The following is a 56,847-nucleotide window of genomic DNA, read 5'->3' on the forward strand; positions in this document are numbered from 1 at the left end:
GCCGCGGCGCACAACGGGGACTGGGAGCGCCTGGAACGGCTGGTCCGCCGACGGCGCCGACTCGACGGCGCCGAGGTCGACGAACTCGTCGACCTCTACCAGCGGGTGTCCACCCACCTGTCGGTGGTGCGCTCCTCCGGCCAGGACCCCGCCCTGGTGGGCCGCCTGTCCGCGCTGATCGCGCGCGCCCGCTCCGCGGTGACCGGCGCCCACGACCCCGCCTGGCGCGACCTCGTGGGGTTCTTCACCCGGGTCTTCCCCGCGATCCTGTACCGGCTGCGCTGGTGGTGGCTGGGCATGACGGCGGGCACCGTCGGCATCGCGGCGGCCGTGGCCTGGTGGATCGTCGCCGACCCCGCGGTGATGCACGCGATGGGCACGCCCGAGTACGTCGCCCAGGTGGTCGAGTACGAGTTCGCGAACTACTACGTCGAGAACCCGCGGGGCTCCTTCGCCGCCCAGGTGTGGACCAACAACGCGTGGGTGGCGGCGCAGGCGATCCTGTACGGCGTCGCGTTCGGGGTGCCGACGCTGTACGTGATGCTGTTGAACGCGCTGAACCTGGGCGCCATGGCCGGGCTGATGATCGGCCACGGGCGGGCCGACGTGTTCTTCGGGCTGATCCTGCCGCACGGCCTCCTGGAGCTGACCGCCGTGTTCGTGGCGGGCGGCATCGGCCTGCGGCTGGGCTGGTCGCTCATCGCCCCCGGCGACCGCACCCGGCTGCGCGCCTTCGCCGAGGAGGGCCGCTCGGCGGTGGCGGCGGCGCTGGGGCTCGCGGTGGTGCTGTTCATCTCCGGCCTGATCGAGGGCCTGGTCACGGGGAACACGGTCGCCGGGCACATCCCGATCCCGGTGGCGCTGGGGATCGGCGTGCTGGCGGAGGTGCTGTTCCTGCTGTACGTGTTCGTGGTCGGCCGCCGGGCCCACCTGGAGGGCGAGACCGGGGACATCAGGAACGCGCCCGCGGCGGTGCCGGTGGCCTGAGTGCCCTGGCCCGCCGGGCCCGGGTGTGGCAGTGTCGGGCCCATGAGCGAAGCCCCCCACTGGTTCAAGAGCTCCTACAGCAGCTTCGAGGACGCCTGTGTCGAGGTGGCCTTCGGGGTCCCGGCCGGTGTCATGGTGCGCGACACGCAGAACCGGTCCGCCGTCGTCCTGGCGGTCGGCTCACGTGAGTGGTCCGCCCTCGTCACCTCGGCCGCGCGCGTCTGAACCCTTCACGGCCCGTCTGGCCCGCTCCGCGCGTTCACGGGCCTGGACGACCAGTGTGTTCTCCTCGCCCATGGCCGCGGCCCGTGTCCGGGCGACCTCGTCGAACATCGCGGCGGCGCGGGCGTGGTCCCCGCGCTCGGCCGCGTTGCGGGCCAGGAAGTAATCGGCCTGGCCGGTGTTCGGGTGATCCTCGCCCAGAGCACGGCTCCAGGCTTCGCGGACCCTGAGGAAGCCCGCCTCCGCTCCGTCATTGTCACCGCGGAGCATGCGGATGTAGGCGAGGTTCTGCAGCGCGTGGAGCGCGGTCGGCTCCTCCTCCCGCCCCTCGTAGGCCGCCAGTACCGTCTGAAAGCCCTGTTCCGCGGCTTTCAGGTCACCACGCAGCCCGGCGATGAGGGCGACCTGGTGCAGGCTGCTCAGAGTATCGGGGTGGTCGGGTCCGAGCCTGGACGCCCGGTCGCTGTGGACCGAGCGGTAGATCTCCTGGGCCTCGCCCCACCGGTCCAGGGCGCGCAGTGAATCGGCCCAGGCGTGCCGGGCGCGCAGCGTCTCCGGGTGCGTGCCGCCCAGGGCGGCTTCGGCCGTCTCGACGAGCCGGCCCAGGGACCTCTCCGCCTCCAGCCGGTCCCCGAGCAGCATCGCGACCCTGAAACGCCCCACGGAGGCCTGGACGACGGTTGGATGCCGGGCGTGGTGTACACGGGCCAGGACCCCGGCCAGCGCTGCATAGGCGGAGGCCTCCAGGGTGAAATCGCTGTCGGACTGCCACTGGAGCAGACCGCTGACGATGTCCGTCACCGCACTGTCGCCGATTCCCGCGCGGACGGTCTCCGCCACCAGGGGGTGCATCCGCAGCGCCGCCTCCCCGCCGTGCTCGCCCAGGGCGACCAGTCCGTGCACGATCAGGGCGTTGACGGCGCGTGCCAGCCCCACGTCGTCGAGGCCCTCCAGCGGACCGGACGCCAGTTCCGCCGGGGGCAGCCGCCGCAGCGGCACCGGCACCGCGTTCGACCCCAGGACCGCCAGGACCTGGAGCAGGGGGCGGGCGTACGGCTCCCGCTCCGCCACCGACCGCAGCGACAGGTCCCACACGCCCGACAGCAGCCGCCGGTCCACGTCGGGTCCGGTCACGAACGGCGCCGCCAGCTCGTCCAGCCGGTCCACGCCCTCCTCCAGGCGCGCCAGCAGCGCGCGGGCGTCGGGGAACAGCACCCGGTGCGTCGCCAGGATGCGCCCGGCCAGCGACAGCGCCAGCGGCACCCGGCCCAGCCGCTCCGCCAGCTCCTCCGTCCCGGCCGTCCCCGCCAGCGCCGAGTGGTCGGCCAGCGCCGCCGCCGCGGCCCCCGCCTCCAGCGCCTCCACCCGGTGGATCCGTGCGGGCGCCCACTGGGCGGGGTCGTCCACCCGCGTCGTCACCAGCACGAACCCGCCCGGACTGGCCCGCATCCACCCCAGCTGGTCGCCGGGCCGGTTCTCCGGATCCAGCTCCTCGGGCCGGTCGGCGTTGTCGATGACCAGCAGCCACGGCCGCGGCGCGTCGTCCAGGTGCCGCCACACCCACCGCATCGCCAGATGCCGGGCGGTCCGCACCTCCTCGGCCTCCCGCCGCGACCCGCCCAGCTCCACGGCGACCTCGATCATGCTCGCCGCGACGCTGCCGGGCCGCACCCAGAACACCGTCCGCCCCTCGGCCCGCGCCCGCCCGGCCAGCTCCGCCGCCACCGTGGTCTTGCCGAACCCGCCGGGCCCGGTCAGCACGTGCGGCACGGCCGCCCCGGCGCGCATCTGCGCCAGCAGCTCCCCGACCAGCCCCTCCCGGCCGCGCACCGCCGTCGCGGGGCGCGGCGGGTCCAGCACCACGTCCGCCCCCGGCGGGGGAGCGGGTCGCTCCCCGGCGTTGATGGTGAGGCTGTGGATGTCGCGCGCCTGGACCAGCCGCCCGTACACGCCGCCGTCCACCGAGTTCACGTGCGGTCCGGGGGAAGAGTCCATGCCCACATACTGCCGGAGTGCCCCACCGCCCGCGGGCGGACCGCACACGTGCGGGCTCGGTGAGCACGGGAAAGGGCGGGGTGGCCGGAACCGGCCACCCCGCCCCCGGGGACCCGCGCCGCTACAGGCGGCCCTGGGCCTTGAGGTTGATGTAGGCGTCGGCCAGCGCCGGGGCGATGTGCTCGGGCTCGGCGTCCACGACCTCCACCCCGACCCGGCGCAGCTCCGCCGTCACCCGGCGCCGCTCGGCCAGCGTGCGCTCGGCGGCGGCCGCCCGGTACACGGCCGCGGAGTCGTCGCGACCGGCCGCCATCGCCGTCACGGCGGGGTCCTGCACGGCCGCGACCAGCAGCAGGTGCCGCGCGGTCAGCGCCGGCACCCGGGGCAGCAGCCCCTCCTCCAGCGCCGCCGCGTTGAGGTCGGTGAGCAGCACCACCAGCGAGCGGGTCCGGCCCTGGGCGGTCAGGATCGCGCTCGCCGTGCCCGCCGGGTCGGACTCCAGCAGCTCCGCCTCCAGCGGGGCCATCGCCTCCACGATCCGGTGCACCTGGCTGCCCTTGCCGGCCGCCTTGACCTGCGCCCGCACCCGGCGGTCGTAGGCCAGGAAGTCCACCCGGTCGCCCGCCTTGCCCGCCAGCGCGGCCAGCAGCAGGGCAGCGTCCATGGCGTGGTCCAGGCGGGGCGTGTCGCCCACCCGGCCCGCGGAGGTGCGGCCGGTGTCGAGCACGATGAGGATGCGCCGGTCCCGTTCGGGGCGCCAGGTGCGCACCACCACCCCGTCGTTGCGCGCGCTGGCCCGCCAGTCGATGGACCGCACGTCGTCGCCGGGCACGTAGTCGCGCAGGGAGTCGAACTCGCTGCCCTGGCCGCGCACCATCGCCGTGTGCTGGCCCTCCAGCTCCCGCAGCCGAGACAGCTTCCCGGGCAGGTGGCGGCGGCTGTGGAACGGCGGCAGCACCCGCACCGTCCACGGCGCGGGCAGCGTGCGCTGCCGCCCGGCCAGCCGCAGCGGGCCCAGGCTGCGCACGGTCACCCCGGCGGCGCGGGCGTCGCCCCGCCGGGTCGGGACGAGCGTCGTGCGCACCCGGCGCCGCTCTCCCGCGTCCACCCGCAGCGGCTGCACCCGGGGCCCGGCGTGCGCGCTCGGCGGCCAGGCGTCGCGGACGGTCCCGCGCAGGCGGCGCCGCGTCGGGTTGGCCACGGTGACCTCGACGGAGGCGGCGTCCCCCAGTCGCAGCGACGTATCGCCCGCCCGGGACAGCCGCAGCGCCCGGGGGCTCGCCGCCAGCAGCACGTCGACGGCGACCGTCACCACCAGGGCGGCGACGGCGGCCGCGGCCGCCCACGGGCCCAGGGAGCCGGAGAACGCCACGGCGACGGTCAGCACCCCCGCGAGCAGGACCGCCCGGCCGGTGACCACCATCAGCGCGGCACCGGGACGGAGGACAGCACGCCCTCCAGGATCCCGTCCGTGGTCGCGCCCTCCAGCTCCGCCTCCGGGCGCAGCGAGATCCGGTGCCGCAGGGTGCCCTTGGCCAGCGCCTTCACGTCGTCGGGGGTCACGTAGTCGCGGCCCGACAGCCACGCCCACGCCCGGGAGGTGCGCATCAGGGCCGTCGCACCGCGCGGGGAGGCGCCCAGCTGCAGCGACGGCGACTGCCGGGTGGCCCGGCACAGGTCCACGGTGTACCCGAGCACCTCGGGGGCCACCCGCACGGTCTCCACGGCCCGGCGGGCCGCGTGCAGGTCGGCGGCCCCCGCCACCGCGGTCACCCCGGCGGCGCCCAGGTCGCCGGGGTCGAACCCGGCGGCGTGGCGGCCCAGGATCTCCACCTCGGCCTCCCGCGGCGGCAGCGGGACCGTCACCTTGAGCAGGAACCGGTCCAGCTGCGCCTCGGGCAGCGGGTAGGTGCCCTCGTACTCCACCGGGTTCTGGGTGGCGGCCACCAGGAACGGGTCGGGCAGCGCCATCGGGCGCCCCTCCACCGTCACCTGCCGCTCCTCCATGGCCTCCAGCAGCGACGCCTGGGTCTTGGGCGGGGTCCGGTTGATCTCGTCGGCCAGCAGCAGGTTGGTGAACACCGGGCCCTGGAGGAACTCGAATTTGGCGGTGTTCTGGTCGTACACCAGAGACCCCGTCACGTCGCCGGGCATCAGGTCGGGGGTGAACTGCACCCGCTTGTGGTCCAGCGACAGGGCCGCCGACACGGTGCGCACCAGCAGCGTCTTGGCGACACCGGGCACACCCTCCAGCAGTACGTGGCCGCGGCACAGCAGCGCCACGACCAGCGCGGTCACCGTCTCGTCCTGGCCCACGACCGCCTTGGCCACCTCGCGGCGCAGGGCGACCAGGGCCTGCCGCGCCTCATCGGCCGAGGGGGGTGCCTCGTGTGTGAAGGCGCTCACGTGCCGTCCACCTCTCTCGCTCTGTCGGAATTCTCCGTCGGTCCGGTCACCGCAGCCTCCGGGACCGTTCGTCCAGTTCGGCGGCCAGCCGCAGCAGGCCGCCGTCGTCGGCCGCGTACGGGTCGGCCCCCTGCGGGTACAGCAGCCCGCGCACGGTTCCGGGGTCGTCCCCGGTGCGCTCGGCGACCGCCGCGATCACCGCGTCGGGCGGGGCGTCCGGCCCCAGCCCCAGCCGGGCGCCGTGCCGGTCCAGGAAGCCCGTGCGCAGCGCGCCGACCACCCGGTCGCGCGCCGCGCGCGACCGGTACAGCCCGGCCCGCCCCTCGGTGGTCTCCGAGGCGCGCACCACCACCGGCAGCGACTCGGGCACCAGCGCGCCCATGCGGCGGCCCTGCCACAGCACGAGCAGCACCAGGCCCGCCGCCAGCGGCAGCAGGGACCAGCGCACCCCGGCGGGCAGCAGCTCGGGCAGCGAGGCCGTCCCCTCCTGCCGGGGCGGGTCGGGGCGCAGCCACACCACGGTCCCGGCGTCCAGCAGGTTGAGGGCCAGGGCGGCGTCGCCGCCCCGGTCCAGCAGCCGGTTGGTCCACGGGTTCCCGTTGCCCAGCACGGTGGTGGTCGTGCCGTTCTCGGTCACCTGGACCAGGGCGTCGCCCGCCCCGGCCGGGTAGCAGCCCACGGCGTCGGTCCCCGGAGCGGCGGTGTACAGCTCGCCGTGCACGTACGCGGAGCCCGCGGCCTCGGCGGCGGGCAGGTCGCAGTGCGGCTCCAGCGGCCGCTCCAGGATGTCGCGGGGCAGCTCGCGGCCGGTCATCTCCACCCCGGGGGCGAACGCCGACAGCGACCGCACCGAGGGGCGCACCAGGACGGTGTCCACGTCCAGGGCGGCCAGCCGGTCCAGCTCCTCGGGCAGCAGCCGGTGGTCCAGGAACACGACCAGGACCGCGTCCTCGGCGGCGCCGACCGCGTCGGCGGCGTCGCCGGAGGAGCGGACCACCTCGACCTCGCGGTCCTCGCCCAGCACGTTCACCAGGGCGCGGGTGCCGTCCGGGGCGACGCTGCCGGGCTCCAGGTGGCCGGTGGGGAACTGCTCCCCGCCCAGCGACATCAGCACGGACACCACGACGAGCGAGGCCGCCAGGATCGCGGGGAAGCGGGCGGCCCGCCAGAGGCGGCGGACGGCCGACTCCGGGGGAGCGCCGGCGGGGGGCACCGGGTCGACGGGGGCGGCCGGGCCGGCGGGGGCCTCGGGGGAGTGGACGGTCATCCGCGCGCCTCCTCGGGATCCAGGGCCGGACGGGCCGCGCGCAGGCGCTCGTCGAGCTCGCGCAGCACCCGGGCGGTGTCGGCGGTCGCCGGGCGGTCGCCGTAGACGACGTCGTTGAACAGGCGGGCGCCCTCGCGCAGCCCCCCGGCCTCGCCGGGCAGCGCCTTCGCGGCCTCGGCGGCCAGCTCCGTGGCCGTGCGCCCGGCGCGCGGCGCGATGATCGTGCGGTCCTCCAGGTCGACGCTGATCGCGCGCATCCGCTCGGTGACGGCGGCCGTGTACTCCCCGGCCTCCTCGTGGGCCAGGGCGGCCGCGCGGTGGTCGGCCGCCGACCGGGGCGCGGTCCGGTGGACGGCGCCCTCGCCGCGGCGGGTCCGCGAGGGGCGCAGCCACAGGACGAGCCAGAGCACCAGCAGCGCGACCACGACGAGCAGGACCGCGGTGGCCCACCCGCCGCCGACGCCCGGGACGGGGACCTCCAGGCCGGAGAGCCATTCCAGGAAACGGTCCAGCAGGGAGGGCTCCTGCTGCCCGTACACCGGGTCGCTCAGCTCCTCGACGGCGCGGCGGCGCCCCTCGTCCCCGGTCACCTCCAGGACGGCCGCGAACGGCGCCGTCACGCCCGCTGCTCCGGCAGGTAGATCTCCGGGCCGACCTCGCGGCCGGACAGGGCCGCGGTGTGCAGCTTCAGGTCCAGGCCCTCGCGCCGCATCCGCAGGTCGACGTAGAGCAGGGTGGTCACACCTACGGTGAAGGGGGTGGACACGGAGTAGATCAGGACGTTGCCCAGGTAGATGAGGGCCCCGGACGCGACCGTGGCCCACAGGGCCTCGGGCGCGATGAACACGGGCACGATCCCGGCGATGCTGAACGGCATGCCCAGCAGGTTGGTCACGAAGCCGATGAGGATCATCGACAGCAGGACGATGCCGAAGATCCGCCACCAGCTCCCCTGGGTCAGCCTCCAGGAGCGGGCCAGGGCCTCCCCGGCGCCGACGCGCTCCAGGATCACGATGGGCATGGCGAAGTAGAGCCGGATCAGGATCCAGGCGGACAGCGCGATGCCGCCGATCAGCCCGACCACCAGGGAGAGGATGATGACGGTGATGCCCGCCCCCTCGCTCCCGGCGTAGGCCAGGGCCACGCCCGCGACCACGCCCCCGATGAGGAGGAGCGCGACGACCATCGTCAGGGCGAACCCGATGAGCAGCTGGAGGACGGCCACGCCCACCGCCGGGCCGAGCCGCGCCCGGAAGGCCGCCCAGGTCTGGCCGGGCGTCAGGGTGCGGCCCAGCACGGCCATGCCGACCGCCGTGGTGAGCAGGCCGGTGAGGAAGACGATCCCGGCGTAGTTCACCAGGGCGCCGCCGTACATCGTGAGGACCGACCAGAGGCTGAAGGGCATCGGGTCGTTCGGGTCGACGGACATCGGGTCGTTGATGACCTGGTCCATGAACGTCCCGTAGTCGGCCATGTAGCCGCTGAAGCCGATGGAGGTGACGATGCTGGAGACCGCCATGATGATCAGCGACAGGCCGACCATGGTCTTGGGGTTGCGGCGGATGAGGGTGAACGCGCCGTTGAGGATGTCCCCGAGGGTCATCGGGCGCAGCGCCACCACGCCGGGCTTGGGAGCCTGCGGCCGGAACGGGCCGTGACCGGGCGGGTACTGCCCCGGGGCCGCCTGCCACTGGCCGGTCTGCGGACCGGTGTGGGGGCCGGCCCAGGGGCCCTGTCCGGGCTGCGGACCGTACCCGGGGGCGGCGAACCCCTGCGCGGGCGCCTGTCCGTACGCCGGCTGTCCGTACGCGGGCTGCTGGTAGGCCTGCTGTCCGTACCCGGGCGCCCCGTGCCCCTGCGCCGCGGGCTCGCCCGAGCCCGGTGCGGCGAACCCGGAGGGCGCGCTCTCCGCGGGGGCGCCGCCCGCGGGCGGCGCGAAGGACGGGTACTGGGAGGGGTACCGCGGCTCCGCGGACCCCGGCGCGCCCTGCGCCCCGGCGGGGTCGCCCCCCTGTCCCGGAGCGGCCCAGGACTCCGCGCCCCCGGCGCCGTCCCGGGCGTCGGGCACGGGCGATCCACCGTCGGCGGGCACCTCCGGGGCCTCCCCCGACGGGTTCCGGTGGTCGTCCTCCTGGGTCATCTGCCCCCGCCCTCCGTGAGGTTCGGTTACGCTGCGCAAGCGGACCGGGTTCCGCATTCACGTCTCGGAGAACAACCTACCGGCCGGTTCCCCCGAAGTCGGGCACGGTCCGGGCCCCTTCGCGGGCAACCGACGCACTTCATTCTTTTTGTATGCTTTCTGTTACCAACCGGTCGGGCGTTATCAAGGGCGCCATCACCCTCCCGGCCAGGGAGGACGCCCGAAGTGGCCGAAATCGGCCCCGGAAGGTCCCAAAGACATCGACCGCGCCTCCCACCGCTCCAGGAGATGGCAGGGTGGGGGACAATGACGGTTCCCCGCGTCGGACCGTGACGGCGCACCCGTAGACCGCACCGACGACGTTCGTGTTCTTCCGAGGAGAGAGGAGTAGGCGCCGCGAACTCCGCCCCACAGGGTGGGACCGACGCCCGGCGCCGGACACACCGATGAAGGGACGTGTACTGGTTGTCGACGACGACCTCGCCCTCGCAGAGATGCTCGGCATCGTGCTGCGCGGCGAGGGCTTCGAGCCCTCGTTCGTCCATGACGGCGACAAGGCGCTCGAGGCCTTCCGCGAGACCAAGCCCGACCTGGTCCTCCTCGACCTGATGCTGCCCGGCGCCGACGGCATCGACGTGTGCCGCCAGATCCGCGCCGAGTCCGGCGTGCCGATCGTCATGCTCACCGCCAAGAGCGACACCATCGACGTCGTCCTGGGCCTGGAGTCGGGCGCCGACGACTACATCGTCAAGCCGTTCAAGCCCAAGGAGCTCGTCGCCCGCATCCGCGTGCGCCTGCGCCGCACCGAGGAGCCCGCGCCCGAGGTGCTCCAGATCGGCGACATCACCATCGACGTCGCCGGGCACGCCGTGCGCCGCGACGGCGAGCAGATCAGCCTCACCCCGCTGGAGTTCGACCTGCTGGTCGCCCTGGCCCGCAAGCCGCGCCAGGTGTTCACCCGCGAGGTCCTGCTCGAGCAGGTCTGGGGTTACCGCCACGCAGCCGACACCCGCCTGGTCAACGTGCACGTGCAGCGCCTGCGCGCCAAGATCGAGAAGGACCCCGAGCACCCGGAGGTCGTCGTGACCGTCCGCGGTGTCGGCTACAAGGCCGGTACGGCCTGATCCGCACGAAGCGCCCATGACCGCAGCCGCACCCGAGGAGCAGCGGGGGGCCGACCCCGAGGGGGAGCGGCCGCCCCGGCCCTCCGGACGAACCGAGTCCGGAGGGGGCCGACGTGATGCCCGGGACGCCGACTCCGGGCTCACCCGCGCGTACCTGTTCGCCCAGCGGGCGGCCCGCGCGCTGGTCCGCGGCGTCCACACCAACTGGCGCCGCTCCCTGCACCTGCGGGTCATCTCCACGACCCTGGTGCTGTCCCTGGTGGTCATGGCCGGCCTGGGCTACGTGCTCATCTCCCAGGTGCGCAGCGGGCTGCTGGACGCCAAGATCGCCACCGCGGTCAACGACCACCGCGCCGGGCTCAACTACGCGCTCGCCGAGATCCAGGAGAACGAGACCGGCGACCGCGACCGGCTGATGTACAACATCGTCAGCGAGCTCGCCGGGCGCAGCGGCGACACCGGCCTGTACGGGGTCGTCATCCTCCCGTCGGTGGACGACGAGCTCGGCTGGGTGGGCGAGGAGTCCCCGGACAAGCAGCTCGACCTGAGCGTCCCGGAACGGCTCATCGACCAGGTCGGCGACTCGATGGGCGACCAGCAGTACCACACCTACGCGCGCATCATGAACGAGGCGGAGGGCACCGAGGAGCCCGCCCTGGTCGTGGGCGCCGAGCTCACCCACGCCTACGAGCTGTACTACGTCTTCCCGCTCCAGCACGAGCAGGAGATCCTCGACCTGGTCCAGCGCACCGTCGTCCTGGTCGGCGCGCTGCTGGTCGTCCTCCTGGGCCTCATCGCCTACGTCGTCACCCGCCAGGTCGTCTCGCCGGTCCGCTCCGCCGCCCAGTCCGCCGAGCGGCTGGCCGCCGGCGACCTGTCCGAGCGCATGACCGTCCAGGGCGAGGACGACCTGGCGCGCCTGGCCGTGTCCTTCAACGACATGGCCGGGACCCTCCAGGAGAAGATCCAGGAGCTGGAGGAGCTGTCCAAGCTCCAGCGCCAGTTCGTCTCCGACGTCTCCCACGAGCTGCGGACCCCGCTCACCACCATCAAGATGGCCGGCGACCTGCTCTTCGACGACCGCGACGAGCTCGAACCCGCCATGCGCCGCTCGGTCGAGCTGCTGCAGAGCCAGGTGGAGCGGTTCGAGGAACTGCTCGCCGACCTGCTCGAGATCAGCCGCCACGACGCGGGCGCGGCCACCCTGGGGACCGAGCCCTCCGACATCCGCGACGCCGTGATGAAGGCGGTCGGCGACGCCGAGCAGATCGCCGAGAAGCGCGGCATCAAGGTCGTCATGCGGCTGCCCGCCGACCCGTGCGTCGCCGAGTACGACCCCCGGCGGATCAACCGCATCCTGCGCAACCTGGTGGTCAACGCCATCGAGCACAGCGAGGGGCGCGACGTGGTGGTCACCGCCGCGGGCGACCGCGACGCCGTCGCCGTCGCCGTGCGCGACTACGGCGTCGGCCTCAAGGAGGGCGAGGAGCACTTGTGCTTCGACCGCTTCTGGCGGGCCGACCCGGCGCGGGTGCGCACCACGGGGGGCACCGGACTGGGCCTGTCCATCGCCAAGGAGGACGCCGCCCTGCACGGCGGCTGGCTCCAGGCGTGGGGCATGCCCGGCCAGGGGTCCCAGTTCCGCCTGTCCCTGCCCCGGCTCGCGGGCGCCGAGCTGCGCGGCTCCCCGCTGCCGCTGGTGCCCCCGGAGTTCTCGCTGGGCCGCGCCTACCCCCGTGAGGGGGGAGAGGACCACCCGTGAGCAGAAACCTCCTGGTGTTCGGCGCCTCCGCGCTGTCCTGCCTGTTCCTCACCTCGTGCGCCAGCGTGCCGATGACCGGCCCGGTGGTCCCGGGCGAGGGCGGCGACGGCAGCGCCGACCCCTACGGCGGCTACGTGCGGCTGCTGCCCGCCGGCCCGCAGGCGGGCATGAACCCGGACGGGCTGGTCGGCAGCTTCCTCAAGGACATGGGCAGCTTCGAGGAGGACCACGGGGCGGCCCGCATCTACATGCTGCCCGACACCGGCCGGGAGTGGTCCCCGGACGGGTCCGTCAAGGTCTTCACCGACCTGGACACCGTGGACCTGGAGACCGAGGTGTCCGAGGACGGGCTCACCGCGACCGTGCGGATGCGCACCCCGCTGGTCGCCACCATCGACGAGGACGGCAAGTACCGCCCCGGCACCCCGGGGACGCTGATGGACGAGACGTTCACGCTCGCCCGTGAGGACGGCGACCCCGAGGGCGAATGGCGGATCCAGAGCCTGCCCGACGACCTGATCCTCAGCCAGCTCGACGTGGAGCGCACCCACCGGCCGTTCAACCTGTACTACTTCAACCCGGAGGGCACCTCCCTGGTGCCCGACCCGATCTACCTCCCGGTGAGCACCGACCGGCTGGCCGAGCGGCTGCTGGCGCGCCTGGGGGAGGGGCCGACCTCCTGGCTGGGGCCCGCGGTGCGCTCGGAGTTCCCCGAGGACTCCCGGGTCGGCGTGACCGTGGACGCGGAGAGCGTCGTGGTGGAGCTGGACCGCGTCGGCGACATCGACGAGTTCCGGCTGGGCGCCCAGATCGCCTGGACGCTGCGCCAGATCCCGGACGTGCAGGAATTCACGCTGGTCGTGAACGGCGAGGAGGTGGCGTTCGCGGCCGCCGACGGCGACAGCGCCGACCGGCCCCGGCCCGCCAGCACGTTCTGGAACGGGGTCGGCCCGGGGGCGCTGCGCTCGGGGGTGCGCGCCTACTACTCCCACGAGGGGCAGCTCTGGTCCGCCTCGGAGTGGGACACCGATGTCTTCGGCGACGCCGAGCGCGTCCCGGGGCCGCTGGGCGCGGGCGACGTCCTCCTGGAGCGGTTCGCCGTCTCCATCGACGAGAGCACCGTCGCGGGCATCACCATGGGCGGCGAGACGGTCGTGACCTCCGCCTCCGCGCCCGGCGCCGCGGTCGAGGAGGTCCTCGACGAGGGCGCCTTCACCGAGCTGTCCTGGGACATCGACGGGAACCTGTGGGTGGTCGAGGAGATCGGCGGCCCGGAGGACGACCCCGGGGAGGGAGAGGGGGACGGGTCAGAGGAGGAGCCCTCCGATCCCCCCGCCGACCCCGAGACGCTCGCGGACCCGGCCCCGCCGGAGCCGGGGGCCTCCGCGGTCTGGGTGCTGCGCGACGCCCAGGAGGTGGTCCGGGTGGACGTCGGCGACCTGCGCGACGAGTCCCTGGTGCACTTCCGGGTGTCCCGCGACGGCGCGCGCGCCGCCGTGGTCACCGAGGTGGACGGCCGGCGCTCGCTCAAGGTGGGCCGGGTGGTCACCGACGAGGACGGCCGGGTGTCGGTGGAGGACTTCGTGCCCCTGGCCGGGGAGCTGGAGGAGGTCACCGAGATCTCCTGGAGGTCGGCCGACCAGCTGGCCGTGCTGGGCCGCCGCGAGGCCGGCACCGACCAGGTGTTCCTCGTCGCCCTGGACGGCGGCACCCCGCCCTCCAGCGCCGGCAACTCGGTCACCGGGCTGGTCACCATCTCCGGCGCGCCGGGCCAGCCCCTGGTGGCGGGCACCGACGACGGCAACATCTGGATCTCCAACGACCGCCTGAACTGGCAGACCGCGGTGGAGGGCAGCTCCCCCACCTTCCCGGGCTGATCCGGGGCCGACCCCCGGGGCCGACCCCCGGGGCCGACCCCCGGGGCCGACCCCCGAGGGCCGGTCGACGCCCGGGGGGGCGACCTCGATCACCGCGGTGGAGGGCGGCTTCCCCGGCTTCCCGGGCTGATCCGGTGGCCGATCTCCGGGGCCGACCTCCGGGGGTGTCCTCCGGGACCGGACGACGCCCGGGGGTTGACCTCAACCATGGTTGAGGCCCGATGCTCGGGTCATGGACACGACACAGCCGGACGATATGACCCGCGAGACCGAGACCGAGCGCCTGCGCGCGGTGGTCGCGACGCTCGAACACTCCCAGCGCGAGAGACTGCCCGAGGAGTTCATCGGCCTGTTCCGCGAGGACGCGATCTGGACCACGGCGCACGGCAAACGGCTGTTCGGCCGGAACGAGATCGCCGCGTTCACGCGCAAGGTCCTGCCGGGCTCCGTGCAGGAGGGAACGGTCTTCTACGAGGTCGAGCACGTGCTGTTCCTGCGCCCCGACGTCGCCGCCGTCAAGGCCCGCGCGACCTACCGCGACCCCGACGGCGCGCAGATCGGCAACCAGGGCAGCCCCATGTACGTGATGACCAAGGAGGGCGACCGCTGGTTGCTCACCGCCAACCAGAACACCGAGATCCTCGACGGCTGACACCCGCCGCCCGGGTTTTCCACAGGTTCGGGGAAGGGGTGGCGGGGCCGCCCCCGGTCGCAGATCCTCGAAGTATGGATGTCGGGAAGGCCCTTGTCAGGGCACTCGTGCGGATCCGGGACGCGCTCCTGGATCTGCTGCTCCCACGGGCCTGCCCCGGGTGCGCGGGACCGGCCGGGGGCGGCGCGCCGCTGTGCCCCATGTGCCGCGACGCGCTGGTGCGGCGGCCGCACCGGTGCGCGCCGCGCCCGGGGTGTCCGCCGGTCTGGGCGGCCGGCCCCTACGCCGGGCTGCACCGCCGGGTGCTGCTCGCCTACAAGGAGGGCGACGACGCGCTGGCCCGCGTGTGGGGCGGGCGCCTGGCGGCGGTCTGCGAGGCGAGCGGGCTCGTCGGCGCCGACACCCTGCTGGTGCCGATCCCCGGGCGCGGGCCGCCGCACGATCCGCGCGCCCCGGTGGCCCGGCTCGCGGCTGCGGCCTGCGGGGAGCACCGCGGCGGGACGCTCCTGCCGCTGCTGCGCCACCGGGGCCGGGTGCGGCGCCAGGCGGGCCTGGGCCGCCGGGAGCGGCTGGCCAACCGGGCGGGCGCGTTCCGAGCGGACCCGGTCCCGGCGTGGGCGGCCGGCCGCCGTGCCGTGGTGGTCGACGACGTCGTCACCACGGGCGCGACACTGGCCGAGGCGACGCGCGCGCTGCGCGCCGCCGGGCTGCGCGTGGCCGGCGCGGTGGTGCTCGCCGAGCGCCTTCCGACTGTGGACGGAGGTGAGACCCCGTTCCACGGGGAGAAGGTTTTACGAACGCCCCCGAAACCATGAAAAGTCCTTGTGTACAGGGGTTCGCGGTGTTTTTCCGGGGCTCGGGGCCGGGGTCGCCACCTGACATCCTCGCCAGGACAGGTTACGGTCACCGTATGGCACCCGTCCGGGTCCGTGGTTGCGTCGGAGTTCCGGTGTTCCTGGGAAGACCAGGGCACTCCTCCGGCAAGCCGATGCCAGGCGCAGGCGAAACGGCCCACGTAAGGCGACTTTTCGTCGACCGATCACGGTGCGCCTTAGAGGTAAGCCCTGCCCCGCGGAGGGTCCCGATGTCCCTCACGACAGGGAGAAGAGCAGTAGTCGCGGATAAGAGCGGCGACACTCTCAGCAGGCGGATGTGGGGACGAAGACCAGGTCGGCCGGACGGGTGGCATCCCATCGGGGGCCTCGCCATCGGGCGAGCCCCCGGGGAGCCCCTCGCGTGCCGCTTTTCCCCCGGCCGCGACGAAAGTCCCTTTCCCCAGTTCAGGGCTACCCGCGATCATGTGCGTGGGACGCGTGATGACCGTGTCCCCGGTGGGTATACGCACTTTCAACCGAGACGTGATCCGCGCAGAACCGGATCACCCGCAGAAGGGGGCTGACAGCGCGAGACCCTTCCGTCCCCCGAACGACGGAAGGTGCAGAAGCCAGGCTGGCCGTCACCTTCCCGACGGCCACGCGATGAAGGGGGTCCTATGGACATCATCGTCAAGGGTCGACGCACCGGTGTGAGCGACAAGTTCCGACAGCACGTCGAGAACAAGCTCGACAGGCTCTCCAAGTGGGAGAAGAAGGGCATGACCGTCGATGTGGAGGTGTCCACGGAACGCAATCCCAAGCTCGCCGACGTGAAGGAACGCGTCGAGCTCACCATCCGCTCGAACGGCAACGGCCCCGTCGTTCGCAGCGAGGCGGCCGCCGTGGACCGGCACGGCGCCCTGGACCTGGCCCTCGACAAGATCGAGGCGCGCCTGCGCAAGGCCGCCGACCGCCGCAAGGTGCACCGGGGCACCCGGGCCCCCGTCTCAGTCTCCTCGGCCACCGCGCACCTGCCCGGAGACCTGCCCCCCGAGGACACGATCGTGCAGGCGCCCCCGGCCCGCCGCAGCACGGAGGAGGACACGGACTCCGGCGCCGGACGGGCGGGCTTCTCGGACGAGTTCGTCGAGCTCGACACCCAGGGGGAGGCCCCCCTCATCGTCCGGGAGAAGTCCCACCAGGCCAAGCCCATGAGCATCGACCAGGCGCTGATGGAGATGGAGCTCGTCGGACACGACTTCTTCCTCTTCCACGACGAGGTCAAGGACGCGCCCAGCGTCGTCTACCGGCGTAAGGGCTTCAACTACGGGGTCATCCGCCTCGTCGACTGATCCGGCCCCTCCCCGAGGGCCGAGGCGGTCACGGGGGCGGCGGGCCGAGCGGCCCGCCGCCCCCGTGGGCCCTGGCGGGCTACACGGCGGTGGCGCCCCGCGCCCTCCGGCCGCGCCGCCGCTGCCTCAGCTCGTTCCGGCGCTCGCGCCGCTGCTCCTTGCGGATCCGGTGCAGTGAGACGCCGTGCGGCTCCTCCGGCTCCACCGACGGGGCGTCCAGCACGACGTCCTCGAAGATGCGGGTGACCGCGGCCAGCACCAGCGCCGCAGCGAACAGTACGCCGGCGACCACCAGCAGCCACACGGACATCCCCTGCACGATGGCGATCGCGGTCACGACGGCCCCGGCCACGGCCAGTGCCACCACCACCCAGGACCCGGCCCGGCCCCGGTGCCGTCCGGTCGGCGCCAGGCTGCCGCCCTGGCGCTGGAAGCCCCGGATGCGGCCGAAACGCTGCTCGTCGTCGGGATGGTGCCGTTCCCAGCCCAGGCTGGGGTCGGACGACGACGGGTGCCGCCGTCTCTCGATCAGGTCGTCGAGCACCTCCACGGGTGTGCGGGGCGATGGAGCCCCGTTCTCCGCGGTCTGCGCCCTCTCGGGCCCTTCACCGGTTCGCATGGCGGTCCCCCCTGAACGCTCATGTCGTCGGCCCGGCCGCTCCGGCACGGGCCGGGCGTCTATCGAAGGGTCTACCCGGATCCGGTGGATGAACGCGGTCCGCCCGGGACCGCGGCCTCCGTCGGCCGGGTCTCCGCTCCCCGGCGCCGGGCACGGTGCCCGGCCCGGTCCCGCCCCGCCTCGGCCGTCCGTCCGCCGCGGGCACCGGCGGACGGGGGCCGTCCACCGGGCGGGGCTGCGGCCCGCCCGCCCGCCCGCGACGGTTGGAAAACGGTGTGAATCTCCGGCGCCGGGTGCGCACGGCACCGGGGCGCCCGTACGTGCGAGGGGAACATTCTCCGCTGTTTCGATCGTTCACCTGGGGGAAAGGGCCTCCCGTCCCTCCGTCGCCGAGCGGACCGGGTACAGGGTGCACGTCCTCTAGGATGTAGGCCCGAGGGCCCAGGGACCCCCGCCGCCCTCCGCGGCCACGGGACAGCGGTCAGCGGGCCTAGATCTGATCTCCACGCGTGCCGTGGAGCCAACCGCGATCTGCGAGGAGCGCATAGGAAGTGCCAGGGATACTCAGCAAGCTCCTGCGCGCGGGTGAGGGAAAGATCCTGCGCCGGCTCAACAAGCTGAAGGACCAGATCAACTCGCTCGAGGACGAGTACGTCGACCTCTCCGACGAGGAGCTCCGGGACCTCACCCGGGAGTACAAGGAACGCCACGAGGACGGCGAGTCCCTCGACGACCTCCTCCCGGAGGCGTTCGCCACCGTCCGCGAGGCCGCCAAGCGCACCCTGGGCCAGCGCCACTTCGACGTCCAGCTCATGGGCGGTGCCGCGCTCCACCTGGGCAACATCGCCGAGATGAAGACCGGTGAGGGCAAGACCCTGACCGGTACCCTCGCGGTCTACCTCAACGCGCTCGCGGGCAAGGGCGTCCACGTCGTCACCACCAACGACTACCTGGCCAAGCGCGACGCCCAGAACATGGGCCGCATCTACCACTTCCTCGGCCTCGAGGTCGGCGTGGTCAGCCCCAACATGACCCCGGCCGAGCGCCGCAAGGCCTACCAGGCCGACATCACCTACGGCACGAACAACGAGTTCGGCTTCGACTACCTGCGCGACAACATGGCGCTGTCCCTGCGGGACACCGTCCAGCGCGGCCACTTCTTCGCCCTCGTCGACGAGGTCGACTCGATCCTCATCGACGAGGCGCGCACCCCGCTCATCATCAGCGGCCCCTCCGAGCAGAACTCCCGCTGGTACGGCGAGTTCGCCAAGATCGCGCCCCGCCTCAAGCGGGACACGGACTACGAGGTCGACGAGAAGAAGCGCACGGTCGGCATCACCGAGTCCGGTGTGGCCAAGGTCGAGGACTGGCTGGGCATCGACAACCTCTACGAGGCCGTCAACACCCCGCTGATCAGCTTCCTCAACAACTCCCTCAAGGCCAAGGAGCTGTACCGCCGCGACAAGGAGTACATCGTCAAGGACGGTGAGGTCCTCATCGTCGACGAGTTCACCGGCCGCGTCCTGGCGGGCCGCCGCTACAACGAGGGCATGCACCAGGCCATCGAGGCCAAGGAGCGCGTCAAGATCAAGGACGAGAACCAGACGCTCGCCAAGATCACGCTCCAGAACTACTTCCGCCTCTACGACAAGCTCGCGGGCATGACCGGTACCGCCGAGACCGAGGCCGCGGAGTTCCACCAGACCTACGGCGTCGGCGTGGTGCCCATCCCCACCAACAAGCCGATGATCCGCGAGGACGTCAAGGACCTCGTCTACAAGAACGAGGACTCCAAGTTCCAGGCGGTCGCCGAGGACATCGCCGAGCGCCACGAGGAGGGCCAGCCGGTCCTCGTCGGCACCACCAGCGTCGAGAAGTCCGAGCTGCTGTCGCGGATGCTCAAGCGCGAGGGCGTCCCGCACGAGGTCCTCAACGCCAAGAACCACGCCCGTGAGGCCGCGATCATCGCCCGCGCGGGCAAGCTCGGCGCGGTCACCGTCGCCACCAACATGGCCGGCCGCGGTACCGACATCATGCTGGGCGGCAACCCGGACTTCCTCGCCGACGAGGAGCTCCAGGCGCGCGGCCTGAGCCCGCTGGAGACGCCCGAGGAGTACGAGGCGGCCTGGCCGGACGCGCTGGAGAAGGCCAAGTCCGAGTACGAGGAGGAGCACGAGAAGGTCGTCGAGCTCGGCGGCCTGTACGTGCTCGGCACCGAGCGGCACGAGTCCCGGCGCATCGACAACCAGCTGCGCGGCCGCTCCGGCCGCCAGGGCGACCCGGGTGTGTCCCGCTTCTACCTGTCCCTCCAGGACGACCTGCTGCGCCTGTTCAACAGCAGCCGTCTGGAGGTGTTCATGAACCAGCTGAACATCCCGGACGACCAGCCCATCGAGTCCGGCATGGTCAGCAAGGCGATCGCCTCCGCCCAGGGCCAGGTCGAGACCCAGAACTTCGAGATCCGCAAGAACGTCCTCAAGTACGACGAGGTCCTCAACCGGCAGCGCAAGGTCATCTACGCCGAGCGCCGCAAGGTCCTGGAGGGCCAGGACCTGCGCGACCAGGTGCTGGTCATGCTGGAGGAGGTCCTGCGCGGCTACGTCACGGAGGAGACCGCCGAGGGCGACCCGGCCGACTGGGACCTCGACAAGCTGTGGCGCGCGTTCAAGCAGGTCTACCCGATCAGCTTCACGGTGGACGAGTTCATCGAGGAGAACGGCGACCTGCACACCCTCACCGGTCAGCTCATCGCCGACCGGGTGGTCGAGGACGCCCTCGCCGCCTACGACGCCCGCGAGTCCGAGCTGGGCGAGGAGGCGATGCGCGAGGTCGAGCGCCGCATCATCCTCCAGGTCATGGACCGCAAGTGGCGCGAGCACCTCTACGAGATGGACTACCTCCAGGAGGGCATCGGCCTGCGCGCGATGGCCCAGCGCAACCCGCTGATCGAGTTCCAGCGCGAGGGCTTCGACATGTTCCAGCAGATGCTGGAGGCCATCAAGGAGGAGTCGGTCGGCTACCTCTTCAACCTCGAGGTGCAGGTCCGCAAGAAGGAGGAGCCCAAGCTCACCGCCGCCGCGGCCGCCACCACGGCCGCGACCGTGGGCGGGAGCTCCGGTGCCGGGACCGTGGCCACCGCCGTGGACGAGGACGCGGAGGCCGCCGAGGCCGAGGCGCCCACCGAGGAGGCCGGTGCCGCCGAGGACGTGGTGGTCCCGGGCTTCGGGGAGGGGCAGCCCAGCCGCCTCCAGTACTCCGCGCCGAGCGAGGACGGCTCCGTCGAGCGCCACAGCGAGGAGAACGACGAGTACGCGGGCGTCTCCCGCAACGCGCCGTGCCCCTGCGGCTCCGGCAAGAAGTTCAAGAAGTGCCACGGTGACCCGGCCAACCGGTAGCCGTCGCTGAAACACGCCTGTGGGCGCGCTCCCCGAGGGGACCGCGCCCACACGTGTTCCCGGCCCCGGGTGGTTCCTCGGCCCCTGGCCGATGAAGGCGGCCGTTCCCGCCCGGGTGCGCCGCCGCTCCCGGTGCTCCGGAGGGCGGTCCGGGAAGCGGTCGCTGACGGGAAGCCGGCCGCCCGGGTTGCGCCCCGCGGCCGGTGGGCGCTCCCGGACGGGGTGCGCGTCCGCCGCTCCTGGCGGGCGGCCTGAGAGGCGTTGGCTGACAGGAAGGCCGCTGCCCCACCCCGGTTGCGCCGCCACGACCGCGGCCCGTGGGATGTTCCCCGGCGGGGTGCGTCCGCCGCCCCGGGCGGTTCTGGAGCGGCGGCCGCTCCGGCCCCGGGTGCGCCGCAGGGGGCGGGGCGCGGGGGACGGGCCTGCGGCGTGAACGGGTGCGGGCCCGCACCCGGGAGGGTGCGGGCCCGCGCCGCGGACGGACCGGTCAGTCCCCGTCCCCGGAGCCCGACCGCTTCGGGGCAGGCCCGCCGGGGCCGTCGGCGCCCGCGGAGGCGGCCGCCTCGGCCCCCTCCGCCGGCTCGCGGCCCGGGGTGGGCAGGTTCATCTTCTTGATGAGGAACATGAACACGAAGTAGTAGAGGAAGAAGTACGCGACGCCCATCACGAGGATGATCCACAGGCCCTGGGTATTGGACTTCGTGGCGTTGAGCAACAGGTCGATCAGGCCCGCCGAGAACCCGAAGCCCAACTGGGTGTCCAGGGCGTTGAGCACCGCCATCGAGATGCCCGTCAGCACGATGTGCACGCCGAACAGGACCGGGGCGATGAAGATGAACGCGAACTCGATCGGCTCGGTGATGCCGGTGACGAAGGCCGTCAGCGCCGCGGCGATCATGAGGCCGCCGATGTTGGTGCGCTGGGAGGGGTGGGCGCAGCGCCAGATCGCCAGCGCCGCACCCGGCAGGCCGAACATCAGCACCGGGAAGAAGCCCGACAGGAAGCCGCCCGCGTCCGGGTCCCCGGCCAGGTAGCGGCTGATCTCGCCCAGGTACACGTCGCCCGTCTCCGGGTCGGTGTAGGAGCCGAACACGAACCACACGACCGAGTTGACGATGTGGTGCAGCCCCAGCGGCAGCAGCAGGCGGTTGATCACGCCGTAGATCCCGGCCCCGACCGCGCCCAGCCCGATGATCCACTCGCCGAGGGAGTTGATCAGGGAGCCGATCAGCGGCCAGATGAGCCCGAACGCCACGGCCACCAGGATGCCCACGCCCGCCATGAGGATGGGGACGAAGCGGCGCCCGCCGAAGAAGCCCAGCCAGGTCGGGAGCTTGATCCGGTAGTAGCGCTGCCACAGCCACGCCGACAGGAGGCCGATGACGATGCCGCCGAGCACGTCGCTCGGGTTCTTGGCACCCCAGTTGACGATGAACTCGCCGCCCGATTCGAGGGTGACCCGCTCACCGACCTCGCTGCCGCCCTGGAAGAAGAGCAGCTTCGACACCCGGTCGAACACGAGGTAGCCCACCACGGCGGCCAGGGCGGTCGACCCGTCGGCGCGCTTGGCGAACCCGATGGCGACGCCGACCGCGAACAGCAGCGGCATCGCCTGGAACAGGGAGTCGCCTGCGGCTCCCACCACGTCCGCGACCCGCTGCATCCAGGCCAGGCCGTTGATCGAGGCCAGGCCGTCGGCACCGAGCAGGTCGTTCTGCCCCAGCCGCAGGAGGATGGCCGCCGCGGGCAGGACCGCGATGGGCATCATCAGGCTGCGGCCGAAGCGCTGCAGGGTGGCCAGCGCGGAGGAGGAGCGTTTGGGGGTGCCGGCCGCGGCTGCCGTGGCCGGTGTGTTGTCCGAACTCAAAGGGGGGGTCCTTCCCTCGGACCTGCGCCTTGTGGGCGCGGGGGTGGGTCAGTCGCCGTGCCGGCGCGGGTCCAGCCGCGAGTGCAGCTGGTACCGGTCGGCGCGGTAGGTGGACAGGGCCAGTTCGACGCACTGTCCCTTGGTGAAGCTGCGGCGCTGCATCACCAGCACCGGGCTTCCAGCGGGCAGGCCCAGGAGGCGGGAGTCGGCCGAGTCGCAGATCCCGGCCTCGATGGTCTGTTCCCCGGAATCCAACAGGATGTCGTACTCGTTTTCCAGGACCTCGTACAGAGAGCGTTCCGCGAGGTCGAAGTCCTCGAGACCGGGGACCATGGCCGCGGGGATGTTGGAGCGCTCCACGGCCATGGGTTCGTCGTCGGCGGTGCGCATCCGCTCGATGTGGTGCACCAGGGTGCCCGGCTCGATGTCGAGCATGCGGGCGGTGTGCCCGCTGGCCGGGATGACCTGGCGGATGAGCTCGCGCGCCCCGGGCTCGTACCCGCGGGCGCGCATGTCCTCACTGAACGAGGCCAGGACCAGGGACATCTCGATCTTGGGACGTGCGATGAAGGTCCCCTTGCCGGGGACCCGGTACAGCCGCCCCTCCGAGACCATCAGGTCGATGGTCTGGCGGACGGTCATGCGGGAAAGACCGTAGGAGGCGCTCAGCTCCCGCTCTGAGGGGATCATGTCGTCCACGCCCAGTCCGGCCTCGGTGATCCAGTCCAGGAGCAGGTCGCGGAGTTGGACGTACTTCGGCAGCGGGTTGCTGGGGTCGATCGGCATGGGTGCGGGTGGCCTTCTCGGTCGGCGACGGGTCGGGGTGGTGCGGTGCGCTCCCGGTTCGGTCGTGGTCGGTCTCCTGTGACGCGGTGGCTCCGTGAGCGCGGGATACATCCTCCTGTACCCCGGGTATCGGGACAATCCCGGAGCCACTGGTATAGTCCGGACTAGACCATAGCTCTGTCCGCGTGTCAATCCACCCAACGGCAGGCGGTTCGCACCACTTCACGGGAGTGCCGGGCACCCGGCACGAGCAGGGAAGGCCCTCATGACCACCACGACGAGCGTGATGCGCTCCGAGATCGCCGAGCAGCCCGACGCGCTGCGCCGCACCTTCGCGGAGCTGCTCCCGCTCCGTTCGGAGATCGCGGCCCTGGGACGCGCCACCAAGCACGTGCTCTTCATCGCCCGCGGCTCCTCCGACAACGCCGCGGTGTACGGGAGCTACCTCCTCCAGGCCCACGCCGGCCGGCTGGCCACCCTGGGCTCGCCCTCCATCGCCACCGCCTACGGCTCCAAGATCGACCTGTCCGACGTCCTGGCCGTGGCCATCTCCCAGTCCGGCAAGACGGAGGAGATCGTCGAGACCATGCGCTGGGCCGCCGACTGCGGCGCCCGCACCGTCGGCGTCACCAACGGCGCCGACTCCCCGCTGGCAGCCGAGGCCGACGTCGCCCTGGTCACCCGGGCCGGGAACGAGGTCGCGGTGCCCGCCACCAAGACCTACAACACCCAGCTCGCCGCCCTCGCGGTGCTGGCCCTGGGCCTGGGTGCCGACCTGGACCCGGCCGACCTGGACCGGGTGCCCGACGCCATCGAGGAGACCCTCGCCGCGCCCACCGACTCCCTGGAGGAGATCGTCGAGCGCATGGTCGCGGTGCAGGGGGCGGTGATCTCCGGGCGCGGCATGGCCTTCTCCACCGCCCTGGAGGCCGCCCTCAAGCTGAAGGAGGCCTGCTACCTGCACGCCATGGGCCTGTCCTACGCCGACCTGCTGCACGGCCCGATCGCGGTCGTCGACCCGCGCACCCCGGCGCTGCTGGTGGCCGCCCCCGCCGGCCCCACCCTCGCGGGCACGGTCGCCCTGGCCGAGCGGGCCCGCTCGGCCGGCGCCCCGGTGTTCGGCTTCGGCGGCGGGTCCGCCCTGGCCGCGGCCAGCGACCTGTCCGTCCCCGTCCCGGACGTGCCCGAGTGGGTCTCCCCGATGAACCTCATCGTCCCCGCCCAGCTCCTCACCGAGCGGCTGGCCCGGCGCCTGGGCTACAACCCGGACGTCCCCCGGGGCCTGAACAAGGTCACCCAGACGGCCTGAGCCGCGCCCGGGACCCGGTGCCTGGCGCCCCGGGTCCCGGAGCCCTAAGCTCCCCCCACGGGGACGTAGCGGTCCCCACGGCACAGCAGGAGGACGACACATGGCGGACAAGGCAGCGGCGATCGTCGCGGGTCTGGGCGGCGCGGGCAACATCGAGGACATCGAGGCGTGCATCACCCGCCTGCGCACCGAGGTCTCCGACGCGTCGCTGGTGGACGAGCAGGCCCTGAAGAACACCGGGGCGCACGGCGTCCTGATCTCCGGCAACGTCGTCCAGGTGGTCGTCGGCCCCGAGGCCGACTCCCTCACCGACGACATCCGGGACATCATCGACGGGTAGCGCGGGCGGCCGCGACGGCGGACACCGCGCCGGGCGACGGGTGGAACGCAGGCCCGTTTCCCGTCGGTCCGGATGAAATCCCCCTGACAGGGAAGAGAGCCCCCATGCCAGACCTCAACGGATCCCTCAGCGTGTCGTCCCCCGTCCGCGGCACCGCCCTCCCCCTGGAGACGGTGCCCGACCCGGTGTTCTCCCAGGGGATGGTGGGGCCCGGCGTCGCCGTCCACCCCGAGCCCGGCCAGGAGGGCGGGCAGGAGGGCACCCAGGAGGTCACCGCCCCCATCGACGGCACCCTCGTCAAACTGCACCCCCACGCCTTCGTGGTGATGGCGCCCGACCAGCGCCGGGGCGTGCTCGTCCACCTGGGCATCGACACGGTCAAACTCAAGGGCGAGGGGTTCACTCTCCTGCTCGGGGAGGGCGCCGAGGTGACGGCGGGCACGCCCGTCGTGCGCTGGTCCCCGGGGTCGGTGGCCGCGCGCGGGCTCCCCGCGGTGGTCCCGGTCGTCGCCCTGGACGCCGCGCCCGGCGACCTGGGCTCCGTCGCCGAGGGCGGCGTGGACAACGGCGAGACCCTCTTCACCTGGGCCTGAACGGTACGGTCGGCGCGCCGCGCCGCGCGCCGGCCGTGGTGTTCCGACCACCCCCGCCGAGGGGGTAGTCTCCGGCGGACCAGCGATCCGCCGGAGATGAAGTCCCACATGAGAAGCCCCGTCACCCGAGCCCTGGCCTGCGCGGGAATCGCCCTGCTCGCCCTCACGGCCTGCACCACGGCACCCCAGGAGGAGGACACCTCGCCACGCGAAGAACCGTCGCCGTCCGAGCCGCCCTTCGAGCCGGTCCTGGCCCCGCGCCTGCTCGCGGAGATGGACCTGGACGCCAAGATCGGCCAGCTCCTGGTGCTCACCGCCCAGGGCACGACGGCCGCCGACAACGCCGCCCAGATCGAGGCGTACCGCCCTGGCGGCATCATCTACTTCGACGCCAACCTCACCGGCGCCGCCCAGATCGCCGAGTTCTCCAACGGGGTCCAGGAGCTCTCCCAGACCCCGCTGTTCGTCGGAGTGGACCAGGAGCAGGGGCTCGTGGTGCGGCTGCCGGTCGGCACCCGCTTCCCCGACGCCATGGCCGTCGGCGCCACCCGAGACCCCGAGTTGGCGGCGCTGCGCGCCACGACGACCGCCGCCGAGCTGGCCGCCCTGGGGATCAACCTCAACTACGCGCCCGACGCCGACGTCAACACCGACCCGGCCAACCCGGTGATCGGCATCCGCTCGTTCGGCTCCGAGCCCGACCTGGTCTCCGAGATGGCGCTCGCCGAGGCCGACGCCTACGCCGGGCAGGGGATCGTCCCCGTCGTCAAGCACTTCCCGGGGCACGGCGACACCGACGTGGACAGCCACACCGGGCTGCCCGTCATCGACCTGCCGCGCGACCGGTGGGAGGCCGAGCACCTGCCGCCGTTCCGCGCCGCGGTCGAGGCGGGCGTGGACGCGGTCATGACCGCCCACGTGCTCATGCCGCAGCTGGACCCGGACGAGCCCGCCACCCTGTCGTCGGAGATCATCGGCGGCATCCTGCGCGACGAGCTCGGCTACGAGGGCGTGGTCACCACCGACGCCCTCAACATGGAGGGCGTGCGGCAGCGCCACTCCGACGGGGAGAACGCGGTCCTGGCCCTGGAGGCGGGCGTGGACCAGCTGCTCATGCCGCCGGACCCCGCCGCCGCGGTCGCCGCGATCAAGGCGGCCGTCGAGGAGGGGCGCCTCACCGAGGAGCGCATCGACGAATCCGTGCTGCGCGTCCTCTCCCTCAAGGAGAAGCGCGGCATCCTGGAGGCGGACCCGGTCGATCCGGCGGCGGCCGAGGAGGCCGTGTCCGACCCGGAGCACGCCGGGGCCGCCCAGCGCGTGGCGGACGCCTCCGCCACCGTGCTGCGCAACACCGACGGGGTCCTCCCGCTCGCCCCCGGCGCCCGGGTGCGCGTCGAGGGCACCAACGCCGACCGGCTCGCCGCCGCGCTCACCGAGGCGGGGCTCGAAGTCGTCACCGGCGACGCCGACGCGGTGATCGTGGGGACCAATACGGCGCCGGTCGGACGCTCCACGGCGCCCACCGTCGCCGTGTCCCAGGGCGGGCCGTATCCGCTGGCCTCCTCGGACGCGGACGGGTTCGTCGCCGTCTACTCCGCCGTCGACGCCTCCCTGGCGGCCGCCGCCCGGGTCATCGCGGGTGAGGTGGAGCCCACCGGCACGCTCCCGGTGTCGATCCCCGACACGGCCGAGTTCGGCGCCGGCCTGTCCTACTAGGGGCCGGGGCGGGGCGATCGGGCGGAAGGGTTGAAACGGGCGGGGAACGGGAAGAACCGTTGCCCGCCCGATCCCGGGCATCCGAGGTCGGGTGATACGACGACACGGATGGAGGGGATCGGATGGACGGCATCCGCCGAGGAGTCATCTCCGACTGGGGAGGCGTGCTCACACCCCCGCTCCCGGACGGGATCCGGGCCTGGCTGACCGCCGACCGGATCGACGCCGCGCACTACTACGAGGTCATGACCCCGTACTTCGACGGCAGCCTGGTCGACGACAATCCGGTGCACGCGCTGGAGCGCGGGGAGATCGACACCGCGCTCTTCGAGCGCGACCTGGCGTCGCTGCTGCGCTCCACCCACGGGGGGCCGGTGATCGCCGAGGGCCTCATCGAGCGCATGTTCGCCTCCTTCGCCCCGGTCCACGACATGTACGAGGCGCTCCGCGACGCCCGCCGCTCGGGCGCGAGCACGGCGCTCCTGTCCAACTCGTGGGGGAACGGCTACCCGCGCGAGCACTTCGACACCACCTTCGACGAGGTGGTCATCTCCGGCGAGGTGGGGATGCGCAAGCCGGAACCGCGCATCTACCTGCACACCTGCCGGCGGATGGGGCTGCGGCCCCAGGAGTGCGTGTTCATCGACGACCTGGAGCACAACGTCCGCACGGCCGAGGAGCTCGGGATGACCGGCATCCTGCACACCGACGTGGCGACCACCACGCGCGAACTGCGGAGCTTCCTCACGGCGGATCGCGAAGCCGCCTGACGGGTGCGGCAGACTTCAGGGTGACCGTCCCACCTTCCGGAGAGCCGCGATGTACGTCTTCCTGCCCAGCACCCTCCCCGCCCTCGCGACCGTCCTCGACGAGGGGAGGGTCCGGGTGCCGGTGGCGTTCGCGGCGGACACCGACGACGAGGAGGCGGAGTACGAGGCGATGTACGCGGCCGCCGAGGAGTCGCTGCGCCTCCTGGCGCAGGACCCCGCGGCCCCCCGCCGCCGCGTCGTGCTCGTCGCGAACCTGGCCGACCACCTGGTCGAGGAGGAGAGGCGAGAGGGTCCCGACGTGGTCCGCGTCCGCATCACCGGCGATTCGATCCCGTACAAGCGCCTGGCCTCCGCGCACATCGACGACGAGGCGGCCGCCCCGGACGTCGCCGCGGCGGTGGCCGACCCGGACTCCGGCGCCGCGGACGACCACGAGCTCATGTGGTACGCGCTCCAGGAGCTGCGCCACCTCCTCGCCTGATGCCGGGGCGGCCCCGACCCCGGTCCCGGACCCCTTCGACGCCGTCATGGGCGGAGGCCCCCTGCCCGGGGCCTCCGGACCCGCCGGAGGGCGGACCGCGTCATCCGGTTCCCGAGGGCCGGGGAGGGCGTCCTTCGCGACGCGAGGACGCGAGCGGCCGTCGTCCACGAGGCCCGTACCCGTGCCGCCGAACCCGGGAGCTCCGCCCCCGACCCGGGAGGACCATCGGAGGCCTGCTTGAAACCGCCGCCGGGGGGTTGACGTCACAGCGCTGTTTCGGGGAGGGTCGTGCAAGCGATTGCAGCCAACGTCCGTGGCTTTGGAAAGCGCTTTCCCCCAGAGAGGCCCCATGCTCCGTCGCAGCTTCATCACCGTCTCCGCGACCGCCCTCGCCGCGCCCCTCCTCGCCGGCGCCCCTGCCTGGGCGGCGCCCTCCCGGCCCGACCGGGCACCGCGCCTCTTCGTCGCGGGGGACTCCACCGCCTCCACCTATGCCGCCCACGAGGCGCCGCGCGCCGGTTGGGGGCAGGCCCTGGGCCTCTTCCTCGGCGGCGGGGCCACCGTGGACAACCGCGCGCTGTCGGGGGCCAGCTCTAAGAGCTTCGCCGACCTGGGCCTGCTGGACGGCGTCCTGGCCGACATCCGCCCCGGCGACCACCTGCTGGTCTCCTTCGGGCACAACGACTCCAAGTCCGACGACCCCGCCCGCTACACCGAGCCCTGGAGCACCTACCAGGAGCAGCTCACCGCCTACCTCGACGGTGCCCGGGAGCGCGGCGCCCGGCCGGTGCTGGTCACCTCGGTCGAGCGGCGCCGCTTCACCGCCGACGGCACTCCCCGGGAGTCCCACGGCGACTACCCGGCGGCCATGCGCGCCCTCGCCGAGCGCGAGGGTGTGCCGCTCGTCGACCTCACGGCGCTCAGCCTGGAACTGTGGGGCGGGCTGGGCCCCGAGGGCACCAAGGGCCACTTCCTGTGGTCGGAGCCGGGCGGGCATCCCAACTACCCCGACGGCGTCCAGGACAACACCCACTTCCAGGCGCACGGCGCGATCGAGGTCGCCCGCCTGGTCGCCGCCGAGCTCAAGCGCCTGCGCGTACTCGCGCCGCGCCACGTGCGCAGGCTCGGCGACGCCGTCCCCGACTCCGAGGTGACCTGGCCCGACCAGCGCCCCGTCTGACCTCCGGCATCCAGGCCCTCCTCTCCCCCCGACCCGCTGGAAGGAAAGCCCTTGCGCACCCCCTCGACCACGGCGCTGCGACTCACGGCCCTGCCGCTCGCCCTCGCGGGCGTCCTGGTCGCGTTCGCCGCCTCCCCTGCCCCGACCTCCGAGGTGACCCCCATGAGCGATGAGAGCATCGTGATGACCGTCGCGGCCGACGGCTCCGGCGACCACCGCAGCGTGCAGGACGCGGTCGACGCCGCTCCCTCCCACTCCACCGAGCGCGTGACACTGGTGATCGGCGCGGGGGTCTACGACGAGCCCGTCGTCATCCCCTCCTCCAAGCCGAACCTCACCCTGGTCGGCGCGACCGGCGATCCGAAGGACGTCGTCATCACCCACGGACGCGCGGCGGGCATGCCCAGGCCGGACGGCGGCACGTGGGGGACGTCGGGCAGCGCCAGCGTCGTCATCTCCGGGGACGACGTGCACGCCTACGACCTGACCTTCGCGAACTCCTTCCTGCGCGAAGAGCACCCGGACATCACCTCCACGCAGGCGGTCGCGGTACGCACCACCGGCGACCGGCTGGTGTTCGACAACGTGCGCTTCCTTGGCCACCAGGACACGCTGTACGCCAACTCCCCCGACACCGCGACGGTCTCGCGGCAGTACTACCGGAACTGCTACGTCGAGGGTGACGTCGACTTCGTCTTCGGCCGGGCCACGGCCGTCTTCCACGGGTGCGAGATCCGCTCCCTGGACCGGGGCAGCGACACCGACAACGGGTACGTGACCGCGCCGAGCACGCCGCCGGAGCAGGAGTTCGGCTTCCTGTTCACCGAGAGCTGCTTCACCGGTGACGCCCCGGCGGCGACGGTCTACCTGGGCCGTCCGTGGGTGCCCAGCTCCGATCCGGACGCCCGGCCCCAGGCGCTGATCCGCGATTCCTGGATGGGCCGCCACTTCAAGGAGCAGGGCTGGATCCCGATGTCCTCGGGCAACGGCTGGCGTCAGTTCGAGCTGCGCGAGTACGCCAACAAGGGTCCGGGCGCCCTGGTCACCGAGGACCGGCCGCAGATAGGGGAGACCGAGGCCGTGGGGCACACCGCCGAGGCCTATCTGGAGGGCGACGACGGCTGGAACCCGGTCCGCGAGCCGCGCCGGCCGGTGTGCACCGCGCGCGGTCGATGACCCGGAGCCGTCGGCGCACACGCCCGGTGCCCGGGGAGATCGCCGGCCCCGCGCACGCGGGGGTGGACCGGGACAGGGGCCGGTGGCGCACGATGCGGCCCGGTCAGCCCCGTGCACGCGGGGATGGACCGGCGGTGGCCGCATGAGCGCCACACGCCTCCTCGTCAGCCCCGCGCACGCGGAGATGGACCGGGCGCGGCCTCATCAGCGCCTGCTGGAACCGTGTCAGCCCCGCGCACGCGGGGGTGGACCAATCGCCCCCGAGCGCGAGCGCGCCCTGTGGATGTCAACCCCGCGCACGCGGGAGTGGACCGTTCGCCCACCCGTCTGCGACGAGATGGTTGAGGTCAGCCCCGCGTGTGCGGGGATGGGGCTGGACGGCCCTGCCGGACCGGGCGGCGGGGGCGTCGACGCCGCGTGGGCGGAGCCGTTCGGGCGGTCAGGTGGGGGAGGGGAGTTCGGCGAGGCGCTTGTGGAGGAGGGCGCGGTCGTCCTCCGGAAGGCGCACGCCGAGGCGGTCCAGCCACGGGTCGAGGTCTTCCGGCGCCAGCTCCCCGTGCCGGGTGGGGGAGCCCGGGGCGCGGAGGGTTATCGAGTCCTGGGTGAGGCTGGCGTGGATCCCGTCGGGGAGGAAGCCCGTCACCACCAGCATCCTGCGGAACACCGAGTCCGGGTGGGTCGCGACGAAGTGGTTCCCCGCGACCAGGTCCACCGGGTACACCTCCGACTCGTGGGTCACGTGCAGCGGCTCCCACCCCTGACCCCGCTGCTTGCGCAGCTCCCAGCCCCACGACCTCCCGCGGGGCACCCGGGCGAGGCCGAAGGTCATCCCGCCCCCGCTGCGCCGGGCCCCGTCCTCCATCGCGATCGGCCGCCGCATGCCCGAGCCGAACCCCGGGTCGGCCAGCAGCCGCCGGCCGTCCAGCACGACCTCGACCAGCAGGTGCGTCCGGGCGTTCTCTCCCGCGGGGCCGACCGTGCCCAGCCGCCGGTGCACCTCGAAGCCCAGCCGTTCCAGGGCGGCCGCGAACAGCACCCCGTGCTCGAAGCAGTACCCTCCCCGGCCCCCGCCCAGGAACTTCTCCTGCACGCCCCGGACGTCGACCGCCGGGGCCCGGCCCAGGAGCGCGTCCACGGTCTCGAAGGGGAACGCCCTGATGTGCGCCTCGTGCAGCCGGTCCAGGTACTCCCCGTCCGGCGGTTGCGCGGGCACCCCCACCCGGTCCAGGTAGGCCGTCAGGTCCAGGGCCTCGGTGCCCCATGAGGTCGTCATGGCGGATCTCCTCTCGTCACCCCGTTGCAGCGCGGGCGGATAACGGGGTGTTCCTGGAGCAATCCGGAGGAACAGCGCGGGAATATCTCAGGGACGGAGGTCGCGGTGGAGCACCGTGCGGAGGTCGCCGGGCGGCCGACCGGTGATGCGTTCGACCGTGTCCGTGACGCGGTCCTCGGCACCCGAGGCGATGAGGCCGTCGAGCCGCACCGGCATCCGCGCCACCTCCACCGGCATCGCCGCCGCCAGCGCCCGCTCCACGTCGCCGGGCTCCAGCGACTCGTGCAGGACCTCCCGCCCCGTCACCTCGCCGACGCCGTCGCCCGCGCCGGCCAGGCGCCTCCCGCGCCGGACGCCGCGTGGACCGCGCACGTCCTGCTCGGCGCCGTCCGGGCCGACCTGGTGGGCCACCTCGTCGCCGCCGAGGGACTCACCCGGGGCCGGGCGCTGCGCGACGTGCGCGCACTGGTGGAGCGGCTCCTCGGACCGTGACCGGTCGCGGCCCGGTGTGGCCGGTCCCGGACGGGGTTCTCGACGGGAAACGCCCGTGCGGCACAATAGGGGGGTCCGACTGTCGTGCATCACCCGAGGAGTTCGCCATCAGCCGCCTGGTGCTATGGAACATCGACCTCACGCTCCTCGACGTCGGCCGGGTCATGCGGGCCGCCTACGCCGAGGCCTTCGAGAAGGTCACCGGTGAGCCCCTGGTCTACCTGACCTCGACCGCGGGCCGTACGGACTCGGAGATGTTCTTCGAGTTCTGCGCCCGCAACTACGTCGACATCGAGCCCGACGTCGACACCCTCGCCCAGTTCCTCGCGGCCCTGGAGGCCGCCTTCGAGACCCGTACCGGGGAGCTGGCGGCCAAGGGCCGGGTGATGCCCGGGGCGGCGGCCTCGCTGGCGGCCGTGGCCTCGCTGCCCGACACCGTGCAGACGGTGGTCAGCGGCAGCCCCCGGACGGTGGCCACCGCCAAGCTGGTGGCCTTCGGCCTGGACCCCTACCTGAACCTGGCCATCGGCGGCTACGGGTCGGTCAACTACCCCAAGTCCACGCTCATCCAGTCCATCCGCCTGCACGCGGCGGAGGGCGGGATGATCCCCGACTCCAGTACCGTCCTGATCACCGACAACGTCTCCGACGTCCGGGCCGCCCTGATCGGCGGGGCCGTCCCGGTCGGGGTCCTCAACGGCCCCACGACGGAGGGGCAGTTGCGCGACGCGGGCGCGCAGGTCGTCCTGCCCGACCTCACCGATCCCCGCGCCGTGATGACCGCCGTCCATCAGGCGACCGATTCGACAACGGCTCGATAACGACACGTACGTCTCCGACCGGGTCGAGGTGAACCCTCGTGCACATCGCCACCGACCGTCGCAATCCGCTTCTTACAGTGTGTAACCGTGGTTTAACGGTGTTGCTCCTGCCCTCCGACGTGAAAAGCAGTAGCCTGTGTTCTTGGACGAGGCAGTGACAATGGGGTCTGAAGCCTCTTTCTTCCAGCCTGTGCGCACAGGTCACACCACCACCACACCGCTCCCCGGGTCCCGTGCGGCCCTGGGTGCTCACGTAAAATCACACATCAGCTCAGGGATTCACAGGGCACATGACCCGGTGATCCCACAGCGCTCGTGCGACGTTGCTCACAAAGGAGTGAGATAGACACATGTCCGGGCAATCCGACGGCACCCTCCAGCAGCTGCTCGCCGAAGCGGCGACCAAGTGGTCCCCCGGCCCGCGGCTCGGCGCCGACGAGGCCGAGGCCGTCCGCCGCTTCCTCCCGTTCTACTACCGGCACACCGACCCGGAGGAGATCGCGGGCCGCACCCCCGAACAGATCTGCGGCATGGCCGAGGCCCACCTCGCCTTCGGCGCCCGGCGCCGCCCCGGCCGCGCCAAGGTCCGCGTGCACACCCCGACCGTCGAGCGCGACGGCTGGGACTCCCGGACCAGCATCGTCGAGACCGTCACCGACAACGCGCCCTTCCTCGTCTCGTCCGTGACGATGGCCCTGCGCGAGCTCAACGCGGGCGTCCGCCTCATCATCCACCCCCAGATGACCGTGGGCCGCGACCTGGAGGGCGAGCTCCGCCAGATCGACCCCGAGCTCGGCGGCGACGGCCTGCTGCCCGTCGACGAGTCCTGGATGCACATCGAGATCGACCGGCAGACCGACCCCGAGCGGATCAAGGAGATCACCGACCGGCTCGAGTCCGTCCTCAACGACGTCCGCTACGTGGACGAGGACGCCGCCAAGATGAGCGACCGGGCCATCCGGATCGCCGACGAGCTGGCCGCCTACCCCGACCGCCTGGTCGCCGGGGGCGTGGACGCCCGCGAGATCGGCGAGAGCGTCGACTTCCTGCGCTGGGTCGCCGGGCGCCACTTCACCTTCATGGGCTACCGCGAGTACACCCTGGTCACCGACGAGAACGGCGACGACGCCCTGCGCCCGGAGCCCGGCACCGGCCTGGGCATCATGCGCATGGACTCCCCGGCCTCCACCAGCTTCGCCGCCCTGCCCCCGGAGATCCGCGGCAAGGCCCGCGAGCCCTACATCCTGGTGCTCACCAAGGCCAACTCCCGCTCCACCGTCCACCGGCCCAAGTACCTGGACTACATCGGCGTCAAGAAGTTCGACGCCCAGGGCAACATCGTCGGCGAGCGCCGCTTCCTGGGGCTGTTCACCTCCCAGGCCACCAACACGGGCATCGCCCAGATCCCCATCCTCCGCCGCAAGCAGGCGGAGATCCTGGCCCTGGCCGGGTTCGAGGCCGACAGCTACGACGGCCGCGACCTCACCGAACTGCTGGAGACCTTCCCCCGCGAGGAGCTCCTCCAGATCCCCGTCGGCGAGCTGTACACCATCGTCCGCGGCGTCATGCGCCTGCGCGACCGCCGCGGCACCAAGCTGTTCATGCGCCGCGACCCCTACGGCGGCCGGTACATGTCCTGCTTCGTGTACATGCCGCGCGACGAGTACAGCACCCGTGTGCGCCTGGACATCCAGCAGGTGCTCGGCGAGGCCTTCCACGGCGCGACCATGGACCACAACGTCATGATCGGCGCCGCCCCGCTGGCCCGCCTCTACCTGGTGGCGCGCGCCCGCCACGGCGAGACCCTGGCCGACATCGACCAGCTCGCCCTGGAGGAGAAGGTCCGCCAGGCCGCCCGCTCCTGGGACACCGACCTCGACGACGCCCTCACCGACGCCTTCGGCCCGGACCGCGCCACCGAGTACAAGGAGCGGTACGGCTCCGGCCTCTCCGAGGCCTACAAGGTCGACAACCAGCCCGAGGTCGCCGCGCGCGACATCGGCGCCCTGGAGGAGCTGCTCGCCCGCACCGCGCCCGACGAGCGGCGGGGCGCGTTCTCCGCCAGCCTCTACCGGCACCCCGACGACGACGCCTGGCGCTTCCGCGTCCACCGCGTCGGCGAGCCCATCTCGCTCTCCCGGATCCTGCCGGTCCTGGAGCACCTGGGCGTCGAGGTCGTCGACGAGTGGCCCTACGACATCGACGTCCAGGGCGTGGGCCGGGTCTGGATCTACGACTTCGGCCTGGGCCCCGTCACCGCGGCCGACCTGCCCGACGAGCGGCTCAAGAAGCTGTTCGAGGACGCCTTCGACGCCTCCTGGCGCGGCCTGGGCGAGTCCGACCGGTTCAACACCCTGGTGGTCCGCGCCGGGCTGGACTGGCGCCAGCTCACCGTGCTGCGCGCCTACGCCAAGTACCTGCGCCAGGCCGGGTCCACCTTCACCCCCGACTTCCTGGCCGACATCCTGGCCGCCAACGTCGGGATCACCGGCCTGCTCGTCGACCTGTTCCAGACCCGCTTCGACCCGGACCAGCCCGACGAGGGCCGGACCGAGCGCACCGAGGCCCTGGTCCGCAAGATCGAGGGCGAGCTGGACTCGGTGGCCAGCCTGGACCACGACCGCGTGCTGCGGTCCTTCCTGGCCGTCATCAGGGCCACGCTGCGCACCAACCACTACCAGGGCAACCCCTACCTGGTGCTCAAGCTCGACCCGCAGAGCATCCCGGACCTGCCCCAGCCCCGGCCCAAGCTGGAGATGTACGTCTACTCGCCGCGCGTCGAGGGCGTCCACCTGCGCTTCGGCCGGGTCGCCCGCGGCGGCCTGCGCTGGTCGGACCGGCTGGAGGACTTCCGCACCGAGGTCCTGGGCCTGGTCAAGGCGCAGATGGTGAAGAACTCGGTGATCGTCCCCAGCGGCGCCAAGGGCGGCTTCGTCTGCAAGCGCCTGCCCGAGGGCGGCACCCGCGAGCAGGTCATGGCCGAGGTCGTCGCCTGCTACAAGGACTTCATCAGCGGCCTGCTCGACGTCACCGACAACCTGGTCGACGGCGCCGTCGTCCACCCCGAGCGCACCGTCCTGCACGACGGCGACGACTCCTACCTGGTGGTGGCGGCCGACAAGGGCACCGCGACGTTCTCCGACACCGCCAACGAGATCTCCAAGGGGCGCGGCTTCTGGCTGGGCGACGCCTTCGCCTCCGGCGGCTCGGTCGGCTACGACCACAAGGCCATGGGCATCACCGCCCGCGGCGCCTGGGAGTCGGTCAAGTACCACTTCCGGGAGATGGGCGTCGACGTCCAGAGCGAGCCCTTCACCGCGGTCGGCATCGGCGACATGTCCGGTGACGTGTTCGGCAACGGCATGCTGCTGTCGCAGCAGATCAAGCTGGTCGCCGCGTTCGACCACCGGCACGTGTTCCTCGACCCGGACCCGGACCCGCACACCTCCTGGGTGGAGCGCAAACGGCTCTTCGAGCTGCCGCGCAGCAACTGGGAGGACTACGACCCGGCGCTGATCTCCGAGGGCGGCGGCGTCTACCCGCGCTCGGCCAAGTCCGTCCCGGTCAGCCCGCAGGTCCGCGCGGCCCTGGGCATCGAGGACGACGTCACGGCGCTGACCCCCGACGAGCTGATCCGCCGGGTCCTCACCTCCCCGGTGGACCTGCTGTGGAACGGCGGCATCGGCACCTACGTCAAGGCCGCCTCCCAGACCCACGCCGAGGTCGGGGACAAGGCCAACGACCAGGTCCGCGTCGACGCCACCGAACTGCGCGTCAAGGTCGTGGGCGAGGGCGGCAACCTGGGCCTGACCCAGCCCGCCCGCATCGAGTTCGCCCGCGAGGGCGGCCGGGTCAACACCGACTTCATCGACAACTCGGCCGGCGTGGACACCTCCGACCACGAGGTGAACATCAAGATCATGCTCGACCGGGAGGTGCGCGACGGCTCCCTGGACGCCGACGAGCGCGACCGCCTGTTCATCGACATGACCGACGAGGTCGCCGAGCTGGTCCTGGACAACAACTACGCGCAGAACACGGTGCTGGCCGCCGCCCGCAAGCAGGCCCACCAGATGCTGCACGTCCACGGCCGCTACATGCGCCACCTGGAGCGCACCAAGGTCCTCAAGCGCAAGCTGGAGGACCTGCCCTCCGACAAGGCGATCGCGGAGCGGCGCGCCGCGGGCCAGGGCTTGACCGGCCCGGAGTTCGCGACGCTCCTCTCCTACACCAAGATCAGCCTCAAGGACCAGATCGGCCTGTCCGACCTGGCGCAGGACCCGTACCTGGCCGACACCCTCATCGGGTACTTCCCGACGCCGCTGCGCACGGAGCGGTTCGCACAGGCGGTGGCCACCCACCCGCTGCGCCGGGAGATCATCGTCAACCAGGTCGTCAACCAGATGGTCAACCGCTCCGGGCTGACCTTCGCCTTCCGCCTCAACGAGGAGCTGGGCTCCAGCGCCGCGGACATCGCCCGCGCCTACCTGGTCGTCCAGGAGGTGCTGCGCCTCCAGGAGTTCTGGGGCGGGGTGGAGGAGCTGGACCACCGCATCTCGGTGGACGGCCAGCTCACCCTGCTGCTGGAGACCCGCAAGCTGGCCGAGCGCTCGGCCCGGTGGCTGCTGCGCAACCGCACCTTCCCGTTCGACATCCGCACCGAGATCGGGTTCTTCTCCGAGGGCGTGGGCGAGGTCCTGGGGCGGCTGGTGGGCCTGCTGCGCGGGCGCGACCGCGAGGCGTTCACCGAGCGCCGCGACCGGTACATCGGCCAGGGCGTCCCGGCCGACCTGGCCGAGCGGGTCGCGGCCATGGTGCCCGCCTACTCCACCCTGGACCTGGTGGAGATCGCGCACCGCACCGGCCGGCCGGTGGAGAAGGTCGCCGAGCTGTACTTCGAGCTGGCCGACCGGCTCAACATCAGCTGGTGGCGGGAGCGGATCATCGACCTGCCGCGCGACGACCGGTGGGGCACGATGGCGCGCGGCGCGCTGCGCGACGACCTGTACGAGGCGCACGCGGCCCTCACCGGCCGGGTGCTGGAGTCGGGCACGCCGGACGACTCGGTCGAGGCGCTGATGCTCTCCTGGTTCGAGCAGAACCGTGAGGCCGTCCAGCGGGCCGGGATCACCCTGTCCGAGATCCAGGAGAACGAGCGGTTCGACCTGGCCACCCTGTCGGTGGCGCTGCGGTCCTTCCGCTCCCTGGTCGACGACTGACCCCCCGTGCCCGCCCCCTCGGGGCGGGCCGCGGGGTGACCGGGGCCGTCCGAAAGGGCGGCCCCGGCCGTGTTCGCCGGTGGCGGTCCCCGCGGGGCGGGGGCCTACACTGGGATCCGTGGCAGAACTGGACCCAGCAGAGAAGATCAAGGACCTCGCGGCGACCCTGGCGAGCGTCACCGCCGTCTTGGACCTGGAGGCGATGAGCACCCGGATCGAGGAGCTGCGCGAGCAGTCCGCCGACCCGGAGCTGTGGGCCGACCAGGGCAACGCGCAGAAGGTGACGCGCGAGCTCTCCAGCCTGGAGTCCATGGTCAACAAGATCGAGGGCATCGGCCGGCGGCTCGACGACCTGGGCGTGCTCTACGAACTGGCCGAGGCCGAAGAGGACGCCGACACCAGGGCCGAGGCCGACCGCGAGCTGGAGCAGCTCCGCAAGGAGATCGGCGAGCTGGAGGTGCGCACCCTCCTCAACGGCCCGCACGACGAGCACGAGGCCCTCGTCACCATCAACTCCCAGGCGGGCGGCGTGGACGCCGCGGACTGGGCGCAGATGCTCCAGCGCATGTACCTGCGCTGGGCCGAGCGGCACGGCTACCCCACGGAGATCTACGAGACCTCCTACGCGGAGGAGGCGGGCATCAAGTCCACCTCGTTCGCGGTCAAGGCGCCGTTCGCCTACGGCACCCTGCGCGGCGAGCACGGCACCCACCGCCTGGTCCGCATCTCCCCGTTCGACAACCAGAACCGGCGCCAGACCTCCTTCGCCGGCGTGGACGTCGTCCCCGTGGTGGAGCAGAGCGACCACATCGACATCGACGAGACCGAGCTGCGCATCGACGTGTACCGCTCCTCGGGTCCCGGCGGCCAGGGCGTCAACACGACCGACTCGGCGGTGCGCATCACCCACCTGCCCACCGGGATCGTGGTGTCCTGCCAGAACGAGCGGTCCCAGCTCCAGAACAAGGCGACCGCGATGACGATGCTCCAGGCCAAGCTGCTGGCGCGCAAGCGCGAGGAGGAGCAGGCGGCGCTGGACGACATCCGCGGCGAGTCGGTGAGCAGCTGGGGCACCCAGATGCGCAACTACGTGCTCCAGCCCTACCAGAGCGTCAAGGACGTGCGGACCGGCATGGAGACGGGCAACACCGCGGCGGTGCTGGACGGCGAGATCGACGAGTTCATCGACGCCGAGATCCGCTGGATGCGCAGCAGGGAGCGGTCCGAGGACGCCTGACCCCACGACACGCCGACCGGCCGGGCGGCCCGCACGGAACCGGGGACCCCTCCCCGGGGCGTGCGGGGCCCCGGCCGTTCCGGTCTCGTGGAGGACGGGGTATCGGACCCCGGCGCGGCCGCGAGGACCGGGGACCTTCTCCCTGTAATATCCGGGGTCCGGCCGCACGGAGCGACCACGGTGACACCCTGGGTGTCGGTGCGGATGCTACGGGTGAGCATATTGGGAAGAATGCGCAGGTTGTATCCCAATGGTGATGCTCACGACTCCGCGGTTTTACCGAAACGGCTATATGTGAACGTTATCATCGGTTGACGCCTCCGATATGCTCGGGGCTGTTGTCCGATAGTGTGCGGAATCTTCGGGTGCGACGCGGCCTGGACGATCCGGGTCGTTCCCCCCTCTACACTGTCGGTTGGCCATGCGGCCGGTACGATCCCCGCACGGAGTCCTCTCCGCGTCGGGTACCCATACCTTCGAGAACCTTGTGATGCGCCTGTGATCCACTTCGACAACGTCACCAAGGTCTATCCGACCCAGAAACGCCCCGCGCTCGACGGCGTTTCCATTGACGTAGACAAGGGCGAGTTCGTCTTCCTCGTCGGCCCGTCCGGCTCCGGCAAGTCGACCTTCCTCCGCTTGGTCCTCAAGGAGGAGAAGCCCGACAAGGGCCGCGTGCACGTGGCCGGCAAGGACCTCGCGCGCCTGTCCAACTGGAAGGTGCCGCACCTGCGCCGCCGCATCGGCTGCGTCTTCCAGGACTTCCGCCTGCTGCCGAACAAGAACGTCTTCGAGAACGTCGCGTTCGCCCTGGAGGTCATCGGCAAGCCCCGCAGGTTCATCCGCAAGGTCGTCCCCGAGGTCGTCGAGCTCGTCGGCCTGGAGGGCAAGGCCGGCCGCATGCCCAACGAACTGTCCGGTGGCGAGCAGCAGCGCGTCGCGATCGCCCGCGCGTTCGTCAACCGCCCGCAGATCCTGCTGGCCGACGAGCCCACCGGCAACATCGACCCCGCGACCTCGATCGGCATCATGAAGGTCCTGGACCGGATCAACCGCACGGGTACCACCGTCGTCATGGCGACCCACGACGCCGCCATCGTCGACTCGATGCGCAAGCGCGTGATCGAGCTTGAAGAGGGCCTCGTGGTGCGCGACCAGTCGCGCGGCGTCTACGGCCAGGCGTACTGACCTTCTGGCGCGCCCGGCGCCGGGCGTCCCACCCCGCCGAGGACCCGACCGGCGCGGCGAACCACCCAAGGATGGACCTTTAACAGATCATGCGAGCACAATTCGTTCTCTCCGAGACGTGGATCGGCCTGCGTCGGAACCTGACGATGACGATCGCCGTCATCACCACGGTCGCCATCTCCCTCGCCCTCTTCGGCGCGGGCCTGCTGGTCAACCAGCAGGTGTCCGAGATGCGCAACTACTGGGACGAGCGGATCACGCTCACCATCTACATGTGCAACGAGATCTCGCCGACCGCCGTCTGCCAGGAGAACGGGCCCGCGACCGACGAGGACCGCGCCGCGCTCCAGGACAAGCTGGAGGGCATGGAGCAGGTCCAGGACGTCACCTACCTGACGGCCGCCGAGGCGTGGCAGGACTTCCAGGAGCGCCTGGGCGCCTCCAACGAGGCCCTGGCCGCCGCCGCGCAGGAGGGCGACATCCCGGACAACTTCCGGGTGCAGCTCACCAACCCGGAGTACTACGACACCGTGCGGGCCGCCGTCGAGGGCAGCCCCGGCGTCGACTCCATCTCCAACGACCAGCGGGTCCTGGAGCAGTTCTTCGGCCTGCTGGACGGGCTCAAGTGGTCCGCGCTGCTGGTCGCCGGCGTGCAGCTGGCCGCGGCCGCGCTGCTGATCGGCAACACCATCCGCCTGTCGGCCTACAGCCGCCGCCGCGAGACCGGGATCATGCGCCTGGTCGGCGCCTCCAACTTCTACATCCAGCTGCCCTTCCTCCTGGAGGGCGCGATCGCCGGCCTCGTCGGCGGCCTCATCGCCTCCGGGTTCATCGTGGCCACCCGGTTCACGCTGCTGACCCGCGTGGAGGAATGGTTCCAGTTCGACATCGCACTGGGCACCGGCGCGCTCATGTACGTGATCGGTGTATCGATGATCCTCGGTGTGCTGCTGTGCACCGTCACCTCGTTCCTCACCCTGCGCCGGTACCTCAAGGTCTGACGCGGGCCGTCGGGGACGGACACGACCGAACCGGGGGGCCTCGTGCCCCCCGGGCGTATTGAAGGGACACCTCAAGTGGCACGGGAAACCGGGCGCAAACTCATCGCGCAGAACCGGCGCGCCCGGCACGAATACCACATCGACGAGACCTACGAGGCGGGCATCGTCCTCACCGGTACCGAGGTGAAGTCGCTCAGAGAGGGCCGGGCGTCCATCGTCGACGGGTTCGCGCACATCGGCGACGGCGAGGTGTGGCTGGAGCACGTGCACATCCCCGAGTACTCACAGGGCACCTGGACCAACCACGCGTCCCGCCGATCGCGTAAGCTACTCCTGCATCGCGCGCAGATCTCGCGGCTCATCGGCAAGACCCGGGAGCCCGGCTACACGCTGATCCCGCTGTCGCTGTACTTCAGCGACGGTCGGGTCAAGGTCGAGATCGCTCTGGCACGCGGTAAGCGCGAATACGACAAGCGTCAGGACATCGCCGAACGCGAGGCGAAGCGGGACATGGAACGCGCGCTCCGCCAACGCAACCGATGAGGCGCCCGAAAGGAACACACACGGTGTCCCCCCGTCCCCACGGCCGCAGGACCGCGGCCGCCGGCAGCGCCCTGATCCTCGCTGCCACCCTGGCCGCCTGCACTCCCGACCCCAGCCCCGAAGTGGCGGTCAGGTCCTTCCTGCTCGCCTGGCAGAGCGGTGAGCACGCGGAGGCGGCCCGGTACACAGACGGCGACCCGGAGGAGGTCGAGCGCGCCCTCACGGACATGAAGGAGCAGCTCGACCTCGCCTCCCTGCGCTTCGGGCTCGGCCCGATCTCCCGGGAGAAGGACAGCGCCACCGCCGAGTTCTCGGCCCACGCCGACCTCGGCATGGGCGACCCCACCTGGGACTACACCGGCCGGATGCCGCTCACCTGGGGCCCCGACGGCTGGAAGATCACCTGGTCCTCCGGGGTCCTGCACCCCGAGCTGAACCCCGAGGAGCGCCTCGCGGTCAGCTACGAGGCCCAGGAGCGCGGACAGATCCTCGACAGCCAGGGCCGGCCCCTGGTCGCCGCCGACCGGGTCAGCGCCTTCGGCGTGGTGCCGGCCGAGATGGAGGACAAGGAGGCCGGGGTCACCGAGCTGGCCGATCTCCTCGACGAGGACCCCGACCGCCTGCTCAACCGCGTGCGCTCCGCGCCGCCCGAGCAGTTCCAGCCGCTGGTGCTCATGCGCAACTCCAGCGTGGACGGGGCGCTGCTGGCCGACGTCCGCGAGATCTCCGGCGCGGACGTGCAGGAGGTGGAGATCAACCTGACCCCGGCCGCGGCGCCGTTCGTGGTCGGCGAGGTCGCCGGCACCGCCGAGCACCGGGTCTCCTCCCGGGTCCCGGGCACCTACCAGGCCGGCGACACCGTGGGCCTGAGCGGACTGCAGAACATCTACCAGCACGAGCTGGCGGGCTCGGCGACCACCCAGGTCGTCACCCTGGACGCCGACGGACAGGTCACCGGGGTCCTGGAGTCCTGGGAGGGCGAGCAGAGCGGCGGCGTCGACACCACGCTCGACACCGACGTGCAGCGGGCCGCCGAGCACGCGCTCACCGGGATGCCCGGCGACGCCTACCTGGTGGCCGTGGCCTCCGGCACCGGCGAGATCCTGGCCGCCGCCAACGCCTCCGGCAACACCGGCGACGACAACGCCTTCACCGGGTCCTACAAGCCCGGTGGCACCTTCGGCGTGATCGCCGCGCTGGCCGCCCTGGAGACGGGCGCCGCCACCCCGACCAGCGAGGTGCCCTGCGGGCCCAGCGTCGAGATCGGCGGGCAGACCTTCACCAACCCGAGCCAGGGCTCGCTCAGCTTCGACCCCAGCCTGGTCCGCAACATCGCCTTCGGCTGCAACGTCGGGTTCGCCGCCCTGGGCGAGGAGGTCGGCGCCGAGGCGCTGGCCGCGACCGCGCAGGAGCTCGGCGTCGGGGCGAACTGGCAGCTGCCGGTCCCCTCCTCGCCGGGCGAGGTCGAGATCGGCGGCGGCGAGGTCGAGACGGCCTCGGCGATGATCGGCGAACACGGGGTGCGGGTCAGCCCGCTGACCATGGCCCTGGTCGCCGGTGCCGTCGCCGACGGTTCCTGGCACCCGCCGCAGCTGGTGCGCGACGAGGCCGCCGCCGGGGCCACCGCCCTGGACGCGACCGGCCTGGAGGTGGTCCGCCAGGGGCTGCGCGAGGCCGTCGTCCAGCGCATGCCCGAGCTGACCATGGGGGTCGGCGAGGGCGAGGTGCACGGCCAGGCCGCGCGCACCGAGCAGGGCGACACCGCGCTGCACTGGTTCGTCGGCTACCAGGGGGACGTGGCGTTCGCGGTGCTGGCCGAGGTGGACCCGGCCCAGACGCAGTGGTCGCAGTACGCGGTCACCGCGGCCCAGTCGTTCCTGTCGGGCATGGCCAACGGGGTCCCGGAGACCACCACCGGGGTCCCCGACACCACCACCGAGGCTCCGCTGACGGAGGCCGACCTGACGGCCACCGAGGAGACCGGCTGGTAATCCGGTCGTACATACCATGCCCTGATGGGGCAAAACGGGCGGCCCTTCCGCAACCTTCGGGAGGGCCGCCCGCGTCTTTCCGGATACCTGGCACCGCGACAGGGGGTAGCGGGCCAGCGTGGAGGCAGGACCTCATCTCGGGGGAGATCCTGCCGGTTTCCAACGGTCGGCCCGACCCTGCCGACCGGCCCCCGCGGGAGAGCGTCGACCACTCTGAGTCCGCCCCGCGGGGGTTTCTCCCTGTTCGAAACCGGTCCGCGCCCCCGGGAATCAGCTTGGCCCCCGCGGCGTTGACCCGGTAGAGTGACGAACGAGCCGAAGGACCACGGTCCGGACGCTCGTTGCGGGCACCGCGGGCCACGGTCGGCGGAGCCTTGACAACTGCACAGGGGGTGATCGGTTTCGACTTCGGTCGGCGTTTCAGGGGAAGCGGGTCGAGGGTTGTGTTTGTGACCTCGTTAATCCTGCATTCACGCTAAACACAAGTGCCAATTCCAAGCGCACTGAGTTCGCTCTCGCTGCCTAAGCGATAGCGACTCTGTCGGTCCGGGCTCGTCATCGGCCCGGGTACCGGCATCAGCCAGATGACTCACCGCGCGGATCAGGCCACAGGGCCCGCGCGGGACATTTCAGTGGCTGGGCCCGTCAGCGATGTGTCTGTACAAGCGCTGGGGCCGAGTAGAACGACACTACAGACTGCACCCGGAGAAGCTCTGGTGCGTCATCGAAGGACGCGGGTTCGATTCCCGCCACCTCCACTCGACTCTGGGCGACTCGTGCTCGGGGGCCTACGGCCGCCTCGCAGGAGTCGCCCTTCGTCGTGCCCGCCGGGGGGAGACCCCCCGAACCCCCCGAGGCACCCCCCTGTGGCGGGGGCCGCGGGGAACGGTTCCGCGGGCGGTATGTGCTCTTGCATCGTGACGCGGGCTGCGCCCGCTTTCGGGCGTTTCCGCTCGGAGCCTTCGGCTCCTTGCGGGGGCGCCTTTTTCGTGTGTGCGGGGCACCTCGGAGGGGCCCTGTGGCGGGGGCGGGCTGTGCCCGCTTTCGGGCGGCTCTGTTCGCGGGGGCGCCCTTTGTGGTGTCTGTCGGGGGTCTGTGGGCGTTGTGATGCGGGCTGTGCCTGCTTTCGGGTGTTTCCGCTCGGGCTTTTGGGTCCTTGCGGGGGCGCCTTTTTTCGTGTCCGCGGGGTGTGGTGGGGCGGGCTCCGGCGGCATGATGGGGGTCCGCGCCCTGCTCCTGCGTTCGTCGGCGGAAGGGGAGTGGGGATGCGGTCTCGGCGGGGGTTCCTGGTCGGAGGCGGGGTCGCGGCCGCGGCCGCGGTGGTGGGGGGCGGCGCCGCGGTGCGGTGGGCGTCCAGGAGTCCGCGGGAGCGGCTGGCGGACCTGGTGCCCGAGGGGCCCGAGGTCAGTGCGGTCGCGGCGGACGGCGAGCCCCTGGTGGCGGTGGGTATGGACACCGCGCGGGACGTGTGCTCGGTGACCAAGCAGTTCACCGCGGCCGGCGTCCTGCGGCTGGAGATGGACGGGGAGCTGTCCGTCGGGGACCCGGTGGGCGCTTTCCTGCCCGGCGCGTCGGGACGGCTGGGGGAGGTCGACCTGCACCGGCTCCTGACGCACACCGGCGGGCTCCCGGAGGCGCTGGGCGACGACTACGAGCCGCTCGGGCGGGAGGAGTTCGTGGCGGCGGCGGTGGCCGCCGAGCCGGTGGAGGGCTACCTGTACTCCAACGTCGGCTACGGGCTGCTGGCGGCGGTCATCGAGGTGGTGGCCGGTTCGTACGAGGGGTTCCTGGCGGAGACCCTGTTCGGGCCCGCGGGCATGACGCGGACCGGGTACGTGCTGCCGGACTGGGACGACGCCGGGGTCGCGGTGGAGTACGACGCCCGGGGGGACTCCTCGGGGCGGCCGTACGAGCGGCCGTGGGCGGACGACGGGCCGTACTGGAACCTGCGGGGCAACGGCGGGATGCTGTCCACCGCGCGCGACATGCTGGCCTGGCACCGGTCCCTGGCCGGGGGCGCGGTGCTGTCGGAGCGGGCCCTGGAGCGGATGTTCACGCCGCACGTGGCGGAGGACGCCCTGGGGACCTCGCACTACGGGTACGGCTGGGTGATCCTCGAGGTCGGGGGCCGGAGGGCGGCCTGGCACAACGGGGGGAACGGCGCGGCCTACGCGGAGCTGCTGCACGTGCCCGGCGGGCCGATGGCGTTCTGGGCGACCGGGGCGGTCTCCCGGGAGGGGGAGTGGGACCTGGAGGACGCCGATGTGGCGATCCGGATGGGCGAGGTCCTGCTGGGAGGGTGAATCGGTGCGGCGACATAGGTTGTATTCCTAACTAGGTAGGTCTATGGTCTAGGTAGTCGAACCGAAGGAGTCGTCGTGGGGTTCTCCGTGTGGGGACTGGCGCTGGTGGCGCTGATCGTCCTGTACCTGGTGGCCGTGGAACCGTGGTGGGGCAGGCGCGCCTACGCGGAGCTGGAGCGGGTGCGGGACACGGACCCGCGGGCGCTCACGCGGATGTTCGGCCAGGGCATCGCCGTCTGGTGGGGCCTCACCGGGGTCGCCCTGCTGGCGGTGCTGGTCTCGCCCGGGGTGGGCCCCGCGGAACTGGGCCTGGTCCCGGTGAACGGGGAGTGGGGCACGCTCGCCGGGGCCGTCGTGGGGATGGCCGTCGCGATGGCCGCGGTCGCCCTGGCCGCTCGGAAGGCCCCCGGGTTCCTGATGCCGGGGCAGAAGGCGGTCGCCGCGCTGCTGCCGCGCACGGCCCGGGAGCGGTGGTGGGGCGCGGGGGCCTCGGTCACCGCCGGGATCTGCGAGGAACTCGTCTACCGCGGCCTGTTCATCGCCGCCGGGGTGGGCCTGGGGCTGGACCCCGTGGTCGCCGCCGGGATCAGCCTGGGGATCTTCGTCCTGGGGCACCTGTACCAGGGGCCGGTGGGCCTGGTCTTCGTCACGCTGGTCGGCTTCGTGTTCACGAACGTGTACCTGGCCACCGGCAGCCTGTTCGTGCCGATCGTGCTGCACATCCTGCTGGACCTGCGCTCCCTGGCGTTCGCCCCCCGGCGCGAGGAGGTGGCGGCCCGATGAGGGCGGACCGCCGGTCGAGCTGGCTCAAGGGCGTGCTGGACCTGCTGGTGCTGGCCGGGCTGACCGAGGGCGAGAGCTACGGGTACGCGATCGCCAAGCGGCTCGACGAGGCGGGCCTGGGGGCCATCAAGGGCGGCACGCTGTACCCGGTGCTCAACCGCCTGGAGGAGGCCGGGCTGGTGGAGGCCGAGTTCCGGGCCGCCGAGCGGGGGCCGGGCCGGCGCTACTACCGGCTGACCGAGGCCGGGCGCACCGTCCTGGCCGAACAGACCGCGGCCTGGCGCGAGTTCGAGACCGCCGTTCGTACCGTCTTGGAGGACCGATGACCTACTTCGACGAGCTGGCCGAACGGCTCGCGGCACGCGGCGTGGACGCCGAGAGGTCGCGGGTGCTGCTGGAGGAGCTGTCCGCGTACGCGGCGGACGCCGGGGTGGACCCGGAGGAGGAGTTCGGGCCGGTCGACGGGTTCGCCGACTCGCTCGCGCCCCGGGAGGAGGGCGGCCGGCCCGAGGAGCTGGCCTGGACGGCGGACGCCTTCGAGACGCCCGCGCGGCTCAACGGGTTCGGTGCCCAGGGCTGGGAGGTGGAGCGCATCGACCGGCTGGGCCGGTTCGTCGGCCGCCGGGACCGCGAGAACCCCCAGACCTGGGAGTACCGCCAGGAGGTCTGCACGGGCCGCGCCGACCGGGAGCGGCTGGCCGCGAGGCTGGCCCCCGACGGCTGGGAGCCGTGCGGGCACTGGTCGGTGCTGGCCTACTTCAAACGTCCCGGGGCGGCCACCGCCGGTCCCGGGGCGGAGCTGGAGGACCCGCCCGCGCCCGGGCCCCGGCGGGCCTTCTTCGGGGCCCGGGGGATCGCGCTCATCGCGGCGTCACTGGCGGTCGTGGCGGTCTCGGTGTGGTCGATCGTGCAGCGGGCGGCCGACGGGCGGCTGACGGCCGAGGGGCCGGAGGAGCTGGCGGGCCTCGCGGCGGGGGCGCTCGTCGGCGCGGCCCTGGTCCTGGGCGCGGTGTGGGCCGTGCTCCGGATCGCCCGGTCGGTGCGCGACCGGCGCTGAACGGGGCCGGAACCGGCTACCCCCTGTTGTTTCCCCGGCGGGATGGGTAGCCTCGGGGACTTCCTCCGTCTCTGTTCGATGGGAGCCCCACGATGTCCTCCTCCGCCCCCCTGAACCGCAACCGGGCCTCTCTGCTGCACAAGGTCCGCTACGCGCTGCGCAACCCGGGGAAGGTGGGGCCCTACCTGCGCCGCTCGGCCCGCGACCTGGGCCTGCGGCTCCGGCACCGGGACCACGTCTCCTACTACCGGGCGGTGATGGCCGCCGACACCGCCCGGGATCCCAAGGCCGCCGTGGGCAGCCGCAACGAGGAGCGGTGGCTGGAGCTGGGCCGGATGCAGTTCGACTACCTGGTCGGCCACGGGCTGCGGCCCGGCCACCGCCTGCTGGAGATCGGCTGCGGCAACCTGCGCGCCGGGTGGCGGTTCATCGACCACCTGGACGCCGGCGGGTACTACGGGATCGACATCTCCCCGGACATCCTCATCTCCGCCAAGGAGACGCTGGCCGCGCGGGGGCTGCAGCACAAGCTGCCGCACCTGACCCTGGTCCGGGACCTGACCTTCGACTTCCTGCCCGAGGGGCACTTCGACGTGGTGCACGCGCACAGCGTGTTCTCCCACTCGCCCCTGGAGGTCATCGACGAGTGCCTGGCGCACGTGGAGCGGGTGCTCGCCCCCGGCGGCTTCTTCGACTTCACGTTCGACCGCACCGAAGGGGCCGAGCACCACGTGCTGCGGGAGGACTTCTACTACCGCACCGAGACGCTCGTCGCCCTGGCGGGGAAGCACGGGCTGCACGCCCGGTTCATGGAGGACTGGGAGGAGCTGCCGCACGGGCAGTCGAAGATCCGCGTCACCGTTCCAGAACGGAGCTGAGGCGCGCCCGGGCGGCGGTCATCGCGGGGCCGTACCAGGTCAGGTCGCGGCCCGGGACGCACACCGAGGGGACGTCGAACGCCTCCGGGCCGTCGCCGGGGCCGAACGGGTACGGCTCGTCGGGCAGCAGGACGAGGTCGGCGCCGACGCTCCCGGGGGAGGCCTCCGGGTAGCGGCCGGGCAGCGCGGCCGGGACGTTGACGGCGCCCAGCCGGGTCAGCACGTCGTGGGCGTAGGTGTCGGCGCCGACGAACATCCACGGGTCCCGCCAGACCGGGACGGCCACCCGCGGTCCCGCGGCGGGCGCGGGGGCGGCCCAGGTCCGCCCGGCCTCGGCCAGCCAGCCGGGGTCGGCCAGGCCGCAGGCGTCCAGCAGGCGGTGCAGGGAGGCCAGTGCTCCGGGGACGGTGCGGATGTCGGTCACCCACACGGGGATCCCGGCCGCGCGCAGCTCCCGGACGTGGCGCTCCCGGTTCTCCTCCCTGTTGGCGACGACCAGGTCCGGGGCGAGCTCGACGATCCGCCGCACGTGCGGGTTCTTGGTGCCGCGCAGGCGCTCCGCGCCGGGGACCGGGGGGCACCAGTCGGTGACGCCCACCAGGACGCCGGGGTCGGTGGCGGCCAGCGCCTCGGACAGGGAGGGGACGAGGGACACGGCGCGGCGCACCCGGTCCGGCAGGGGGACCGGGTGCCCCAGGTCGTCGCGGCGCGGGATCAGGCGCTCCGGCTCGGGTGGTCGGCCAGGCGGCCGGTGCGCCGCCGGGCCAGCGAGGGGCCCAGGATCTTCTGCCCGGGGTCGCCGTTCCAGACCGGGTCCAGGCCGTGCCGCCGCAGGGTCTCCACGATCTCGTGGCCGACCGCGGTCTTGGCCTCGGCCCCGGTGGTCCCGACGGCGTCGAACCCCAGGTAGGGCTGGAGCCGCTCGGCGTCCTGGGCGTGGTAGAACACGAAGCCGTGCACCGGGTCCAGCCCCGCGGCCGCGCGGGCGCCGTTCTCGGCCTCGATCTCCCCGCGGATGGCGGAGTGGGCACAGGTGTTGCAGCACTCGAAGTTCTCCCGGGCGACGACCCCGGCGGAGTCGAGCTCCCCGAAGGCCGCGGTCAGCCGTTCGGCGTCGCCGGGCCCGTCGTCCTCGCCCTGGGAGCGCAGGTGGGCGGCGAACTCGGCGTCCAGGACCGAGACCAGCCAGGCCCGGATCCGGTCCCTGTCGGCCTCGGGCAGCAGGTCGGGGTCGTCGACGTAGTGCTCCAGGCCGTCGATGACGTAGTCCTCGATGGTGGAACCGACGATCTCGTCGAAGGTGTCGGTGCCCAGGGCGATCTGGACGCGCAGGTTCTCCAGGACCTCGCCGAGGACGTCTTCGGGGTTCAGGCCGTCGAAGGGGGTGCTCATACGCCGATTATGGACCGACCCTACGACGCCCGGCGCCGGAGAGGCCGGCCAGGCGCTCCAGCTCCCGGTCGCCCAGGCGCAGGTCCAGGGCGGCCGCGCTCTCGCGGGCCTGACGCTCGCTGGAGGCGCCGGGGATGGCCACGACGGTGTCGCCGTAGTAGGAGGTGAGCCAGCTCAGCGCCACCTGGCCGGGAGTGGCGCCGTGCGCGTCGGCGACGGCCCGCAGCTCCCGGACGAGCGGCGCGGACCGGGCCAGCCCGCGCGGACGGTACTCGGGGACGGCGAGCCGGCGGATGCGCGGCAGCGCGGCGACCGAGGAGGGGTCCTCGTGGAAGCGGCCGGTGAGGACCCCCATGCGCAGCGGGGCGTAGGCGATGAGCGTGATCCCCAGGCGGCGGGCGGTCGCCAGGACGCCGTTGTGCTCGATGTCGCGGTGCAGCAGGCTGATCTGCACCTGGTTGGAGGCCAGGACGACGCCCCGCGCGGCCAGCCGGGCATGGGCCCGCTCCATCTGCGCGGCGGAGAAGTTGCTGACCCCCACCGCGCGGACGGACCCGGCGGCGTGCAGCCGCGCCATCTCGTCCAGTTGGGCCCGGTGCGGGGACACGGACCCGCTTGGCATGTGGATCTGGTGCAGGCCCACCCCGTAGCCGCCCAGGGCCTCCGCGCGCCGGGGGAAGGTGCGCCCGATGCTCGCCGCGGTGCGCAGCAGGGGCGCCCACTTGGTGGCCACCGTGACCTCGCCGGGGGCGACCCCGTTGGCCCGCAGCGCGTCGGCCAGTGCCCGCTCGGAGGCGCCGTTGCCGTACATCTCGGCGGTGTCGAACCACGTGACGCCCCCGGTCAGGGCGGCCCCGACGATCGCCCGGGGCAGGGCCGGGTCGATGGGGCGGTAGAAGACCCGGGCGGCCCCGGTGCCGGAGAACTGCATGCAGCCCAGTCCGATGGGGCTGATCTCGATGTCGGTGCGGCCCAACCGTCGCCGTTCCATGACGACCGCCTTTCATGCTTGTCTCTGTGTGAGACACTAATGTCTCAAGAGGGGTCATGGCTGTCAATGGGCGGAGGGGATCTAGACTGCCCGGCATGGAGAGAACGGGTCTGCGCGACCACATCGCCGCCGCCATCCTGGACGCGGCGGCCCGCGTGCTGGCGGAGCAGGGGGAGACCGCGAGCATGGCGGCCATCGCGTCGGCCTCCGGGGTCAGCCGGGCCACTCTCTACCGCTACTTCCCCAACCGGGAGGCGCTGGTGGCCGGGCTGGTGGAGCGGGTCATGGAGGGCCTGGGAACGCGGATCGCCGACGCCGGGGTGGACGGCGTGCCCGTGCCGGAGGGGCTGGCCCGGGTCACCCGGGCGTTCCTGGCCGAGGGCCGGGAGTACGCGGCGCTGGTCCGGCTCGCCGAGGTGCACGAGCACAAGCGGCGGATGGGGATCGACGACGGGGACGAGCGGATCTCCGCCCCGGTGCGGTCCCTGCTCGCCCGCGGCGCCGCCGACGGCACGCTGCGCCCGGACGTCCCCGAGGACGTCCGCTTCGAGATGTTCACGGCCCTGGTCGAGCGCGCGCTCGGCCTCGTCATCGCCGGCCGGATGGGCGTGGAGGAGGCGGGCGCCCTCGCCACGGGCGTCTTCCTCGACGGTTTCCGCACCCGCCCCGCCTGACCGCCCCGCCACAGGGGCATTCTGGTACGGTAAAGCCGTACGAGTCGGGAGGAAGTCCATGTCCATCAGCGCGAACGAGGCCAGAGCGAACCTCTACCCCCTGATCAAGAAGGTCCAGGAGGACCACGACGTCATCCACATCACCTCTCGCCAGCACGGCAACGCCGTCCTGATGAGCGAGGAGGACTGGAACGGCTGGATGGAGACCGTCTACCTGCTGCGTTCCCCCGCCAACGCCTCCCGGCTGCTCGAGGCGATCGCCCGTGACCAGGACGGCGGTGAAGAGGTGGACGTCGCCCTGGAGGACCTGTCCGGGATGGCGGAGGACCGGTGAGGCATATTCGCTTCGACCCCGGGGCGTGGGGGGATTTCCAGTACTGGCTGGAGGCGGACAAGAAGATCGCCCGCCGGATCGTCCGTCTGATCGAGGAGATGCGGCGGACCCCGTTCGAAGGGGTCGGCAAGCCCGAGCCCCTCAAGGGTGACCTGTCCGGTTACTGGTCGCGGCGCATCACCGATGAGCACCGCATCGTCTACCGGGCGACCGAGAGCGAGTTGCGGATCGTCCAGGTGCGGTACCACTACGGATGACGTTGGCCCCGGCATCGGCGAACCAGGGCGATCGGTATGTATGGGGCAAATCGGAATCTACGCTGTAAAGGGCGGCCCGTGGAGGGCCGTGCACGACGGCGGGGCGGTGCCGGTCCGGCACCGCCCCGCCGTCGATCGGTCAGGCCTTCGTCGCGCCCACCAGCCAGGCGATCTTGTGCGCCGTGACCCCGAGGCTGCCGCTGCTGCCCAGGTAGACGCCGAAGGAGGCGATGAAGGCGTAGTCGTGCTCCCGGCGCTCACAGATCACGTCCTCGACCGCGTAGGTGGACGCCGGGTTGCTCACCCGCAGGCAGGGGCCGTGCTCGTCCACCACATCCGCGCGGACGTCGTACCGGGACAGCTCGTCGGCCAGTTTGTCCAGGTGCCCGTGCTCCTCCGAGGGTGCGCGGGTCTCCTCTTCCTGTCTGGATCGGCTCATGGCGGTGGGTCCTTTCACGTCACGGAACCGGGTCGGTGTCCCACCGCCATTGTCACCTAGCGTCTGATAACGACTACGAAGCGTCGTGGCGACACGCCGTCACTCGACCCTCTCGCCCCGATACAGCACCTCGGCGACCGAAAGGTCGTCCGCCAGCACCAGCAGGTCGGCCGGCGCACCGACCTCGACCCGGCCGACACCGGACAGCCCCAGCGCCGCGGCCGGGACCGACGAGGCCGAGCGCACCGCCTCCGGGACGCCCACGCCCAAGCCCTCCACGGCGTTGCGCACGGCCCGGGGGAGCACGATCGTGCTGGAGGCGATCGCCCCGGTCTCCACCAGGCGCGCCTCGCCGCCGCTCACGCGCACCCGCAGGTCGCCCAGCGTGTACTCGCCGTCGCCCAGCCCGGTCGCCGACATCGCGTCGGTCACCAGCGCCACCCGCTCCGCGCCCGCCGCCGCGAAGACCAGGCCGGCCGCCCCCGGGTGGACGTGCACGTTGTCCAGGATCAGCTCCACGGTCACACGCTCGTCGCCCAGCAGTGCCGCGATCGGGCCCGGGTCGCGGTGGCCCAGCGGGCGCATCGCGTTGTAGATGTGGGTGGCCACCGTCGCGCCCGCCTCCACGGCCTCCAGCGTCGTCTCGTAGGACGCCTCGGTGTGCCCCACCGCGGCCACCACGCCGGAGGAGGCGGCCGCGCGGATCAGGTCCAGGGCGCCGGGCAGCTCCGGTGCCACGGTGATCATGCGGACGTGCCCGCGGCCGGCCTTGAGCCATGCGTCGAACTCCGCGGTGTCCGGGTCGCGCAGCAGGTCCGGGTCGTGCGCGCCGCACCTGGACCTGGCGATGAACGGGCCCTCCAGGTAGATGCCCGCCAGTTCGCCCGCGTCGCACAGCTCGGCCAGCGCCGCCACCTGGCGGACCGTGTCCTCGGGGGGCGCCGCCACCAGGCCGCCCACCATCGAGGTCACCCCGCGGGAGCGGTTGAACCGGACCGTGGCCAGGGCGCCCTCGGGGTCGGCGTCGGGGAAGGCGTGCCCGGCACCGCCGTGCACGTGGACGTCGACCAGGCCCGGCGCCACCCAGGCTCCGCCCAGGTCGCGGACCTCTCCGGGGGGCGTGTCGGCGGAGTCGGGCTCCAGGGCGGCGATCCGGCCCCCCTCGATCCGGACGCGGCCCCGGTGGACGCCGTCGGGGGTGACCACTCGCGCGCCGGTGAGCGTGACGGGGTCGTGCACCATGTTCGTGACTCTCTCTCGCTTCGGACCCCGTGCGCAGGGCGTGTGTGTCGCACATTACATTCGTGTGACCGGGCTTCCGGGAAGCGGGCCGTGCACCCCCGCTCCGGCCCGCGCACCCCCTGCGGAGCTGGGAAATCCCGATCCTCGGGACGCCTGTCCGAAAGGTGGACCCTCCGATCCGGGGCGGAACGGGTCCGGGGCGGGTCGCCGGCACGCATTGACGATAGCGGCCGCGCCGCCCCATGATGGAGGCATGTCCGCCGGTGAGCTGCTTGTCCAGCGCCTGCACGTCGATCTCCGACAGCAGGCGAGCGCGCTCTGTCGTAGCTAGCGCCACGCGGGGCCCGCAGCCCCGCGCCACGGTCGTACCCCGTGGCCCGACCCTCGCAGACACCGGACGCTCATCTTCTCCCAGTTCTGGGTCCCGGACCGTGCATCGGTCCGAGGGAGCACCCCTGCCAGACCCGACACACCCCGCCTTGGACGACGAGGTCCGCGCACCGTGTCGGTAAGGGGAACGACGGTCCTCTCCGGTGTCACCGAACCGCAGTCCCCACTGTCGGGGAACCAGGTCCCGATCACCGCCCCGACGGTCCCTCCGGTCGATCCCGGCTCGCTCTGACCGAACCCAGGAGTTCTCGCATGACCCGCTTCACCGTGCTCGTCGCCGCCCCCCGTTCCCGCGCCTCCGTCCGCTCCACCGCCCTGGCGGCCGCCGCCGAGGTCGCCGCCCGCGCCGGCGTCGCCGACGCGCCCGAGGTCATCGACCTCGGCGACCTGGGGCCGGAGCTGCTCGCCGACTCCTCCGCCGCCGTCGACGGCGCCCTGGCCAGGGTGCGCGAGAGCGATGTCCTGCTGGTCGCCTCCCCGCAGGCGCACGGCACCTACACCGGGCTGCTCAAGGTGTTCCTCGACCGCCTGCCCGAGCTGGGGCTGGGCCACACCGTCGCGGTGCCCCTGGCGGTCGTCGACGACCTGCGCAACAGCCGCGGCATCGAGGAGGACCTGCGGATCCTCCTGGCCGACCTGGGCGCGTGGGTCGCCGAGCCCGGCCTGATCCTGTCCGAGGACGAGGCCGACCGCCCCGAGAGCGTCGTGCGGGCCTGGGCCGACGTCGCCGCCCCGGGCCTGCGCCGGGCCGTCTCCGTCGCGGTCTGACGCCCGCCCGCGGCCGGGGCCCGTCCGGGCCCCGGCGCCGCCGTCAGCCCTCGACGAGGGTGGCGGCGCGCTTGCGGCTGGTGTCGGCCTCGGCCCGGGCCACGTTGCCGCGCACCAGCACCACCACGACCAGGGTCAGGGCGAAGCCGCCGATCCGCAGGCCCAGCAGCACCGGGTCGTCGGGCAGGCTCTCGCCGAACAGCAGGGTGCCGGCCACGACCATGAACACGTTCCCGACCACGTTGGACACCGGTGCGGTGATCGAGGCCCGGGAGCGCTGCATGGAGGTCTGGAACAGCACGATCCCCACCGCCCAGCCCAGGGCGTACAGGTAGGGGAACGGGGAGAGGAGCGCGGGGACGACCGCGTTCCACAGGCCGTGGTCGCTGATCAGCCCGCCCAGGCCCTTGCCCTGGAGTCCGGCGCTGCCCTGGGCGAGCCCCGCGGCGGCGCCCATGGCGGCGGCCGAAACGTACCGCCCCCGGCCGCCGACGAACGCCATCACGGCGACGCAGGCGATGACGGTGGCCACGCTGACGCCGACCAGCAGGGGGGTGTGCGCGGTGGTGCCGGTCTCGCCGCCGTCGGCGGTGGACAGGCCCAGCAGGCCCAGCGCCACCGGCATCAGGCCCAGGGCGATGTACTCGCCGCGGGTGATGCGCTCGCCCAGGACGAGGGTCATCACGAGCAGGCCGCAGGCCACCCCGGCGGCGAAGGCGGGCTGGACGACCGACACCGGGGCC

At 72.6% G+C, this 56,847-nt stretch carries 51 protein-coding genes and 1 other RNA gene (2 of these 52 running past the window's edge); 35 read left to right on the top strand and 17 right to left on the bottom strand.

What is annotated here, in order from left to right:
- Both ABZ249_RS03680 and ABZ249_RS03685 read left to right on the top strand, forming a co-directional pair.
- Positions 1 to 987, top strand: the 3' portion of a protein-coding gene (locus ABZ249_RS03680) for a stage II sporulation protein M (protein WP_355256763.1). The gene continues 18 nt to the left of window position 1, outside the view; 987 of the gene's 1,005 nt are visible here — the last part of the coding sequence; its start codon lies beyond the left edge, outside the window; the stop codon is at positions 985 to 987.
- Positions 988 to 1,029: 42 nt separating this feature from the next.
- Positions 1,030 to 1,212, top strand: coding sequence for a DUF397 domain-containing protein (locus ABZ249_RS03685; RefSeq protein WP_220565055.1), 183 nt, complete (start codon positions 1,030 to 1,032; stop codon positions 1,210 to 1,212).
- Here the strand turns inward: ABZ249_RS03685 and ABZ249_RS03690 are convergent.
- The 6 genes from ABZ249_RS03690 to ABZ249_RS03715 form a co-directional block, all read right to left on the bottom strand.
- Positions 1,168 to 3,204, bottom strand: coding sequence for a tetratricopeptide repeat protein (locus ABZ249_RS03690; protein WP_355256766.1), 2,037 nt, complete (start codon positions 3,202 to 3,204; stop codon positions 1,168 to 1,170). The two genes, ABZ249_RS03685 and ABZ249_RS03690, sit on opposite strands and share 45 nt — an antisense overlap.
- A 121-nt stretch (positions 3,205 to 3,325) precedes the next feature.
- Complete coding sequence (locus tag ABZ249_RS03695) at positions 3,326 to 4,627, bottom strand: DUF58 domain-containing protein (RefSeq protein ID WP_355256769.1); 1,302 nt, start codon at positions 4,625 to 4,627, stop codon at positions 3,326 to 3,328.
- A complete protein-coding gene (locus tag ABZ249_RS03700; protein WP_355256772.1) occupies positions 4,627 to 5,610 on the bottom strand; it encodes a MoxR family ATPase in 984 nt (327 codons plus the stop codon). Before ABZ249_RS03700 ends, ABZ249_RS03695 begins: the two co-directional genes overlap by 1 nt.
- 46 nt (positions 5,611 to 5,656) lie before the next feature.
- A complete protein-coding gene (locus tag ABZ249_RS03705; RefSeq protein WP_355256775.1) occupies positions 5,657 to 6,877 on the bottom strand; it encodes a DUF4350 domain-containing protein in 1,221 nt (406 codons plus the stop codon).
- Positions 6,874 to 7,497 (bottom strand): DUF4129 domain-containing protein, encoded by a 624-nt coding sequence (locus ABZ249_RS03710; protein ID WP_355256777.1) that lies wholly within the window; start codon positions 7,495 to 7,497, stop codon positions 6,874 to 6,876. Before ABZ249_RS03710 ends, ABZ249_RS03705 begins: the two co-directional genes overlap by 4 nt.
- Positions 7,494 to 9,017 (bottom strand): glycerophosphoryl diester phosphodiesterase membrane domain-containing protein, encoded by a 1,524-nt coding sequence (locus ABZ249_RS03715; RefSeq protein ID WP_355256779.1) that lies wholly within the window; start codon positions 9,015 to 9,017, stop codon positions 7,494 to 7,496. Before ABZ249_RS03715 ends, ABZ249_RS03710 begins: the two co-directional genes overlap by 4 nt.
- 446 nt (positions 9,018 to 9,463) lie before the next feature.
- Between ABZ249_RS03715 and mtrA the strand changes: the two genes are divergently transcribed.
- The 6 genes from mtrA (at position 9,464) to raiA (ending at position 16,599) form a co-directional block, all read left to right on the top strand.
- Entirely contained in the window at positions 9,464 to 10,141 is a 678-nt protein-coding gene (gene mtrA / locus ABZ249_RS03720) for an MtrAB system response regulator MtrA (protein WP_073376517.1), read from the top strand.
- Positions 10,142 to 10,157: 16 nt separating this feature from the next.
- On the top strand, positions 10,158 to 11,903 hold the full coding sequence (gene mtrB / locus ABZ249_RS03725; RefSeq protein WP_220565062.1) for an MtrAB system histidine kinase MtrB: 1,746 nt from the start codon (positions 10,158 to 10,160) through the stop codon (positions 11,901 to 11,903).
- Positions 11,900 to 13,780, top strand: coding sequence for an LpqB family beta-propeller domain-containing protein (locus tag ABZ249_RS03730; protein ID WP_355256784.1), 1,881 nt, complete (start codon positions 11,900 to 11,902; stop codon positions 13,778 to 13,780). Before mtrB ends, ABZ249_RS03730 begins: the two co-directional genes overlap by 4 nt.
- Before the next feature lie 232 nt (positions 13,781 to 14,012).
- Entirely contained in the window at positions 14,013 to 14,432 is a 420-nt protein-coding gene (locus ABZ249_RS03735) for an SgcJ/EcaC family oxidoreductase (RefSeq protein WP_355256787.1), read from the top strand.
- Positions 14,433 to 14,506: 74 nt separating this feature from the next.
- Positions 14,507 to 15,247 carry a phosphoribosyltransferase family protein gene (locus ABZ249_RS03740; protein WP_355256790.1) on the top strand — a complete coding sequence of 247 codons (741 nt, stop codon included), beginning with the start codon at positions 14,507 to 14,509 and terminating at the stop codon, positions 15,245 to 15,247.
- A 677-nt stretch (positions 15,248 to 15,924) separates the two neighbouring features.
- A complete protein-coding gene (raiA, locus tag ABZ249_RS03745) occupies positions 15,925 to 16,599 on the top strand; it encodes a ribosome-associated translation inhibitor RaiA (RefSeq protein WP_355256793.1) in 675 nt (224 codons plus the stop codon).
- A 79-nt stretch (positions 16,600 to 16,678) separates the two neighbouring features.
- Here the strand turns inward: raiA and ABZ249_RS03750 are convergent, their stop codons facing one another.
- Positions 16,679 to 17,218 carry a hypothetical protein gene (locus tag ABZ249_RS03750; RefSeq protein ID WP_355256796.1) on the bottom strand — a complete coding sequence of 180 codons (540 nt, stop codon included), beginning with the start codon at positions 17,216 to 17,218 and terminating at the stop codon, positions 16,679 to 16,681.
- A gap of 551 nt (positions 17,219 to 17,769) precedes the next feature.
- Between ABZ249_RS03750 and secA the strand changes: the two genes are divergently transcribed.
- Positions 17,770 to 20,613 carry a preprotein translocase subunit SecA gene (gene secA / locus ABZ249_RS03755; RefSeq protein ID WP_355256799.1) on the top strand — a complete coding sequence of 948 codons (2,844 nt, stop codon included), beginning with the start codon at positions 17,770 to 17,772 and terminating at the stop codon, positions 20,611 to 20,613.
- Between the two features lie 487 nt (positions 20,614 to 21,100).
- Here secA and ABZ249_RS03760 read toward each other — a convergent pair whose 3' ends face one another.
- Complete coding sequence (locus ABZ249_RS03760; protein ID WP_355256802.1) at positions 21,101 to 22,480, bottom strand: PTS transporter subunit EIIC; 1,380 nt, start codon at positions 22,478 to 22,480, stop codon at positions 21,101 to 21,103.
- Positions 22,481 to 22,528: 48 nt separating this feature from the next.
- A complete protein-coding gene (locus ABZ249_RS03765; RefSeq protein ID WP_220565069.1) occupies positions 22,529 to 23,266 on the bottom strand; it encodes a GntR family transcriptional regulator in 738 nt (245 codons plus the stop codon).
- A gap of 265 nt (positions 23,267 to 23,531) precedes the next feature.
- Between ABZ249_RS03765 and ABZ249_RS03770 the strand changes: the two genes are divergently transcribed.
- From ABZ249_RS03770 to ABZ249_RS03805, 8 genes are all read left to right on the top strand, one after another.
- Complete coding sequence (locus ABZ249_RS03770) at positions 23,532 to 24,575, top strand: SIS domain-containing protein (protein WP_355256805.1); 1,044 nt, start codon at positions 23,532 to 23,534, stop codon at positions 24,573 to 24,575.
- A gap of 100 nt (positions 24,576 to 24,675) precedes the next feature.
- On the top strand, positions 24,676 to 24,915 hold the full coding sequence (locus ABZ249_RS03775) for a PTS glucose/sucrose transporter subunit IIB (protein ID WP_220565071.1): 240 nt from the start codon (positions 24,676 to 24,678) through the stop codon (positions 24,913 to 24,915).
- Positions 24,916 to 25,019: 104 nt separating this feature from the next.
- A complete protein-coding gene (locus ABZ249_RS03780) occupies positions 25,020 to 25,508 on the top strand; it encodes a PTS glucose transporter subunit IIA (RefSeq protein WP_220565072.1) in 489 nt (162 codons plus the stop codon).
- Between the two features lie 108 nt (positions 25,509 to 25,616).
- Positions 25,617 to 27,224: a glycoside hydrolase family 3 N-terminal domain-containing protein gene (locus ABZ249_RS03785; RefSeq protein ID WP_355256809.1), complete on the top strand. Its 1,608-nt coding sequence runs from the start codon at positions 25,617 to 25,619 to the stop codon at positions 27,222 to 27,224.
- A gap of 122 nt (positions 27,225 to 27,346) precedes the next feature.
- On the top strand, positions 27,347 to 27,994 hold the full coding sequence (locus tag ABZ249_RS03790) for an HAD family phosphatase (RefSeq protein ID WP_355256812.1): 648 nt from the start codon (positions 27,347 to 27,349) through the stop codon (positions 27,992 to 27,994).
- 49 nt (positions 27,995 to 28,043) lie between these two features.
- Entirely contained in the window at positions 28,044 to 28,475 is a 432-nt protein-coding gene (locus ABZ249_RS03795) for a hypothetical protein (protein ID WP_355256814.1), read from the top strand.
- A gap of 349 nt (positions 28,476 to 28,824) precedes the next feature.
- On the top strand, positions 28,825 to 29,655 hold the full coding sequence (locus ABZ249_RS03800) for a rhamnogalacturonan acetylesterase (RefSeq protein WP_355256817.1): 831 nt from the start codon (positions 28,825 to 28,827) through the stop codon (positions 29,653 to 29,655).
- Between the two features lie 51 nt (positions 29,656 to 29,706).
- Complete coding sequence (locus ABZ249_RS03805) at positions 29,707 to 30,831, top strand: pectinesterase family protein (RefSeq protein WP_355256820.1); 1,125 nt, start codon at positions 29,707 to 29,709, stop codon at positions 30,829 to 30,831.
- A 439-nt stretch (positions 30,832 to 31,270) separates the two neighbouring features.
- Here ABZ249_RS03805 and ABZ249_RS03810 read toward each other — a convergent pair whose 3' ends face one another.
- Both ABZ249_RS03810 and ABZ249_RS03815 read right to left on the bottom strand, forming a co-directional pair.
- Positions 31,271 to 32,104, bottom strand: coding sequence for an arylamine N-acetyltransferase (locus ABZ249_RS03810; protein WP_355256823.1), 834 nt, complete (start codon positions 32,102 to 32,104; stop codon positions 31,271 to 31,273).
- An 87-nt stretch (positions 32,105 to 32,191) separates the two neighbouring features.
- Positions 32,192 to 32,410: a hypothetical protein gene (locus ABZ249_RS03815; protein WP_355256826.1), complete on the bottom strand. Its 219-nt coding sequence runs from the start codon at positions 32,408 to 32,410 to the stop codon at positions 32,192 to 32,194.
- Here ABZ249_RS03815 and ABZ249_RS03820 point away from each other — a divergent pair.
- The 14 genes from ABZ249_RS03820 to ABZ249_RS03885 all read left to right on the top strand — a co-directional run bounded on the left by ABZ249_RS03820 (position 32,387) and on the right by ABZ249_RS03885 (position 49,617).
- Entirely contained in the window at positions 32,387 to 32,596 is a 210-nt protein-coding gene (locus ABZ249_RS03820; RefSeq protein WP_355256829.1) for a hypothetical protein, read from the top strand. The genes ABZ249_RS03815 and ABZ249_RS03820 overlap by 24 nt on opposite strands.
- A 119-nt stretch (positions 32,597 to 32,715) precedes the next feature.
- Positions 32,716 to 33,417 (top strand): haloacid dehalogenase-like hydrolase, encoded by a 702-nt coding sequence (locus ABZ249_RS03825; protein WP_355256832.1) that lies wholly within the window; start codon positions 32,716 to 32,718, stop codon positions 33,415 to 33,417.
- 350 nt (positions 33,418 to 33,767) lie between these two features.
- A complete protein-coding gene (locus ABZ249_RS03830; RefSeq protein WP_355256835.1) occupies positions 33,768 to 38,636 on the top strand; it encodes an NAD-glutamate dehydrogenase in 4,869 nt (1,622 codons plus the stop codon).
- Between the two features lie 118 nt (positions 38,637 to 38,754).
- Positions 38,755 to 39,873 carry a peptide chain release factor 2 gene (gene prfB / locus ABZ249_RS03835; RefSeq protein WP_220565083.1) on the top strand — a complete coding sequence of 373 codons (1,119 nt, stop codon included), beginning with the start codon at positions 38,755 to 38,757 and terminating at the stop codon, positions 39,871 to 39,873.
- Positions 39,874 to 40,371: 498 nt separating this feature from the next.
- Positions 40,372 to 41,061 (top strand): cell division ATP-binding protein FtsE, encoded by a 690-nt coding sequence (gene ftsE, locus ABZ249_RS03840; protein WP_220565084.1) that lies wholly within the window; start codon positions 40,372 to 40,374, stop codon positions 41,059 to 41,061.
- 89 nt (positions 41,062 to 41,150) lie between these two features.
- Positions 41,151 to 42,062 (top strand): permease-like cell division protein FtsX, encoded by a 912-nt coding sequence (gene ftsX, locus ABZ249_RS03845; protein WP_355256839.1) that lies wholly within the window; start codon positions 41,151 to 41,153, stop codon positions 42,060 to 42,062.
- Between the two features lie 75 nt (positions 42,063 to 42,137).
- The gene (gene smpB, locus ABZ249_RS03850) at positions 42,138 to 42,605 is read left to right on the top strand and encodes an SsrA-binding protein SmpB (RefSeq protein WP_355256842.1); all 468 of its coding nucleotides are present in this window, start codon (positions 42,138 to 42,140) and stop codon (positions 42,603 to 42,605) included.
- Between the two features lie 23 nt (positions 42,606 to 42,628).
- A complete protein-coding gene (locus tag ABZ249_RS03855; protein ID WP_355256845.1) occupies positions 42,629 to 44,596 on the top strand; it encodes a penicillin-binding transpeptidase domain-containing protein in 1,968 nt (655 codons plus the stop codon).
- Between the two features lie 388 nt (positions 44,597 to 44,984).
- Positions 44,985 to 45,357: a transfer-messenger RNA gene (ssrA, locus tag ABZ249_RS03860) on the top strand.
- A gap of 504 nt (positions 45,358 to 45,861) precedes the next feature.
- Positions 45,862 to 46,899, top strand: a complete 1,038-nt coding sequence (locus ABZ249_RS03865; RefSeq protein WP_355256848.1) for a serine hydrolase domain-containing protein — start codon at positions 45,862 to 45,864, stop codon at positions 46,897 to 46,899.
- Between the two features lie 75 nt (positions 46,900 to 46,974).
- A complete protein-coding gene (locus tag ABZ249_RS03870) occupies positions 46,975 to 47,682 on the top strand; it encodes a CPBP family intramembrane glutamic endopeptidase (RefSeq protein ID WP_355256851.1) in 708 nt (235 codons plus the stop codon).
- On the top strand, positions 47,679 to 48,008 hold the full coding sequence (locus ABZ249_RS03875; RefSeq protein WP_355256854.1) for a helix-turn-helix transcriptional regulator: 330 nt from the start codon (positions 47,679 to 47,681) through the stop codon (positions 48,006 to 48,008). Before ABZ249_RS03870 ends, ABZ249_RS03875 begins: the two co-directional genes overlap by 4 nt.
- Positions 48,005 to 48,739, top strand: a complete 735-nt coding sequence (locus ABZ249_RS03880; RefSeq protein WP_355256857.1) for a DUF2812 domain-containing protein — start codon at positions 48,005 to 48,007, stop codon at positions 48,737 to 48,739. The genes ABZ249_RS03875 and ABZ249_RS03880 overlap by 4 nt, the downstream gene beginning before the upstream one ends.
- A gap of 92 nt (positions 48,740 to 48,831) precedes the next feature.
- Complete coding sequence (locus ABZ249_RS03885) at positions 48,832 to 49,617, top strand: class I SAM-dependent methyltransferase (protein WP_355256860.1); 786 nt, start codon at positions 48,832 to 48,834, stop codon at positions 49,615 to 49,617.
- On the opposite strand, the gene ABZ249_RS03890 is transcribed toward ABZ249_RS03885, so the two are convergent.
- From ABZ249_RS03890 to ABZ249_RS03900, 3 genes are read right to left on the bottom strand one after another with little or no spacing between them, the layout of a single operon-like run.
- The gene (locus ABZ249_RS03890; protein ID WP_355257108.1) at positions 49,595 to 50,332 is read right to left on the bottom strand and encodes a helical backbone metal receptor; all 738 of its coding nucleotides are present in this window, start codon (positions 50,330 to 50,332) and stop codon (positions 49,595 to 49,597) included. The two genes, ABZ249_RS03885 and ABZ249_RS03890, sit on opposite strands and share 23 nt — an antisense overlap.
- Positions 50,332 to 51,009 (bottom strand): hypothetical protein, encoded by a 678-nt coding sequence (locus ABZ249_RS03895; RefSeq protein WP_355256862.1) that lies wholly within the window; start codon positions 51,007 to 51,009, stop codon positions 50,332 to 50,334. The genes ABZ249_RS03890 and ABZ249_RS03895 overlap by 1 nt, the downstream gene beginning before the upstream one ends.
- A gap of 7 nt (positions 51,010 to 51,016) precedes the next feature.
- A complete protein-coding gene (locus ABZ249_RS03900; RefSeq protein WP_355256865.1) occupies positions 51,017 to 52,000 on the bottom strand; it encodes an aldo/keto reductase in 984 nt (327 codons plus the stop codon).
- 95 nt (positions 52,001 to 52,095) lie between these two features.
- Between ABZ249_RS03900 and ABZ249_RS03905 the strand changes: the two genes are divergently transcribed.
- From ABZ249_RS03905 to ABZ249_RS03915, 3 genes are read left to right on the top strand one after another with little or no spacing between them, the layout of a single operon-like run.
- A complete protein-coding gene (locus ABZ249_RS03905; RefSeq protein WP_355256868.1) occupies positions 52,096 to 52,674 on the top strand; it encodes a TetR/AcrR family transcriptional regulator in 579 nt (192 codons plus the stop codon).
- Between the two features lie 58 nt (positions 52,675 to 52,732).
- Positions 52,733 to 53,008, top strand: coding sequence for a type II toxin-antitoxin system Phd/YefM family antitoxin (locus ABZ249_RS03910; protein ID WP_355256871.1), 276 nt, complete (start codon positions 52,733 to 52,735; stop codon positions 53,006 to 53,008).
- On the top strand, positions 53,005 to 53,265 hold the full coding sequence (locus ABZ249_RS03915; protein WP_355256874.1) for a Txe/YoeB family addiction module toxin: 261 nt from the start codon (positions 53,005 to 53,007) through the stop codon (positions 53,263 to 53,265). The genes ABZ249_RS03910 and ABZ249_RS03915 overlap by 4 nt, the downstream gene beginning before the upstream one ends.
- A gap of 139 nt (positions 53,266 to 53,404) precedes the next feature.
- On the opposite strand, the gene ABZ249_RS03920 is transcribed toward ABZ249_RS03915, so the two are convergent.
- Both ABZ249_RS03920 and nagA read right to left on the bottom strand, forming a co-directional pair.
- Complete coding sequence (locus ABZ249_RS03920) at positions 53,405 to 53,704, bottom strand: hypothetical protein (RefSeq protein WP_220565098.1); 300 nt, start codon at positions 53,702 to 53,704, stop codon at positions 53,405 to 53,407.
- A gap of 99 nt (positions 53,705 to 53,803) precedes the next feature.
- On the bottom strand, positions 53,804 to 54,946 hold the full coding sequence (nagA, locus tag ABZ249_RS03925) for an N-acetylglucosamine-6-phosphate deacetylase (RefSeq protein ID WP_355256877.1): 1,143 nt from the start codon (positions 54,944 to 54,946) through the stop codon (positions 53,804 to 53,806).
- Positions 54,947 to 55,588: 642 nt separating this feature from the next.
- On the opposite strand from nagA, the gene ABZ249_RS03930 reads away from it, so the two are divergent.
- A complete protein-coding gene (locus tag ABZ249_RS03930) occupies positions 55,589 to 56,104 on the top strand; it encodes an NAD(P)H-dependent oxidoreductase (RefSeq protein ID WP_220565101.1) in 516 nt (171 codons plus the stop codon).
- Positions 56,105 to 56,147: 43 nt separating this feature from the next.
- On the opposite strand, the gene ABZ249_RS03935 is transcribed toward ABZ249_RS03930, so the two are convergent.
- A protein-coding gene (locus tag ABZ249_RS03935) for a hypothetical protein (protein ID WP_220565103.1) crosses the window boundary here: on the bottom strand, positions 56,148 to 56,847 show its 3' portion. 206 nt of this gene lie beyond the right edge of the window; the window shows 700 of its 906 coding nt (coding positions 207-906); its start codon lies beyond the right edge, outside the window; it ends in the stop codon at positions 56,148 to 56,150.

Origin of the sequence: Nocardiopsis sp. NPDC006139 (assembly GCF_040614155.1) — a bacterium.
GTDB lineage: Bacteria > Actinomycetota > Actinomycetes > Streptosporangiales > Streptosporangiaceae > Nocardiopsis > Nocardiopsis changdeensis.

What these genes read in the sequence shown, in the direction of transcription:
- ABZ249_RS03685 (WP_220565055.1), top strand. Translation starts at nt 1,030, where the DNA reads ATGAGCGAAGCCCCCCACTGGTTCAAGAGCTCCTACAGCAGCTTCGAG.
- ABZ249_RS03690 (WP_355256766.1), bottom strand. Translation starts at nt 3,204, where the DNA reads ATGGACTCTTCCCCCGGACCGCACGTGAACTCGGTGGACGGCGGCGTG.
- ABZ249_RS03695 (WP_355256769.1), bottom strand. Translation starts at nt 4,627, where the DNA reads ATGGTGGTCACCGGCCGGGCGGTCCTGCTCGCGGGGGTGCTGACCGTC.
- ABZ249_RS03705 (WP_355256775.1), bottom strand. Translation starts at nt 6,877, where the DNA reads ATGACCGTCCACTCCCCCGAGGCCCCCGCCGGCCCGGCCGCCCCCGTC.
- ABZ249_RS03715 (WP_355256779.1), bottom strand. Translation starts at nt 9,017, where the DNA reads ATGACCCAGGAGGACGACCACCGGAACCCGTCGGGGGAGGCCCCGGAG.
- mtrA (WP_073376517.1), top strand. Translation starts at nt 9,464, where the DNA reads ATGAAGGGACGTGTACTGGTTGTCGACGACGACCTCGCCCTCGCAGAG.
- mtrB (WP_220565062.1), top strand. Translation starts at nt 10,158, where the DNA reads ATGACCGCAGCCGCACCCGAGGAGCAGCGGGGGGCCGACCCCGAGGGG.
- ABZ249_RS03735 (WP_355256787.1), top strand. Translation starts at nt 14,013, where the DNA reads ATGGACACGACACAGCCGGACGATATGACCCGCGAGACCGAGACCGAG.
- ABZ249_RS03740 (WP_355256790.1), top strand. Translation starts at nt 14,507, where the DNA reads ATGGATGTCGGGAAGGCCCTTGTCAGGGCACTCGTGCGGATCCGGGAC.
- raiA (WP_355256793.1), top strand. Translation starts at nt 15,925, where the DNA reads ATGGACATCATCGTCAAGGGTCGACGCACCGGTGTGAGCGACAAGTTC.
- ABZ249_RS03750 (WP_355256796.1), bottom strand. Translation starts at nt 17,218, where the DNA reads ATGCGAACCGGTGAAGGGCCCGAGAGGGCGCAGACCGCGGAGAACGGG.
- ABZ249_RS03765 (WP_220565069.1), bottom strand. Translation starts at nt 23,266, where the DNA reads ATGCCGATCGACCCCAGCAACCCGCTGCCGAAGTACGTCCAACTCCGC.
- ABZ249_RS03770 (WP_355256805.1), top strand. Translation starts at nt 23,532, where the DNA reads ATGACCACCACGACGAGCGTGATGCGCTCCGAGATCGCCGAGCAGCCC.
- ABZ249_RS03775 (WP_220565071.1), top strand. Translation starts at nt 24,676, where the DNA reads ATGGCGGACAAGGCAGCGGCGATCGTCGCGGGTCTGGGCGGCGCGGGC.
- ABZ249_RS03780 (WP_220565072.1), top strand. Translation starts at nt 25,020, where the DNA reads ATGCCAGACCTCAACGGATCCCTCAGCGTGTCGTCCCCCGTCCGCGGC.
- ABZ249_RS03785 (WP_355256809.1), top strand. Translation starts at nt 25,617, where the DNA reads ATGAGAAGCCCCGTCACCCGAGCCCTGGCCTGCGCGGGAATCGCCCTG.
- ABZ249_RS03790 (WP_355256812.1), top strand. Translation starts at nt 27,347, where the DNA reads ATGGACGGCATCCGCCGAGGAGTCATCTCCGACTGGGGAGGCGTGCTC.
- ABZ249_RS03795 (WP_355256814.1), top strand. Translation starts at nt 28,044, where the DNA reads ATGTACGTCTTCCTGCCCAGCACCCTCCCCGCCCTCGCGACCGTCCTC.
- ABZ249_RS03800 (WP_355256817.1), top strand. Translation starts at nt 28,825, where the DNA reads ATGCTCCGTCGCAGCTTCATCACCGTCTCCGCGACCGCCCTCGCCGCG.
- ABZ249_RS03810 (WP_355256823.1), bottom strand. Translation starts at nt 32,104, where the DNA reads ATGACGACCTCATGGGGCACCGAGGCCCTGGACCTGACGGCCTACCTG.
- ABZ249_RS03830 (WP_355256835.1), top strand. Translation starts at nt 33,768, where the DNA reads ATGTCCGGGCAATCCGACGGCACCCTCCAGCAGCTGCTCGCCGAAGCG.
- ftsX (WP_355256839.1), top strand. Translation starts at nt 41,151, where the DNA reads ATGCGAGCACAATTCGTTCTCTCCGAGACGTGGATCGGCCTGCGTCGG.
- ABZ249_RS03865 (WP_355256848.1), top strand. Translation starts at nt 45,862, where the DNA reads ATGCGGTCTCGGCGGGGGTTCCTGGTCGGAGGCGGGGTCGCGGCCGCG.
- ABZ249_RS03875 (WP_355256854.1), top strand. Translation starts at nt 47,679, where the DNA reads ATGAGGGCGGACCGCCGGTCGAGCTGGCTCAAGGGCGTGCTGGACCTG.
- ABZ249_RS03880 (WP_355256857.1), top strand. Translation starts at nt 48,005, where the DNA reads ATGACCTACTTCGACGAGCTGGCCGAACGGCTCGCGGCACGCGGCGTG.
- ABZ249_RS03885 (WP_355256860.1), top strand. Translation starts at nt 48,832, where the DNA reads ATGTCCTCCTCCGCCCCCCTGAACCGCAACCGGGCCTCTCTGCTGCAC.
- ABZ249_RS03895 (WP_355256862.1), bottom strand. Translation starts at nt 51,009, where the DNA reads ATGAGCACCCCCTTCGACGGCCTGAACCCCGAAGACGTCCTCGGCGAG.
- ABZ249_RS03900 (WP_355256865.1), bottom strand. Translation starts at nt 52,000, where the DNA reads ATGGAACGGCGACGGTTGGGCCGCACCGACATCGAGATCAGCCCCATC.
- ABZ249_RS03905 (WP_355256868.1), top strand. Translation starts at nt 52,096, where the DNA reads ATGGAGAGAACGGGTCTGCGCGACCACATCGCCGCCGCCATCCTGGAC.
- ABZ249_RS03910 (WP_355256871.1), top strand. Translation starts at nt 52,733, where the DNA reads ATGTCCATCAGCGCGAACGAGGCCAGAGCGAACCTCTACCCCCTGATC.
- ABZ249_RS03920 (WP_220565098.1), bottom strand. Translation starts at nt 53,704, where the DNA reads ATGAGCCGATCCAGACAGGAAGAGGAGACCCGCGCACCCTCGGAGGAG.
- nagA (WP_355256877.1), bottom strand. Translation starts at nt 54,946, where the DNA reads ATGGTGCACGACCCCGTCACGCTCACCGGCGCGCGAGTGGTCACCCCC.
- ABZ249_RS03930 (WP_220565101.1), top strand. Translation starts at nt 55,589, where the DNA reads ATGACCCGCTTCACCGTGCTCGTCGCCGCCCCCCGTTCCCGCGCCTCC.